The organism is Micromonospora okii, from assembly GCF_020884795.1.
GTDB classification, from domain to species: Bacteria; Actinomycetota; Actinomycetes; order Mycobacteriales; family Micromonosporaceae; genus Micromonospora; species Micromonospora okii.
The window spans coordinates 1-56,645 of sequence record NZ_BBZF01000017.1; the positions used below are offsets into that span (position 1 = coordinate 1).

The following is a 56,645-nucleotide window of genomic DNA, read 5'->3' on the forward strand; positions in this document are numbered from 1 at the left end:
TTACCGGGGTGGCCCTGACGCATATCCGGAGCAGTTTTCCGCGAATCTCCTCCGATGCCCCGGTCGGCTCGGTAGCCTCGGCCCGGGAAACCGCGTACGCGGGGTTCCCCCGTTCGGTGCCGAAAAACCGTACGTGGCGAACGCCTCCAGCACTCTTGGGACGCGCGGGTCGGGGTACCTGCCCACAGTTCGACCGGACCGCCGGCAGGCGGAGGCAGGAGTGGTCATGAAGATCGGAATCATCGGCTCGGGGCACATCGGTGGCACCCTGACCCGGCGGCTCAGCGCCCTGGGCCACGACGTCACGGTGGCGAACTCGCGCGGGCCGGAGTCCCTCGGCGACCTCGCGCAGGAGACGGGAGCGACCGCAGGCACGGTCGAGCAGGCCGTCGACCAGGCCGAGGTGGTCGTGATCGCCGTACCGCTGCTGGCGGTCCCGGCGCTGCCGGCGGCGCTCTTCGACGGCAAGATCGTCGTCGACGCGGACAACTACTACCCCCAGCGGGACGGTGACATCGCCGAGCTGCTGGACCGCAGCCTCAGCTCCAGCCGGTGGACCGCCGAGCACCTTAAGGGCGCCCGCGTGGTGAAGGCGTTCAACAACATCCAGGCCCAGCACCTGATGGAGAACGGACGCCCGGCCGGCTCCGGTGACCGGATCGGCCTCCCGGTGGCCGGCGACGACGACGACGCCAAGCGGATCGTGATGGAGCTGGTGGACTCCCTGGGCTTCGACCCGGTCGACGCGGGCACCCTGGACGGGAGCTGGCGGCAGCAGCCGGACACTCCGGTCTACGGCACGGACCGCGACGCCGAGGGCGTGCGCAGGGGACTGGCCGAGGCGCGGCCCTGAGCGACCCGCTGGCGGCCACTGCCCGCGTACCCCATGAAGATGCCCCGCCGGCGACGACGCCGGCGGGGCATTCGCCCGTCGAGGGTCAGTCGGCGGCGGGGCCGCAGACGTAGCGGGGCTCGGCCAGGTACCGCCAGCTGAACTTCTCCCGCTTGATCACCTTGCCGTCCTTCCGGATGATCCGGAAGGCGTCCTGGGTGAAGCCGTTGATGCCGTTGCTGGGGATGCAGGACGGCCCGGGCTCCAGGTGGATGGTCTTCGGCGTGGTGATGTCGCGGCGGGGGCCGTACTCCGTCTTCACGCTGTCGTAGATCTTCGTGCTCCAGATCGACACCGTCACCGAGCTGGAGGTGTACGACGTGTCGATGAGCACGCCGTACTGCGTGTTGTTGCGGAACTTGAAGTCGAGGTTCGGCCAGAAGATCGTCGACTCGATGACCGGCGGGTACCGGCTGAACCAGTACGAGTGCGGCTTGTGCTCGACGTCCTCCAGGCCGGCGTAGTAGGTCGCGTTGAAGAGGGTGGTGGTGAACTGGGAGGTGCCGCCGCCGACGCCGGGGACGAGCTTGCCGTCGAGGATCACCGGCGCGTCCCGGTACCCCTGGGCGTAACCGCGCTCGCCGGTGTGGCCGTTGAGCGAGAACGTCTCCCCCGGCAGCACGACCGTGCCGTCGACCTCCTTGGCGATCTGGACGATGTTCTGGCTGCGGGGGGAGGAGAGGCCGCCGGTGAAGTGGGTGGTGAAGCGGGAGACGCGCTCGGAGATGCCCAGCCCCGCGATCTTCTCGGTGGTGACCTTCGGCGGGGTCTCCTTGAGCCGCCCGGTGACCGTCCGGTCGTCGGCGCGGGGCAGCACGGCGAGCAGGTCCCGGCTGAGCGTCCCCGTGTCCAGTTGACGGCCCGGGCGGCCCTCGATCGGCTTCGGCTTCCCGCCGGTGATGGTCATGCGGGCGTCGCGGGGCTCCACCTCGATGGCGTCGAGCCGGCCGCCGAGGGCGGCGCGCAGCCGCTTGACGTCGACGCGGGGGGTGAGCTTGCCGGCGTCGTCGGCGGTGAAGCGCAGGCTCCGGGCGATGGCGGTGGGCGGGATGGTGACGGAGCCCTCGTCCGTGCGGAGCTTGACCGGGCCGGCGACGGCGGGGCGGGCCACCTCGGCCAGGAGCCGGTCGACCTCCTCGGCGCTCGTGGCCGGCGCGGTCTCCACCAGCGGGACGGCCACGGGCCGGCCGGAGAGCCAGCCGTCCCGGACGGCCTGGGCCGAGCGCTGCGGGTCGAGCGCGAGGCCGGGCTTCGGGCGGACCGCCTTCGGGGTCGTGCCGGTGAAGATGATCGCCGGTACGGTCCATTCGCGGGTCTGGTCTCCGGCCGCCTTGCGCAGGGCCGCGTCGAGCCGGGCGGGGTCGACGGTCACCACGGGCGGGACCGTCCGGGAGCCGACCAGGCGGCTCACCGGGTGCGCCTGGGCCTTCTCCGCGGCGGCCACGGTCGCCTCGACGTCCACCGCGAGCCCCACGTCGGCGGGCTTCAGCTCGACGTTCTTCTTCCCGACGGTCACCCGCAGCGGGGTCTGCGGGGCACCGCTGCGCTCCAGCTCGGCGCGGAGTTCCTGGACGGCCTCGGTGCGACTGCGCCCGCCCAGCTCGGTGCCGAGCACGGTCGTGCCGCGTGGCACGTCGCCGGCGTAGGCGTAGGTGCCGACCCCGGCCAGGGCTCCCAGGACGACGGTGGCGACGCCGGCGGCGAGCAGGGTCTTCGCCCGTCGGGAGCGTGGCGTGGCGCTGCCGGCGGGGGTGGCGTCGGGTGTCGCGGCTGCCGCTGCGGGTTCCGGCTCGTCGCCCGGCCAGCTCACCGCTGTCACCTTGACGGTCGGCCGGTCGTCGGAGGGCGGTCGTGTTTCGCCGTACAGAGTCACAGCAACCTCGATCGGTACGTACCACGTGGGGACTCTTCCACCCGGAAGACACCTACCGTAGCCAACGGCGCGGCGGCCCGGCAGGCTGCTCCCGGCCGCGTCGGCGTGGCGGTTTCCGGCGACTGTTGAGCGGGGTCCACCGTACGGACGACGGGCAGCTCGTCCTCAGCGGCCTTTCAGGCGGCTGTTACCGAAAAGTTACCGGAGGGTATCCCGGCTACGTCAGGTGAAGCGTTGTGCGTGAGCTGTCGCACTCCGACCGATTTGCCCCACCGATCGACGAACTTCGACCTGACCGATGGTGACGTTTGGCGATCTCGACGCCGCGGTCGGGTTACCCGTCGGTAGCAAGGGGCTTGTGAGCCACGTCGCTTCGCGAGAGCATCCAATCCGCACTGCCCGCCGTCCGCGAGCCGATGGACCGGGGCGGCCACCGCAGCTTCCCCCCACCCCGAGACGCGAGCCGCAGCTCGGTGACCCCCGTTCGAGGAGGACCTCGTGAAGGATTCGGAAGACCGTCTGGCGCAGGGCGGCACCCAGTGGCGGCGCTTCGCCGCGATGATGGTGCCCGCGACCGCCGTCGCCGGTGCCATCGTCTTCGGCATGGCCAACGGCGCGATCGCGGCGTCGTTCGCCGTCTCCGGCCAGACCTTCAAGGTCGGCGCCTCGAAGCTGGAGGGCACCGGCTTCAAGCAGTACGGCGGGTTCGTCAAGGAGAAGGACGGCACCGCCCACCCGGTTGCCGTCTCCGAGATCGCCGACGCCAAGCTCTACGACCTCTGCCAGTCGGTGAAGATCCCGGACATGCCGATCGTGCTCACGATCAACGCCGGTGGCGGCGGCAGGCCGGCCACCGCCACGGGCCTGCTGATCGACATGGACGAGCTGGGCGGCGACGCCGAGTTCAAGGGCATCCAGATCGGCCGGGACGCCACCGAGCTGAGCCCGGAGGCCACGGCGAAGTCGTTCGGGCAGAGCGCGGACTCGGTCGAGATCACCGACCTCCAGCAGGTGGCGCGCTCCACCAGCGCCGCCGTCTTCACCCTCAACGGGCTGAAGCTCAAGATCAACATGGGCGCGAAGGCCAAGGAATGCTTCTGAGCTAGTTCCCGAGGCCCGTGGAGGGCGCCGGCCACGGGCCTCGGCCCTGCCTCGTGAATCGTGAGCACCGCCAGGAGGAGCACGTGACGACCGCCAACTCGCAGCACGCCCTGCCGGGCAGGCTCAGCCAGGCGTGGCGCGGCTTCCGCCACTGGCGGCGGACCCGCCCCTTCTGGGGCGGGCTGTTCACCGCCCTGGCCGGGGTGGAGATCTTCTCCACGACCCAGATGAGCCTCAACGGGCTCACCTTCCAGACGGGGCCGACCGGCTTCCTGTCCTGGCTGATCCCGGCGATCCTGGTGGCCTGCGGCATGCTGCTGTGGTTCTCCCCGCAGCAGCGGATGTTCTACGCGATCGTCGCCGCGGTGACCGCCGTCTTCTCCCTCATCGGGATCAACCTCGGCGGCTTCTTCATCGGCATGCTGCTCGGCATGGTCGGCAGCGCCCTCGGCTTCGCCTGGGTGCCGAAGCGCCCCCCGGCCGCCGCGCCAACCGATGCGACCGCGCCAACCGACGCCGCCGCGTCGGTCGACCAGGCCGGGACAACCGACGAGGCCGGGCCGAGGAACGCCGACGCGTCGGCGGACGACGACAGCACCGAGGTGCTGCCGGCCGTCGGCCCGGACGGCCGCCCGCAGGGCGGCCCGCACCGGGACCCGAAGCTGTTCGCCGTCACCCTGGTGCTGCTCGGCGTCTCGGCCGCCGGGGCGCTCGCCGTGCGCGACGAGAGCCCGGCGCAGGCGGCGCCCGCGAAGCCCTGCCCCACGCCGTCCGCCACCCGCACGCCCACGCCGAGCCCGTCGGCGTCGCGCCCGGCGGACGGAAGCCCCAGCCCCGGTGCCAGCCTGAGCCCCGGTGCCAGCCCGAGCCCGGAGAGGAAGCCCGACGGCAACTTGATCACCGACATCATCGACGGCATCGGCGACATCCTCGCCCCGGGCGACGGCGAGGCCCCGGCGTCCGCCGCACCGACGCCGAGCCCGCAGCCGCAGGAGACCGGACCCACGGCCACCCCGACCGGCAGGCCGACCCCGGGCACGTCGGCGAGCCCCGGCAGGCCCGACCCGGACGACGACGGGTGCGCCGCGCCCGAGCCCACCGAACCGGCCGACGTCGAGCCCGGCAAGCCGCTGCCCAAGGTCGCCGCCGAGCCCGGCCAGCCCCGGGTGGCGGCGGAGCCGTCGAAGCTCACCGGTTCCAAGGTCACCATGACCGGCCTGCGGTTCGCCGGGATCGTCGACCTGCCGACCGACGGAGGGACGCTCAAGACGCTGAAGTTCAGCATGAAGAAGGCGGTCACCGACGACTTCCTGCTCCGGGCGAAGGGCCCGGGCGGAAGGACGACGCGGTACGCCACCGACGAGCTGACCGTCGAGCGCGCCGAGGGCAGCGAGCGGGACGTCGCGTTCTACTGCACCCGCTTCTCCGGAAAGCTGCTCGGCGTCGAGATCACCCTCGAACCGAACCTGCCGTTCCCGGACGGCATCCCGGTCACCTTCCCCGTGCCGGTCACCTTCACCGACCCGGAGATGGAGCTGGCGTTCGTACGCAGCGACATCCTCACCGCCACGCCGTCGCTCGACCTGGACCTGGCCTGACGGGCCGGCACGACCCGACGGCCGGCCCGGAGCGGCGGCCGGGAACCGGGGGCTCGACGCAGCCCAATTCCCGGCCGCCGTCGTCCGCTCAGATCCGGGCCAGCGCCCGACGCAGCGGGTCGAGCCCCAGCGCGCCCAGGTCCAGCGCCTGCCGGTGGAACTCCCTGAGGTCGAAGTCGGCGCCCTTGCGGGCCTTCGCGTCCTCGCGGGCCTGGAGCCAGATCCGCTCGCCCACCTTGTACGAGGGCGCCTGCCCCGGCCAGCCCAGGTAGCGGTTCAGCTCGAAGCGCAGGATCTCGTCCGGCATCCGGCAGTGCCCCCGCAGGAACTCCCAGCCCAGCTCCGGGGTCCACCGCTCGCCCGGGTGGAACCCGAACGGGTTGTCCTTCGGGATCTCCAGCTCCAGGTGCATCCCGATGTCGACGATCACCCGGGCCGCCCGCAGCGCCTGCCCGTCGAGCATCCCGAGCTTGTCGCCCGGGTCCTCCAGGTAGCCCAGGTCGTCCATCAGCCGCTCCGCGTAGAGCGCCCACCCCTCGCCGTGCCCGGAGACGAAGCAGAGCAGCCGCTGCCAGCGGTTGAGCAGCTCGGCCCGGACCGCCGTCTGGGCGATCTGGAGGTGGTGGCCCGGCACGCCCTCGTGGTAGACCGTGGTCACCTCGCGCCAGGTCGAGAAGTTGGTGATGCCCTGCGGGACCGCCCACCACATGCGCCCCGGGCGGGAGAAGTCCTCGCTCGGGCCCGTGTAGTAGATCCCGCCGTCGCTGGTCGGGGCCAGGCAGCACTCGATCCGCCGGACCTGCTCCGGGATGTCGAAGTGGGTGCCGTGCAGCTCGCCGATCGCCTTGTCGGCCAGCGCCTGCATCCAGTCCCGGAACGCCTCCTTGCCCGCGATGGTGCGGGCCGGGTCGGCGTCCAGCGCGGCCACGGCCTCGTCGACCGTCGCGCCCGGCCCGGCGATCCGGCCGGCGACCACGCGCATCTCCGCCTCCAGCCGGGCCAGCTCCGCGAACCCCCAGGCGTACGTCTCGTCGAGGTCCACGCGTGCGCCGAGGAAGTACTGCGACGCCAGCTCGTACCGCTCCCGGCCGGCGGCCTGCTTCTCCCGCCCGCGCGGGGCCAGCTCGTCGCGGAGGAACTGGCCGAACCCGGCGGTGGCCGCGGTGGCCGCCGCCGCGCCCCGGCGCAGCTCCGCACCGAGGGTGCCGTCCGCGCCGAGCCGCTCGACCAGGCCGTGGAAGAAGTTGTCGCCGGCCGGGTCCGTCCAGACGTCGCACTGCTTGGCGACCTCGACGAGCTGCGCCGTCGAGCTGACCCGGCCGGCGTCCGCCGCCTCGCGCAGCGTCGTCTTGTAGCCCTCCAGGGCGCCGGAGAACGCGTTGAGCCGGGCGGCGATGTTCGCCTGCGCGTCCGCGCCCTCGGTCGGCATCAGGTCGAACACCGAGCGCAGGTCGTGCAGCCCGCTGGTGATGACGCTGACCTCGCTGGTGGTCTCGCCCGCCTCGTACCGCGCGACGTCCAGGCCGAGGCGCTCCTGCATGGCCTCCTTGGCGGTCCGCTCGGACTCGGACTCCGGCTCCGTCACGTCGAGGTCGGCCAGCGTGCGGCGGACCAGCTCGGCCCGGGCGTCGTAGCCCTCCGGCGACAGGTCGTCCACCTGGTGGTCGTACCCGGCGATGCCGACGTAGGTGGCGCCCGTCGGGCTCAGCGGCGCCCAGTCGGCGACGTACCGGTTGGCGATGTCATCGATTCGTCCCACGGTTGCGACCCTACGCGACGCCCGCGCCCGGCTGTCGAGCGTGTTTGCCGTGTTCAGGGCAGCAGTTCGGCCGGGTCGAAGTCGATCGGGAACGGCGCGTCGGCGCGCAGCCGCTCCCCACGCTCCGCCCGCGCGACGGTGTCGAAGACGCCGCCCCGGCCGAGGGCGAACAGCTCGGCCTCCGCGCGGCGGAACCGGCGGGAGAGCTGGACCCGCAGGTAGTACCCACGTGGGGCACACGTCGGGCTCAGCCCCGGGCCCACTCCAGCAGGCGCTCCGCCGGCCAGGTGTTGACCACCCGGTCGGCTCCGACGCCGCAGAGCGCCGCCCGCTCGCAGCCGAACCGCTGCCAGTCGAGCTGCCCCGGGGCGTGCGCGTCGGTGTTGACGGCGAACCGGCAGCCGGCCTCCAGCGCGCGCCGGATCAGCCGCTTCGGCGGGTCCTGCCGCTCGGGCCGGGAGTTGATCTCGATGGCGACGTCGTGCTCGGCGCAGGCGGCGAAGACGGCGTCCGCGTCGAAGTCGCTCTCGGCCCGGGTACGGGCCCGGTGCGCCCGGTCGCCCGGCCCCTTCACCCCGGCCGGTCGGGACGCGACCATCCGGCCGGTGCAGTGGCCGAGGATGTCCAGGTGCGGGTTGGCGATGGCGGCCAGCATCCGGCGGGTCATCCTGCCCCGCTCGTCGTTCAGCCCGCTGTGCACCGAGCCGACCACCACGTCGAGGCGGGCCAGCAACTCCTCGTCCTGGTCGAGCGAGCCGTCGGCGAGGATGTCGACCTCGATGCCGGTGAGGATGCGGAACCCGGCGGGCAGCGCCGCGTTGACCGCCGCCACGTGGTCGAGCTGCCGGCGCAGCCGGTCGGCGGTCAGCCCCCGGGCCACCTTCAGCCGGGGCGAGTGGTCGGTCAGCACGACGTACTCGTGGCCCAGCTCGACCGCCGCGAGCGCCATCTCCTCGATGGGCGAGCCGCCGTCGGACCAGTCGGAGTGGGTGTGGCAGTCGCCGCGCAGCGCGGTGCGCAGCGCGACGGCCGCCGCGTCCAGGTCGGTGCCCTCGGTGGCGACCAGCCGGCGCAGGTAGACCGGCTCCTCGCCGGCCAGGGACTCGGCGACGCAGCGGGCGGTGACGTCGCCGACCCCGGCCAGCTCGGTGAGCGTGCCGGCGCGGGCCCGCTCGGCCACCTCCGCCGCCGGGAGCTCGGCCAGGGTCTTCGCCGCCGACCGGAACGCCCGGACCCGGTACGTCGCCTCGTTGGCGCGCTCCAGCAGGAACGCGATGCGGCGCAGGTCGGCGATGGGGTCCCGGGCGCTCATGACCTGCAACCTACGCGCCCGCGCCGCCGGCCGAGGGGCGACCGGCGGCGCGGGGTCGGCAGGTCGGATCAGGTGTACGGCAGCCGCACGACGGACTGGTTGCCCAGGCCGAGGGTGGTCGGGTTCGCGCCGATGGCCGACCAGACCTCCACCTTCACGGTGCCGCCGGTCAGGTTGCCGAGCGCGCCGCTGCTGGAGTGCAGCCCGGCGGCCTGGGTGTAGTGCTCGTACCCGGGGACCGGGTCGGTGGCGAAGTAGCGGTACGTCTCGACCCGCTCCCAGCTCCCGTTGCCGGTGAGGTCGTAGGAGATGCGCACCTGGGTGCCGTTGCCGACGGCGGTGCCGGCGTCGAGGAACAGGTCGAACGCCGTCTGCCCGCCGTTGTAGGCGAAGTTCAGGCCGGTCGCGGTGAACACCTGGGCGTTGGTGGGCGTGCCGTCGTGGTTGCCGTTGGCCGCCGCGACCGTCGTGGTGCCCGCGCTGCCGGCCGCGCCGAGGCCGCCCCCGGCGAGCAGGTACCGCGTCGGCGAGCCGGTCGGCGGCGGTGTGGTCGGCGGCGGTGTGGTCGGCGGCGGGGTGCTCGGGGTGGGCGTCGGGCTCGGGTTCACGCCGCCGCTGGCGTTGCCGCCGCTCCAGGTGTACGCCCCGGTGGTGGCCGTCCTCCCGGCCCCGACGGTGAGCGTGGTGCCGTCGGAGAACCGGACGGCGAGCGGGGCGGCGCTGATGTTCGAGGCCACGTACGTCCTCGCCCCGTTGCGGGTGAAGACCGCGCTCAGCGGGTGGTTGGCGGTGACCGTGGTGTCCACGGTGCCGAGGGCGGCGAGGTTGCGGACCCAGTGGAAGGTGTGCGGCCGGCTCTCCCCCTCCTCGGGCGTGTAGCCGGGGTTGGCCCGCAGGTTGGCCAGCGCGGCGGCGCCGTCGCCGAGCGCCTGGAACTGCCAGAGGATGTCCTGCCACACGGTCGGCTGCCCGCCGTTGTTGCGGACCAGTTCGGCCCAGTTGGTCCGCACGTACGCGGGGTCGTAGCCGAGGTAGAGGTGGCCGCCGGTGACGGGCAGCAGGTTGATGCCCTGGATCATCTCCGGCTCGGCGCTGAACCAGGTCGCGTACGCCCCGCCGTCGCCCCACACCATGCCGACCGTCGAGTGCCCGAAGCCGGCCGGGAAGTTCTGGTCGGAGCTGTCGAACCAGTACTCCTGGATCGCCGCCGCCTGGGTGGTGTAGAGGAAGATGCCGGCGTCGCGGACGGCGGCGTCGCCGGTGGCCTGGCCCCACTGGATGAGGGCGTTGGCGAAGTTCATCCCCTCCGACGAGGACTCCTGGTTGTTGCCCGCGCCGAACGAGCCGTGCCCGGAGGCCCAGTCGTGGCCGGCGTAGATGTCGAAGTCCCGCAGGTAGGGGAAGCGGGTGTCGGTGCGGTCGTAGTTGTCGGCGTCGCGGATGAGCAGGTCGACCATGCCGCCGTACCGCCCCTTCGAGGCCCACTGCGGGTCGAACTTGGCGAGGGTGGCCGCAGCGGCGATGTAGTAGCCGTAGTGGAAGTGGTGGTCGTTGAGCTCCTGGTCCGACCCGTACGAGGCCGGGTAGCCGATGAGGGTGCCCCAGTTCCGGTCGTAGTAGAACAGCCGCTCGGTCTTGCCCGCCGAGGCGGTGAACCAGTCGGTGAGGGTGCTCCGGATGGCGTTGAGCGCGCTGTCGCGGGTGGCGGTGTCGCCGACGAGGTCGGCCACCTCGGCGATCCGGGCCGCCCGGCCGAGGCCCTTGCCGGTCCAGTACGTGTCGGTGCCGCGCTGGTCCGTCGGGTTGCCCCGGACGGCGGCGAGCTGGTCCCGCACGGTGGTCAGGTCGGCGCCGGAGCCGTCGCCGACGGCCGGCAGCTCGGGCAGCACCCCACGGAACGTCATCGCGGTGCGGAACTGGTCGACGCCGGTGAGCACCTTCATCCGGCCGCGTGCCGAGGGGTAGGTCTGGGCGATCGGCGTGGAGCCGGTCAGCGACTTCCACTGGTGCGGGTAGAGGCTCACCACGGTCTGGGTGGCGCTGCCCTCCCGGGCGGCGGTGGTGAACGCGTACGTGGTGGTGACCCGGCTGGTGGCCTGGTCGTAGGTGTAGGAGACGCGGGTGCCGGTGACGTGGGCGTGCGCGTACCGGCCGTAGGTGGCGGCCAGGGCGGCGCGCTCCTGGGCGCTGCTGCCGGAGGTGGTGGGCAGCAGGGCGACGGAGAAGTAGCCCCGGCCGGCGAGGTTCGACGAGATCCGGCTGCCGCTGACCGTCCAGCTCGCGCCGCTCGGGGCGTACGCGACGTAGTCGTGGCCGGCGACGGTGAAGCCGATGGTCGGGCCACTGTTGGACCAGACGGTCGGGTTGCCGTTCGCGCTGACGACGGCGTCGCCACCGCTGGTCTGGAAGTAGGCGAACGGCAGGCCGTGGCCGATGGTGGCCCGCATGGTCCGCGCGCCGTCGCTCCAGTACGGGGTGACGGTCCAGTCGGTCCAGCCGGCGACCCTGACGTTCGGCGAGGCCAGCCCGGCGACGCCGACGCGGATGTCCTGCACGTACGGGTAGTGGAACTCGCCGACCCCGGTGGGGGTGCCGCTGATGGCGGGGGTGGAGTTGGCGGAGAAGCCGAGCCCGTCGCCGAACGTGTCGTAGGAGAGGGGGTGGGCGTGCAGCGGCTCGCTGTAGGCGCAGTCGGTGCGCTTGAACAGCAGCGACGACCACCAGTCGTTGGTGGGCACCGCCCCGGCGGGGGCGTCGGCGGTGACGTACTGCCGTGGGTTGGTGGAGAGCTGGCCGCAGCCGGAGGGGAGCGGGCCGACGGGGGTGGTGGTGTAGCTGCCCGCGCCGACGGTCGCGGCGTGGGCGGGGACGGTGTTGGCCGCGACGGCGAGGCCGCCGGCGGCGAGGGCGAGGACGGTGGTCGAGGCGAGGGCCCAGAGGCGGCGGCGGTGTGGTGCGGGAGGGGTCACGGGTGCCTCCAACGCGGGTACGCCGGACCGGCCGGCGACGGCGCTTGGTCGGATTGGAGAGGTTCGTTACCTGTGAGAGCGCTCTCTGATCCGGGACGGTAGTCGCTTATCTCGACGTGCGTCAATGTGTCCGACCGGTTGAGCCGGGATGTCGCGATTGGACGGGCAGGGCCGCCGCGCGGGTGTCAGCCGCCGCCGGCCGCCCCCGGCTCCTTCGGGCAACCGTGCTCGCGACGCCACGCCCCGACCTCGGCGGCCGGCTCCCGGTTGCCGCCGCGCCGCCACGAGTCGAGGTACCGGGCCGGCGGCACCACCCCGCGCCGGATCCACCAGTCGCCCTGGCCCCGGCACACCGGCGAGATGCCGAAGTGCAGGTGGCAGACGTTGTTCGCGTTGCCCGTCCGGCCCACCCGGCCGAGCTGCCGACCGGCCCGCACCCGCGTGCCCGCGTCGATCCCCGAGGCGATGGCGCTCAGGTGCGAGCCGTAGTAGCGCACCCCGTCGTCGCCCAGCAGCGACACCGACAGCCCGCCGTTGTACGGCCCCCGCGGCCCCCGCCGGTCGAACCGGTCCACCCGGCTCACCTCCAGGATCGTCCCCTCCGTCACCGCCACCACCGGCTCGCCGCAGTCGGCGAAGATGTCCGTCCCCGGGTACCCCGAGTGGGTCGGGTGGTAGTCGACATTGCCGGCGCGTACCGGGAAGACGTGCCGCAGCCCGGCGCGGGTCGGCGCGGCCGACGCCGAGGGCGGGGCGCCCGGCGGCGCGGTGGACGGGAGCGGCGCGGGCGGCTGACCCCCGGTGGCCAGGCCGGTCGGGGACACCCACCCGCCGCTCGGGGCCGCGCCCGGCGGCGGCCCGCCCGCGCAGCCGGCGGCCAGCACCGGCGCGAGCAGCAGCAGGATCGGGTACGCCGCACGGGTGCGGCGCCGACGCGGGGCGCACGAGGACATCCGGTCATCCTGACAGAACCGTTACGGTGGTGGGCGGGTACGCACTCGTTCCCCGTACCCCCAGCGACGGCGCGGCGAAGGAGGGACGGCGATGACCTGGCAGCCTCGGCCACCGACCACTGCGGCCCGGTTCGAGCCGGAGCACCCCGGCGCGCGTACCCCCTCGGGGCTCTTCCCCTCCGGGCCGCCGTCGCGGCCGACCTGGCGGGAGCCGCACCCGGTCACCGGGGCCGGGGTCGCCGCCGGCGGCGCGGCCGCCGCCGCCTGGCTGGTGCTGTTCGGCCTGCTCGGCCGCGACGTCCCCACTTACGCCTGGTGGACGGTCCTGGCCGGCGGCGTCGCGTGGCTGGCCGCCCTGGCGCTGGTCCGGTTCGGCGACCGGGGGGTGGCCACCGGCGTCGCGATCGTCACCGGCGGTGGCTGGAGCATCGCCGCCGCCGTCGTCGCCGTGCGGTGGGCGACCGGGGGCGACTGGCCGCTCTGGTGACCGGGGCGGCCACGAGCGGTGGCGGGCCGGCTGCGCAGCGAATCCCGTCTTGACGTACCCCCGCCGGACGGCGCACGCTCCCGGTATGGCCTGGACCATTCCGCGACTCGACGCAGAGCGGAGCCGCCGCCGCGCCCAGATCCTCGCCGAGCTGGCGGGGGCCCGAGCGGTGCGCCAGCGGGAGCAGCCGCAGCGCGAGCGCACCGAGCGGCTGCGGCAGCTCATCGCCACCCGGCGCCGCGTCGCGGGCTGACGGCCCGGCCCCGCCCATTTCCCGCAGGATTGCCCGGCCCTTCGGGGCGTTGACTCCTCGCCCGCCGATCCGACCGGATAACGTGCACGCGTAACGAGTCGGCGTTGCCGGGCCGAGGCCAATTGGGGGAACCGTGTCGTACTTCGCTGCCGCCGTGGTGCGCGACGAAGGCGGGTGGGCCGCCGCCGAGGTGAACCTGCGCGACGCCACCGACGTCGACGACGTCGCCGACCGGCTGCGCGACGTCGAGCCCGACGCCGACCTGTCGCTGCTCTTCGTCGAGGCCGACGACGCCTACCTGGTCATCCTGCGCCTCGACGAGGGGGAGGACCTGCGGGTCTTCGGCTCCGACTCCGCGTACGCGGAGGAGTCGCGGCTCGGCGCGCTGCTGGTCGGCGACCTCAAGGGGCCGGTCACCGGCTTCGACGACACCGAGGAGCCCCGGGCCGCCACCGGGGGCGACGAGGACAGCGAGCAGCCGGCCGTCGACCCGGAGGCCGACCCGGTCGGCGACGCGGACATCCTGGCCGACCTGGGCATCCCCGCGCAGCGGCTGCTCGGCCTCTGCGCGCACGAAGGAATGCTGCCGGCCGACGTGACCGCCGAGGTGTGCCAGGCGCTGGGCTGCGTCGACGAGGTCGAGGAACTGCGTGGCGTCTGAGCCGTCGTCGCCTTTCGACGGGCCGTCGCCTTCCGGTGGGCCCTCGGCTCCCGGCGCGGCGTCGCCTTCCGGTGGGCCTTCGTCGGCCTCCGGTGGGCCCGGGTTGGCCGGGGGCGGGTCGCCGCTGGCGGGTACCGCCGAGCCGGCCGACGCCACCGACCCCGCGCTGGGGCCGGTGCGGTCCGGGCAGCCGACGCCGGGCGCGGTGGGCCGGGCCGGGCCGGGGGCCCACGAGGGCCTCGCGGAGCCCACCGGCACCGGCCGGCGGCAGCGGCACGAGCTGTGGATGCGCCGCGCCCTCCAGGCCGCCGTCACCGGCCCAGCGGTCACCGGTTCGGGAGTCACCAGCCCGGAGGCCGCCGTCGCCGCCGAGGGGTCGGCGGACGACGTGCCGGTCGGCGCGGTGGTCTACGGCCCGGACGGGACCGAGCTGGCCGTGGGACGCAACGAGCGGGAGCTGACCGGCGACCCGACCGCGCACGCGGAGGTGCTGGCGCTGCGCCGGGCCGCCGAGCGCCTGGGCCGGTGGCGGCTGGACGACTGCACGCTCGTGGTGACGCTGGAGCCCTGCACGATGTGCGCGGGGGCGATCGTGCTGGCCCGGATCTCGACCGTGGTCTTCGGGGCCTGGGAGCCCAAGACCGGGGCGGCGGGGTCGCTGTGGGACGTGCTGCGCGACCGCCGCCTCAACCACCGCCCCGAGGTGTACGGCGGGGTGCTGGCGACGGAGAACTCCGCCGTCCTGCGCGCCTTCTTCCGCTGACGCCCGTGCGCCGGTGTCCCGGCCGGGCCGCCGTTCACGGCCGCCCGCCGGAGGCCCGGTGGGCCCGCCCCGCCGTCAGGCGATGATCGTGTCCAGGCCGATCTCGACCATCTGGGAGAAGGTCTGCTCCCGCTCCTCCGAGGTGGTCTTCTCCCCGGTCTTGATGTGGTCGCTGACCGTGAGGATGGTCAGTGCGCGGGCCTTGAACCGGGCCGCGATCGTGTAGAGGGCGGCGGACTCCATCTCCACCGCCAGCACCCCGTAGTCCGCCAGGGTGTCGTACAGGTCCGGCCGGTCCGTGTAGAAGGCGTCCGCCGCCAGGATCGGGCACACCCGCATGTCGATGCCGCGCCGCTCGGCGACCTCCACCGAGGTGCGCAGGAGACCGAAGTCGGCGACCGGGGCGTAGTCGATCAGCCCGTCGAAGCGCATCCGGTTCATGTTCGAGTCGGTGGACGAGCCGATCGCCGCGACGACGTCCCGCAGTTGGAGCTCCTCCGAGAGCGCCCCGCAGGAGCCGACCCGGACGAGGGACTTCACGCCGTACTCGTTGACCAGCTCGTGGGCGTAGATGGAGGCGGACGGCATGCCCATGCCGGAGCCCTGGACGGAGACTTCCACGCCGTTCCAGCGGCCGGTGAAGCCCAACATGCCCCGGACCGTCGAGTAGCAGCGTGCGCCCTCGAGGTAGGTCTCCGCGATCCACTTGGCCCGCAGCGGGTCACCCGGCAACAGGACCCGCTCGGCGATCTCTCCCGGCTTCGCGCCGATGTGCGTACTCATGGCAAAGATCCTGCCAGGCCGGCCGAGGGGACACCGGTTCGGCGTCCGAGCCCGGTGTCCTGTACCCTCGTCGGCGGTGGCGTGTCCGAGCGGCCTAAGGAGCACGCCTCGAAAGCGTGTGAGGGTTTACGCCCTCCGAGGGTTCAAATCCCTCCGCCACCGCTCGCAACAGCGAGAACGCCCGGCAGGTCCGCGAGGACCGGCCGGGCGTTCCGCTTCCGGTCCCAGTTCTGCCGGCTCCGGCTGTTCGGCCTGCCGCGATGCCCGATCGTCCGGTTATCGCTGTCGATCTCCGCCCCTATCGTGTCGAGGCGTCCACAGCGAGCGAGGAGTGTCATTGCGCCGGAAGACCGCAAGCGTTTCTGTCCTGGCCGTGCTGGCCGGATTGTCGATCGGCGCCCCCGCCGAGGCGGCGGAGGAGGTCGGGACCGTCACCCGGGACGGCGTGATCCTCCAGCATCACCGGGTGGCGAAGGCGGCCAGCCCGGTGCGGGGGACGGGTGCGACCCGTTCCGACTTCGACGGCGACGGCGTCGACGACGTCGCGGCCAGCGGTGACTTCCGCGACCCCGACCTGCCCCACCGCCCGTCGGGGGTGGTCGTCGTGCGGTACTCGTCCGCACCGCAGGTCGACTACCTCCTGGGTGCCATGTCGCCGAGCGAGGGCGGCTGCGTCTGTTTCGGTATGGCCCTCGTGGCGGGGGACTTCAACGGCGACGGGTACGACGATCTCGCCATCGGTGACTCGGACGAGGTGGACCCGCGTAACAAGGCCCACGCCGGCGGGGTTTGGATCATCCCCGGCAGCCCGACGGGCCTCGTGGTGGGTTCGGCGAGCCACTTCAACCAGAGTTCGGAGGGCGTGCAGGGCGAGCCGGAGAGCTACGACCGGTTCGGGGGTGCGCTGGCGGCCGGCGACATCAACGGCGACGGCCGCGACGACCTGGCGATCGGCGCGTACGGGGAGGCGATCGGCGACAAGGCCGACGCCGGCGCGGTCTACGTCCTCTTCGGCGGGTCCGGGGGCCTGACCGCGACCAACTCCCGTTACCTCCAGCAGGACCAGGAGGCGGTGCCCGGCGGGGCCGAGCGCAACGACCAGTTCGGCTTCACGCTCGCCATCGGCAAGGTCAACAACGACCGGTACGCCGACCTGGCCATCGGCGCGCCCTGGGAGAACAGCAGCACGTCCCCGGACGGCAGCGGCATGGTCACCCTCATGTGGGGTTCGGCCGGCGGGGTGTCGTCCACCGGGGCCACGTCGGCCACCGGCGCGGCCGTGAGCGGCTCGACGAGCAACCCCGAGACGACCGCGTGGAACCTGAGTGAGGCCCTGGCGATCGGCGACGTGAACGGCGACGGGCTGGGCGAGGTGCTGGCCGGGGCCCCCAGCGCCCAGACCCCGTACCTGACCGGCGGTCTCGTCGCGGCCTTCACGGGCCGCTCCGCCGGCCTGTCCGGCAGCGCCGTGCGGATCATCACGCAGGGCACGGCCGGCGTGCCGGGGGACCCCGAGGGGTTCGACCGGTTCGGCGCGACGCTCGCCGTCGGCGACGTGACCGGCGACGGCAAGGCCGACGTGCTGGTCGGCGGGCCCGGCGAGGCCATCGGCTCCACGGCCGAGGCCGGGACGGTCATCCTGCTCAAGGGCTCCGCCTCGGGGCTGACCGGGACCGGCGCCCAGGGGTTCGACCAGAACCACGCGGTCGTACCGGACTCGGCCGAGCGCCGCGACCTGTTCGGCGCCTCGGCGGCGCTGCTGAACCTCAACGGCACCGGCGGGCTCGACGCCGTCGTGGCGTCGATCGGGGAGGAGGTGGACGGCGACACGGCCGACCACCCGTCCGGGGCCATCGCCGTCTTCCACGGCTCCTCGGGCGGGCTCGTGCCGCAGGCCACCTCGTGGAGCGGCGCGTCCCTGCGCACCGAGCGGATCTGGCCCCAGCGGTACGGCACCCGGATCGCCGGGCCGCAGAGCGGCGGCATCCTGTACTGAGCGGACGTGCCGGGCCGGGCGGACCTCGTGCCGCCCGCGCCCGGCCGAGCGCGGCGAAGGGCCGGTCCTACGGGGCTGGCCCTTCACCGCGACGGACCGTGCTCCGCAGGCAAGGCCGCGTCGCTGCGAGCGGTGCTGCCGTCGTCGACTGCTCGGGCGGGACGTGCTGCCCGGTCGTCGCCGACAGCACCCGATCACCCGGTTATCGCTGTCGATCCGCGCCCCTATCGTGTCGGGGCGTCCACAGCGAGCGGGGAGTGTCAATTGCGTCGGAGAACTGCGAGCGTGTCTGTCCTGGCCGTGCTGGCCGGGCTGTCGATCGGGGCCCCCGCCCAGGCGGCGGACGACTTCGGGACCATCAGCCGGGACGGCGTCGTCCTTCAGCATCACCGGGTGGCGAAGGCCGTCACCCCGGTACGGGGGACGGGTGCCACCCGTTCCGACTTTGACGGCGACGGCGTCGACGACGTCGCGGCCTCCACCGATTTCCTCGAGTCCAACCTGCCGCACTATCCGACCGGCGTGGTGGTCGTGCGGTACTCGTCCGCGCCGCAGGTCGACTACCTCATGGGGGCGTCGACCGGGGCCGGCAGCCTCGGTGCGGCGATCGTGGCGGGGGACTTCAACGGCGACGGGTACGACGACCTCGCAATCGGTGACGCGGACGAGGTGGACCCGCGTAACAAGGCCCAGGCCGGCGGGGTCTGGATCATTCCGGGCAGCAGCTCGGGTCTGGTGGTCGGCTCTGCGGGCCACTTCAACCAGAGCTCCGACGGGGTCCAGGGCGAGCCGGAGAGCTACGACCGGTTCGGGGGTGCGCTCGCGGCCGGCGACATCAACGGCGACGGCCGCGACGACCTGGCGGTCGGCGCGTACGGGGAGGCGATCGGGGACAAGGCGGACGCCGGCGCGGTCTACGTCCTTCTCGGCGGGGCGGCGGGCCTGACGGCCACCGGCTCGCAGTACCTCCAGCAGGACCAGGAGGCGGTGCCCGGGGGAGCTGAGCGTAACGACCAGTTCGGCCGCACGCTCGCGATCGGCAAGGTCAACAACGACCGGTACGCCGACCTGGCCATCGGTGCGCCGTGGGAGAACGACGGCAGCGGCGCGTACGGCAGCGGGATGGTCACCCTGATGTGGGGCGCGGCCGGTGGCATCTCCTCCACCGGGGCCACCTCGGCCACCGGCGCGGCGGTGCACGCGGCGACGGGTGATCCCTTCATCATCGCCTGGTACCTGGGCCAGTCCCTCGCCATCGGCGACGTGAACGGCGACGGGCTGGGCGAGGTGATCGCCGGGGCGCCCAGCGCCCAGACCCCGCACCTGAACGGCGGTCTCGTCGCGGCCTTCACGGGCCGCTCCGCCGGCCTGTCCGGCAGCGCGGTAAAGATCGCCACGCAGGCGACGGCCGGCGTACCGGGAGACCCCGAGGACGAGGACCGCTTCGGCGCGACGCTCGCCGTCGGCGACGTGACCGGCGACGGCAAGGCGGACGTGCTGGTCGGCGTGCCCGGCGAGGCCATCGGTTCGGCGACTCAGGCCGGGGGAGCGACCCTGCTGAAGGGCTCCGCCTCGGGGCTCACCGGGACCGGTGCCCAGGGGTTCGACCAGAACCACGAGGTGATCCCGGGCTCGGCCGAGCGCGGTGACAAGTTCGGTGCCTCCGTCGCGTTGCTGAACCTCAACGGCACCGGCGGGCTCGACGCCGTGGTGGCGTCGAGCGGGGAGGAGGTGGCCGGCGACCTCGCGGGCTACCCGTCCGGCTCGATCGCCGCGTTCCACGGCTCCTCGGGCGGGCTCGCGCCGCAGGCCACCTCGTGGAGCGGCGCGTCGCTGCGCACCGATCGCCTCTCGCTCCTGTCGTACGGCTTCCGCATCGCCGGGCCGCAGAGCAGCGTCAGCCTGTACTGACCTGCCGGAGGCCCGGCCGGGGCGCCACCACCGCCACGGGCGGTGCGGTGACGCTCGCGCCGGGCCTCCCGCGTCAGGAGCCGCGGAGGCCCGGCCGACCGCAGGCTCAGCAGGGGCCGTGGCCCTCGGCGAAGAGGCGGCGGGCCCAGTCGGCGTACCCGACGATGATCTTGCGGACCGTGCGGCCGTCGTGCAGGAAGAGGTACGCGCGGTCGCCGCGCCGGGCCAGCAGCCCGTCGAAGCGGTGCGTCTGTCGGGGAGCGTCGAGCCGGCTCACCGACCGGTAGCGGCTGGCGATCTCGGCGACGGGGGTGCCGACGGTGACCCCCTCGGGGGTGCGGGCCGGGTCGTCGAGCCAGAGCAGCACCAGCCGATCGTCGACGAAGATCGGGCTGGCCGCGCCGTGGCCCGCGAGAGCCGGGCCGCAGGCGTCCGCGCCGGGGCTGAGCGCCCCGCGCCGGGTCAGCTCCTGCTCGGTGTCGCCAAACTCGACGTCGCGCAGCCCGTCGAGGCCGACGACCTCGTCCACGCCGGCCGGCCGGGTGCCGAGCGGGTCGCGCGGTCGATGGTCGCCGGCCTCGTCGACCGGCCCCTGTGGACGTACGCCGCTGCCCGCGATCGAGGCGGCCGTGAGCAGCGCCGCAATGAAGACGAATTGTCGCAATTTCATGGAATCCCCCAGTCCCCAACGGGACCGGGGCCTCCAGGTTGCTGCCGGGCGGCGGATTCCCTGATTTCCCACTCCTCGGCCAGCTCGTCCCAGTAGTCGGCGGACAGCCCGCGCCGCCCGTGCGCCAACCAGCCGTCGGTGTTCCGCTCCAGATGCAGGCCCAGCTCGGCGAACGGGTCGATCCACGGCCCCGGCTCCGCGCCGATGCGGACCAGCGCCGCGTTCACCGGCCACTGCTCGCGCGGGGCGTCCAGCACGGCGTCGAAGCGCGGCCCCCAGCTCACCGCGCCGGCCAGCCAGACCACCGCCGCCTGGTGCCCGACGCCACCGGAGAACTCCGCCTCCAGGTACGCCACCGGCCCCAACCGGGACCACCCGGCGAACAGCCCGGCCAGGGCCGGCGAGAGCACCAGCTCGAACGGCCGGTCGGGGCCGAGATCCCCGGCGACGAAGTCCGGCAGGGCCCCGGTCAGCTCCTCGACGAGTTGCGGGGTGACCGGCAGCAGCGCGAAGTCCTGGCGCAACGCGGCGAGCACGGCGTGGTCCAGGTCGACGGTCCGCTCGCGGAGCAGCTCGACGTCGGCGACCACCGCACTGAGCTGGTAACCCATCGAACTCCTCCGTGTCCACAGCCTGTGGATGGAACATGTGTACGACCGGGAGTGGTGCGCCGGCGCTGCCCGGACCGTACCGGGGGGAGTGGCGTGCCGGTGCTGCCCGGACCGTACCGGGTGGGCGGGACTGCGTCAGGAACCGTCGACGAGGTGGCGGGGGCGCGCCGGCGGTCAGGGCGATGACCGCCTGGGCGGGGCCCGGTCGACGACGGGCGGGCGGGCGCTGCGTGGGCCTACGGGCGCCCCAGAGCGCTTGTATATTGACCGCGATCGCAGGGCCTTACTGGTTCACACCGAAGGGACACGGGTGAAACGTCGACTTCTGCACGTGCTGACGGCCATGACTGTCGTTCTCGCTGGTACGGGCGTGGTGGCCACGCCCGCCTCGGCCAGCGACGCGTGGGGCATCGTCTGCAACCTCAGGGAGAACACCTGGCTCCGCGCCGCACCGCAGAGCGGCTTCGTGCTGCGCACCCTGACCGCCGGGCGCGGCTTCCGCTGGCACGGTCAGGTCTGGGCCATCGACGACGACTCCTGGATCTACGGCCACGGCGCCGAGGACCCGTCGCTGGACGGCTGGGTTCCGGGGCGCAACACCACCTGCTGACGCCGCCGGGGCGCGGATGGCCGCCATCGTCGGCGGCCATCCGTGACCCCTCGACCGTCGTCGTGGCCTTCGAATGCTCTTCGAGAGATCACCAGCGCGGTCACACCGGCTGAGTCAGCGGGCCGGAGCAGGGCGGGTGAGACGACTCAGGGCCGGTCCCAGTGGGGCCGGCCCTGCTCGTTCGTGCTGCTCAAGCGAGCGGAGGATACGAGATTCGAACTCGTGAGGGTGTAAACCCAACACGCTTTCCAAGCGTGCGCCCTAGGCCTCTAGGCGAATCCTCCGTGGGACAGGATACAGGTCCCGCGCGGCGCGGCCACCCCACCACCCCCATGAAGATCGTACGGGCGTCGGGTAGGCTGGGTGTCACCTCCCGTGCGGCGGTATCTCGTGAACCTCCCCAGGGCCGGAAGGCAGCAAGGATAAGCGAGCTCTGCCGGGTGCACGGGAGGCCTTTTTGTCTCCGGGTGGCGATACCGTACCCGCGGTCAGGGTCACGGGGTGGTGGGTGGTCACGCGTGCCCGACCGGCGCAGAATGGCTCGGTCGAGAGGAGGCGGGACGGGTGGCACTGGCGCTCTACCGCAAGTACCGGCCGCGCACCTTCGCCGAGGTCATCGGGCAGGAGCACGTCACCGAGCCGCTGTCGCAGGCGCTGCGCAGCGGGCGGCTCAACCACGCCTACCTCTTCTCCGGGCCCCGGGGCTGCGGCAAGACCTCCAGCGCCCGCATCCTGGCCCGCTCGCTGAACTGTGAGCAGGGCCCCACCCCGGAGCCGTGCGGCCAGTGCGAGTCCTGCCGCTCGCTGGCCACCGACGGTGGCTCGATCGACGTGCTGGAGATCGACGCGGCCAGCCACGGCGGCGTCGACGACGCCCGCGAGCTGCGCGAGAAGGCGTTCTTCGCCCCGGCCCACAGCCGGTTCAAGATCTACGTCATCGACGAGGCGCACATGGTCTCGTCGGCCGGCTTCAACGCCCTGCTCAAGCTGGTCGAGGAGCCCCCGGAGTTCGTCAAGTTCATCTTCGCCACGACCGAGCCGGAGAAGGTCCTCGGCACGATCAAGTCGCGGACGCACCACTACCCCTTCCGGCTGATCCCGCCGAAGACGCTCCGGCCGTACCTGGAGCAGCTCTGCGAGGCCGAGGGGGTCACGGTCGAGCCAGCGGTCTTTCCCCTCGTCGTGCGGGCCGGCGGCGGCAGCGCCCGGGACAGCCTCTCCGTGCTGGACCAGCTCATCGCGGGCGCCGGCGCGGAGGGCGTCACCTACGCGCGGGCCGCCGCACTGCTCGGCGTCACCGACTCGGCGCTGATCGACGAGATGTGCGACGCGCTCGCCGCCGGGGACGGCGCCGCCGCGTACGCGACCGTCGACCGGGTCGCCGAGGCCGGGCACGACCCCCGCCGGTTCGCCTCGGACCTGCTGGAGCGGCTGCGCGACCTGATCGTCCTCCAGCAGGTGCCCGACGCCGCCGCCAAGGGCCTGATCGACGGGCCGGCCGACCAGATCGAGCGGATGACGGCCCAGGCGCAGCGGCTCGGCCCGGCCACCCTGTCCCGCTGCGCGGACATCGTGCATGACGGCCTGGTGCAGATGCGCGGCACCACCGCGCCCCGGCTGCTGCTGGAGCTGATCTCCGCCCGGATGCTGCTGCCGGGGGTGGACGACTCCACCGGCGGCCTGCTCCAGCGCCTCGAACGGATGGAGCGCCGGCTCACCCTGGCCGGCACGGAGCTGCCGCCGGCCGCCGCCGGGCCCGCGCCGGTCGCCCCGCCCCCGGCGGTACGCCCCGAGCCCACCGCACCGCAGGCGGCTGCCGCGCCGACCGCGCCGGCGGCGGCGTCCGCCGCCCCGGCGAGCGCCCCGGCCACCCCCACCGCCCCCGTTCCGGCGCCGGCCGCCGTGGTCCCGCCCCGGCGGGAGGTCCCGCCGGAGGCGGTCATGCCCGACCCGGGCACCCCCGCCCCGCCCCGCCCGGGGTCGGTGGCCCCCGGGGCGCTGGACGCGGTCGCGGTGCGCCGGGCGTGGCCCGAGGTGGTCGGCAAGGTCAACCGGACCAACAAGCGGATCGCGGCGCTGATGCGCGACGCGGTCGTCCGGGAGCTGGACGGCGACGCGCTGGTGCTGACCGTCAAGTCGACGGTGCTGGCGAAGATGATGTCCGACCACGCGACGGTGCTCACCGACGCGCTCTACGAGGAGCTGGGCGGGCGCTGGCAGATCCGCTGCGAGGTCTCCGGGGCGTCGGGGGGCGGGTCCCGGGCGGCGGCGTCCGCGCCGGCCCGCCCGGCACCGCAGGCGACCGGCCCCGCAGCACCCGCACACCCGGCGCCCGGCGCCCCGGCCGGGCCCCCGCCCGCCGCGCCCGCCGACCGGGGCGGCGCCCCGGCTCGGCCCGCCGCTGGCCCGGGTGGCCGCGACGGCGACGGGCCGGGTGGCCGTGCCGGTGGTGGCGCGGGGGGCGGCATCGGCGGCGGGCCGGGTGGCCGTGCCGGTGGTGGCGCGGGGGGCGGCAACGGCGGCGGGCCGGGTGGGCGTGCCGGCGGTAGGCCGGGCGGCGGCTCAGGGCCGGCGGCCGGCGAGGATTGGCCCGAGCCGGCCCGTCCGGGCGGCTCCGCGCCCGCTTCCGGTGGGGACGAGGACTGGCCGGAGGCGGCCCGGCCCGGCGGCGCGCCGGGCGGCGAGGCGTGGCCGGAGCCGGCCCGTCCGGGCGGCGCGGCCTCGGCACCATCCCCCGCCGGGCCGCCCGCACCGGCAGCCCCGGGGGCGAACGGCTCGACCGGCACCAGCGCGGCCGGCACCGGCAGCACGGTCGGCACGGGCGGCGCAGGGAGGGCGAACGGCGCGGGCAGGGCGAACGGCGCGACCGGCACCGGCGCGGCCAACGCGGGCGGCGGCGGTGGGGCCGGTGGTGGCGCACCGGTCAGCAGTGGGCTCGCGGCGGCGCGGGCGGCGGCGGCCGGCCGGGGCCCGCGTACCCAGGAGGCGCGGAAGACCGCGGACGCCGATTGGGCGGGCGAGCCGCCCTACGACCCGGACTACGACGGGCCCCTGCGCGGCGGTGGAGGCCCGGCTGCCGCGGCGCCGGTTGCCGCGCCGGCCTACGAGGGCTTCGACCCGGGTGACGAGCCGCTCGACGAGGTGATCGACGAGCGGACCGCCCGGCAGTCCAGCGAGGAGCAGGCGGTGCAGCTCCTCCGGGAGGCGCTCGGGGCCGAGAAGATCGACGAGGTGGACGCCCGCTGACGCGGGGTCGCCCGCGCCGGTGAACGGGTCGCGCCCCGGCTAGGCTGGGCGCGGCCGAGCAGACGAGTGCGAGAAGGAGCGATCCGTGCGCCCAGGTGGACAGCCGAACATGCAGCAGATGCTGAAGCAGGCGCAGAAGATGCAGCAGCAGATCGCCAAGGCGCAGGCTGAGCTGGCCGAGGCCGAGGTGACGGGCACCGCCGGGGGCGGCCTGGTCACCGCGACCGTCTCGGGTTCGGGCGACATCAAGGGCATCAAGATCGATCCCAAGGCCGTCGACCCGGAGGACGTGGAGACGCTGGAGGACCTGGTGGTCGCCGCGCTGCACAACGCCGCCGAGGCGGCCCGGGCGCTGACCGAGCAGAAGATGGGCCCGGTCGCGGGCGGCATGGGCGGCCTCGGCCTGCCCGGTTTCTGAGCCGGCCGCCGACGATGTACGAAGGTGCCATCCAGGACCTCATCGACGAGCTGGGGCGGCTGCCGGGCGTCGGCCCGAAGAGCGCCCAGCGGATCGCCTTCCACGTCCTGTCGGCGGACCCGGCCGACGTGAACCGGCTGGCCGGCGCGCTGCGCAAGGTCAAGGACCTGGTCCGGTTCTGCACCACCTGTTACAACGTGGCCGAGTCCGAGCAGTGCCGGATCTGCCGCGACCCGCGCCGCAGCGACGAGGTGCTCTGCGTGGTCGAGGAGCCCAAGGACGTGGTGGCGATCGAGCGGACCGGTGAGTTCCGGGGCCGGTACCACGTGCTCGGCGGCGCGATCAACCCGCTGGAGGGCATCGGGCCGGACAATCTGCGCATCCGCGAGCTGATGGTCCGGCTGGGCGGCGGCGCGGTGCGCGAGCTGATCCTCGCCACCGACCCGAACACCGAGGGCGAGGCGACGGCGACGTACCTCGCGCTGTTGGTCAAGCCGATGGGCATCTCGGTGACCCGGTTGGCCAGCGGCCTGCCGGTCGGCGGCGACCTGGAGTACGCCGACGAGATCACCCTCGGCCGCGCGTTCGAGGGCCGCCGCGCGGTCTGACCCTTCCCCGACCGCCGGGCGGCGCGACAGGCCCGGCGAGGGGCGCGGTCCGTGATCTGACACCTTTCGGCAGTACGGGCGGGGCGACGTAACAGTTTGGCATCGCGCCCTAGAATCGTTCGGCGATCGACCGCTTCCACCTTCGATTCGTCGGCATTGTGGACGCTCGGACACGATCCGATACCAACCCGTGTCCGGGCGGTTTCGGGGTGGTCCGAACGGGGGCTAAGGTCACGCCCATCGGTGACCCCTGTCACCACGTTGTCCGTACCCCCAAGGACGAGGTGAAGCACCCATGCGTGCACCCAGGCCGAAGGTCGCTGTCGCGGCCGTCGCGGTCGCGGCCCTCGCGGTAGCAGGCTGCGCCGAGAGCAACCGCGACGACAGTTCCGGCGGTAGCAAGAAGGACACTCTGGTCTTCGGCGTCGCCGGCGACCCGAAGGTCCTCGACCCCAGCTTCGCCAGCGACGGCGAGTCGCTGCGCGTGGCCCGTCAGGTCTTCGAGACCCTGGTCCGGCCGGAGGAGGGGGGCACCAAGGTCACCCCCGGGCTGGCCGAGACCTGGACCCCGGACGCCGCCGGCACGACGTGGACCTTCAAGCTGCGCACCGGCGTGAAGTTCCACGACGGCGCCGACTTCAACGCCGAGGCCGTCTGCGCCAACTTCGACCGCTGGTACAACTCCAAGGGCCTCATGCAGAGCCCGGACGTGACCCCGTACTGGCAGGACGTCATGGGCGGCTTCGCCAAGAACGAGGACGCGGACCTGCCGCCGAGCCTCTTCAAGTCCTGCACCGCCAAGGACGCCACCACCGTGGACCTGGCGTTCACCCGGGTCTCCAGCAAGATCCCGGCCGCGCTGATGCTGCCCTCGTTCTCCATGCACAGCCCGAAGGCGCTGCAGCAGTACGACGCCAGCAACGTCGGCGGCACCGCCGAGGACATCAAGTACCCGTCGTACGCGATGGAGCACCCCACCGGCACCGGCCCGTTCAAGTTCAAGTCCTGGGACGTGGCCAACAAGACGCTCACCATCGAGCGCAACGACGACTACGCCGGCACCAAGGCCAAGCTGAAGACCATCATCTACAAGACCATCTCGGACGAGAACGCGCGCAAGCAGGCGCTGCGCTCCGGCGACATCCAGGGGTACGACCTGGTCGGCCCGGCCGACGTCGAGCCGCTGAAGGCCGAGGGCTTCAACATGCTCACGCGCCCGGCGTTCAACATCCTCTACCTGGCCATCAACCAGAAGGGGAACCCGAAGCTCGCCGACGTCAAGGTCCGCCAGGCGATCGCGTACGCTCTCAACCGCCAGGCGCTGGTCGACTCGAAGCTGCCCCCGGGCGCCAAGGTCGGCGTGAACTTCATGCCGGACACCGTCGAGGGCTTCAACGCCGACGTGGCCAAGTACGACTACAACCCGGAGAAGGCCAAGGCGCTGCTGGCCGAGGCGGGCGCGACGAACCTGACCCTGCGGTTCCACTACCCGACCGAGGTCACCCGGCCGTACATGCCGAACCCGAAGGACATCTTCGAGCTGCTCTCGGCGGACCTCAAGGCGGTCGGCATCAACGTCCAGGCCATCCCGCTGAAGTGGAGCCCGGACTACCTGAACGCCACCACCTCGGGCAACAAGCACGACATCCACTTCCTCGGCTGGACCGGTGACTACGGCGACGCCTACAACTTCATCGGCACCATGTTCGACCGGCCGAAGGACGAGTGGGGCTTCACCAACAAGGCCCTGTTCGACCAGTTCAAGGACGCGGACACCACCGCCGACCCGGCGGCGCGGGTGGAGAAGTACAAGGCCCTGAACAAGGCGATCATGGACTTCCTGCCGGGCGTGCCGGTCTCGCACTCGCCGCCGGCGATCGTGTTCGGCAAGGACGTGACCGGGATCAAGGCGAGCCCGCTCACCGACGAGCGCTTCGCGACCGCCGAGTTCAAGTCCTGACCTGACGCAAGGAACGCGGGCGGGCGCCAGCACCACGGCGCCCGCCCGTAACCCTCCGCACCCCCTGTCGAGGCCCCCGTGTTCCGGTTCATCGTCAGACGCCTGCTCCAGCTCATACCGACGCTGTTCGGGCTCTCCCTCCTGCTCTTCATCTGGCTGCGCCGGCTGCCGGGCGGCCCCGAGACCGCCATCCTCGGCGAGCGCGGCACGCCGGAGATGCGCGCGGCCATCCGCCGCAACCTCGGCCTGGACGAGCCGATCCTGGTCCAGTACGGCCGGTTCGTCCGACGCCTGCTCAGCCTGGACCTGGGCACGTCGACCTCGACCAAGCGCTCGGTGACCACCGAGTTCTTCGAGCGGTTCCCCGGCACGGTGGAGCTGACCGTGATGGCGATGATCATCGCGATCGGGATCGGCATTCCGCTGGGCTACCTGGCCGCCCGCCGCCGGGGCCGGCTGCTCGACCACCTCTCGGTCGGCGGCTCGCTGATCGGCATCTGCATCCCGGTCTTCTTCCTGGCGTACGTGCTGAAGGCGATCTTCTCGGAGAACCTCGGCTGGTTCCCGTCCAGCGGCCGGCAGGACCCGACCATCGGGGCGACCCGGATCACCAACTTCTTCGTCGTCGACGGGCTGCTGACCCGCGAGTGGGACGCCGCCGCCGACGCGCTCTGGCACCTGGTGCTGCCGGGCCTGGCGCTGGCCAGCATCCCGCTGGCGATCATCGTGCGGATCACCCGGGCCAGCGTGCTGGAGGTGCTCAACGAGGACTTCGTCCGCACCGCCGAGGCCAAGGGCCTGACCGAGCGGACCGTCCGCAGCCGGCACGTGCTGCGCAACGCCATGCTGCCCGTGGTCACCTCCATCGGCCTGCTCACCGGCGGCCTGCTCTCCGGCGCGGTGCTGACCGAGACCGTCTTCGCCTTCAGCGGCATCGGGGCGTTCGTCGCCGAGGCGATCAGCCAGCGCGACTACCCCGTGCTGATGGGCTTCATCCTGATCATCGCGGTGGTGTACGTGCTGGTGAATCTCCTGGTGGACCTCTCCTACAGCGTGATCGACCCGAGGGTGAGGGTGCGATGACGACGATCACGGGCAAGAAGCGCGAGAAGATCGACCGCCTCGCCGAGCTGGCCGCCCGGGACGACGAGCGCGGCGTCAGCCTCTGGCAGGAGGCGTTCCGGCGGCTGCGACGCAATCCGGCCGCCATCGTCGGCGCGGTCATCCTCGGCCTGTTCCTGCTGATCGCGATCGTCGGGCCGTTCCTCGTCCCGCACCCGGCGGACGCCCAGCTCTGGAAGGGCGAGATCCGGGACAACATCGGCTACTTCCCCGGCCCCCGGGCCGAGAACTGGTTCGGCGTCGACCACATCGGCCGCGACGAGTTCAGCCGGATGATCGTGGGCGCCCGGCAGACCCTGCTGGTCGGCGTGGTCTCCACGCTCATCGGCCTGGCCGTCGGGTCGCTGATCGGCGGCGTCGCCGGGGCCTGCGCCGGGCTCGGCGGCAGGTGGGGCCGGGCCGTCGACAACGTCCTCATGCGCTTCGTCGACATGCTGCTGGCCATGCCGAGCCTGCTGCTCGCGATCAGCGTCGCCGCGCTGCTCGGCGCCGGCCTGAGCACCGTGATGATCGCGGTCGGCGTGGTCTCGGTGCCGGTCTTCGCCCGGCTGCTGCGCGGCTCGATGATCTCCCAGGCCAACAGCGACTACGTGCTGGCCGCGACGTCGCTGGGCGTGAAGAAGCCGAAGATCGCCCTGACCCACGTGGTGCCGAACTCGCTGGCCCCCGTGATCGTCCAGGCCACGCTGACCCTGGCCACCGCGATCATCGAGGCCGCCGCGCTGTCGTTCCTCGGCCTGGGCAACAACGACGCGTCGATCCCGGAGTGGGGGGTGATGCTCGCCGACGCGCAGCGCTACCTCGACGCCGCGCCCCGGCTCGCCATCCTGCCCGCCCTCGCGATCATCGTCACGGCGCTCGGCTTCACCCTGCTCGGCGAGGCGATGCGCGAGGCCCTCGACCCGAAGCTGCGGAAGTAGGCGTAATGCGTGAAGCGCGAGGAGTGAGCTTGCGAGCCCCGCAGTCGCGAACGAAAGGTTTGTCGTGTGAAGCGCGAGGAGTGAGCTTGCGAGCCCCGCAGTCGCGATCGGAAGGTTTGTCGTGTGAAGCGCGAGGAGTGAGCTTGCGAGCCCCGCAGTCGCGAACGGAAGGTTGGTAATGGCACTGCTCGAAGTGGACGACCTCTCCGTCACCTTCGCCCGGCGCGGTCAGCGCACCGTGCGCGCGGTCGACGGGGTCTCCTTCTCGGTCGACGCGGGCCAGGTGGTCGGCCTGGTCGGCGAGTCCGGTTGCGGCAAGAGCGTCACCTCGCTGGCGATCATGGGCCTGCTGCCCAAGCAGCCCGGCCTCCGGGTCGGCGGCAAGGCCGTCTTCGACGGCACGGACCTGCTCCAACTCGACGACCGCTCCCGGCGGGACATCCGGGGCCGGGACGTGGCGATGATCTTCCAGGACCCGCTCTCCTCGCTGAACCCGGTCATCCCGATCGGCCTCCAGGTGACCGAGGTGCTGGCGCGGCACCGGGGGATGAAGGGGGAGGCGGCCCAGAAGGAGGCCGCCGAGCTGCTCGACCGGGTCGGCATCCCCGACCCGCGCCGCCGGCTCAAGGAGTACCCGCACCAGCTCTCCGGCGGAATGCGACAGCGCGCCCTCATCGCCATGGCGGTGGCCTGCCGACCCCGGCTGCTGATCGCCGACGAGCCGACCACCGCGCTGGACGTGACCATCCAGGCGCAGATCCTGGAGCTGCTCAAGGAGCTGGTCCGGGACTCCGGCACCGCGCTCGTGATGATCACCCACGACCTGGGCGTGGTCGCCGGCATGTGCGACACGATCAACGTCCTGTACGCCGGACGGGTGGTCGAGAAGGCCCGTCGCCGCCCGCTGTTCCGCGAGCCGCGCCACCCGTACACGGTGGGTCTGCTCGGGTCGGTGCCCCGCCTGGACGCCGGGCGCGGTGAGCGGCTCGTCCCGATCCCCGGCTCCGTCCGCGACGTGCTGGCCTGGCCGGACGGCTGCGCCTTCGCCCCGCGCTGCGCCCGGCGGATCGACGAGTGCGTGGGGGAGCCGCCGGAGCTGTCGCTCACCCACGACGGCCGTGGCTACCGGTGCGTCAACCCGGCCCCGGTCCCCGGCACCGTCCCCCCGGCCGGCACCGCCGCCCCGGGTGCGACGGCCGCCACCGTCGCCCCGGCCGAGGCTGCGGAGCCGGGTGCGACCCCGGCCCCGGCCGGGATCGCCGAGCCGGGCGCGACCGCCGCCCCGGCGGCCGGCGGTGTCGCCGGTCCGGTGCCCGCCCCGCGCGAGGAGGAGAAGCCGTGACCGATAGCGAGATCCTCGTCGAGGTCCGCGACCTGAAGGTGCACTTCCCGATCAAGCGGGGGGTGTTTCTGGACCGGGTGGTGGGCCACGTCAAGGCGGTCGACGGCGTCGACCTGCGCATCCCGCGCGGCAGGACGTACGGGCTGGTCGGCGAGTCCGGCTGCGGCAAGTCCACGCTCGGCCGGGCGCTGCTCCAGCTCACCCCGCCCACCGGCGGCGAGGTCCGGTTCGACGGCGTCGAGCTGACCCGGCTGCCGGCCGGGAAGCTGCGCACCATGCGCCGCCGGATGCAGATGATCTTCCAGGACCCGATGTCGAGCCTGGACCCCCGGCAGAACGTCGAGTCGATCCTCACCGAGGGGTTGCAGACCCACGGCATCGGCGCCGACCGGGACGACCGGCGTCGGATCATCGGCGAAACCCTCGACGCGGTGGGGCTGCCCCGCTGGGCGCTGTCCCGCTACCCGCACGAGTTCTCCGGCGGCCAGCGCCAGCGCATCGGCATCGCCCGCGCCCTGGTGCTCGGCCCCGAACTGATCGTCGCCGACGAGCCGGTCTCCGCCCTGGACGTCTCCATCCAGGCCCAGGTGGTGAACCTGCTCGACAAGCTCCAGGACGACCTCGGACTCACCTACCTGGTGATCGCCCACGACCTCGCCGTGGTGAAGCACATCTCCGACGTGGTCGGCGTGATGTACCTGGGCGCGCTCGTCGAGGAGGCGTCCAGCGACCGGCTGTACAGCGAGCCGCTGCACCCGTACACGCGGGCGCTGATGTCGGCCGTGCCGGTGCCGGACCCGGACGTGGAGGACCGGCGCGAGCGCATCCTGCTCGCCGGCGACCTGCCCTCGCCGGCCAACCCGCCGTCGGGCTGCCGGTTCCACACCCGCTGCCCGTGGGCACAGCCCAGCCGGTGCAAGGACGAACGGCCGGCGCTGCGGGAGATCGGCGGCAGCCGGGTCGCCTGCCACTACGCGGAGCGGATCGCCAGCGGCGAGCTGCGCCCGCACGGGGTGAGCGCGCAGGTCGTCCGGCCGGCGGGCGAGGGCGAGGCCCCCACCGCCGTCTCGGCCCCCACGGAGCCCGGCTCCTACGTGTAAGGAAGGGCCCCCTGTCAACGCTTTCCGCATAGCAGGGGGCTCCTGTCAACAGGCGTGGGGCGGGTCAGCCCTCCGGCCGGTCGAGCAGGCCCACGGCGATCGCGTGCACCGCGTCCAGCCCGGCCGGGTCGGCCAGCGGGGCGCTTCCGCCCGTCACGACGTACCACTCGTCGGCCTCCCGGTACTGCACGCGCAGGGTGACCCGGCCGTCGGCGTACTCGGTGCGCAGCGTCAGCTCGCCGGTGACCACGCCGACCTCGTCGGTCATCACGCCGCCCGGCCCGGGCACGATGTCGGCGGTGCGGCTCCGCGCCTCACCGCCGGCCGGCGCGGCCGGGGCCGGCTCACCTGCGGGCGGGGCGGGCTCACCCGCGGGCGGAGCGGCCGAGGTGCCGCCCGCGTCGGCGGACGTCCCCGCGTCGCGGGACGTCCCGGTCCCCGCGTCGGCGGACATCCCTGCCCCGGAGACGTCTGCCGGGGCGGCTGGCGCGCCGTCCGCGGTCATCCCCGCCGTGGTGGCCCCGCCGGAGATCGGCGCCCCCTCGGGCAGCGGGGTCGCCCCCACCCCCGTCACGGCTTGCTCGCCCATGTGCAGCCCTCCAACATCTCCTTGAGAGCGACCTTCTCGGCACTGGTCACCGTCAGCCGCCAGTGGTGCTTGACCGTCACCCAGCTCTCGGCGTACTGGCACCAGTACGACCGGTTCGCCGGTTTCCACTGGGCCGGATCCTGGTCACCCTTTGCCCGGTTGGAGCTGGCGGAAACGGCGATGAGCTGCGGTCGCGTGAGATCGTTGGCGAAGTCGCCCCGCTTCCCGTCGTCCCACTCGTCGGCACCCGAGCGCCACGCGTTGGCCAGCGGGACCATGTGGTCGATGTCCACGTCCGAGGGGTCGGTGAAGACCCGGCCGTCGTACACGCTCTCCCAGCGCCCCGCGACCACGTTGCAACCGGAGAACTTGATGTCCTCGCCGTCCCGCTTGAGGACGCTGTCCCGTACGTCGCAGTTCTTGCCGGTGTCCCGCCAGTGCGGGAAGCGGTTCCGGCTGTAGCCCTTCATCGAGCCGGCGCTCGCGACCGTCAGCTCGCCCAGCTTCTCGCTGGCGTTGCCGCCGCCGCTCGGCGGGACCTGCGGCTCGTCGACCGCCGAGCAGCCGGCCGTCGCGACGGCGAGCGCCGCAGCGAGCGCGGCCACGACCGCACGACGTCCTGATCTGGTACGCACAGACGACACCTCTCCAGCTTGCGGGCTTCCGGCGATTGCGCACAGTACCCCGGCACCGTTTCCCTGATTCGTGGCGTGCGCGAATCGGCGGAGGAAGAGTGGTACCCGTGACCGCACCCGCGCCCGCGCTCCGGCTGGGCACCCCGGCCGCCCGGGGCACCCTGCTCGCCGCCGTCCTCGCCTCCGGCATGGTGTTCCTCGACACCACGGTGGTCAACGTCGCGCTGCCCCGGCTCGGCGAGGACCTCCGTGCCACGGTCGCCGGTCTCCAGTGGACCGTCAACGGGTACCTGCTCATGCTGGCCGCGTTCGTGCTGCTCGGCGGGGCGCTCGGCGACCGGTTCGGCCGGCGGCGGGTCTTCCTGACCGGGGTGGTGTGGTTCGCCGTCGCGTCCGCGCTGTGCGGCCTGGCCCAGGGCACGGGCTGGCTGGTCGCGGCCCGCTTCCTCCAGGGGGCCGGCGGGGCGCTGCTCACCCCGGGCTCCCTGTCGGTGATCCAGTCGAGCTTCCACCCGGACGACCGGGGGCGGGCGATCGGCACCTGGTCCGGGCTGGCCGGGGTCTCCACCGCGCTCGGCCCGTTCGTCGGCGGCTGGCTGATCGACGCGCTCTCCTGGCGGTGGATCTTCTTCGTCAACCTGCCGCTGGCCGTGGCGGTGGTGCTGGCCGCGCTGCGCTGGGTGCCGGAGAGCCGCGACGCCGACGCCTCGCGTACCGGATCGGGACGGCGGTTCGACGTGGCCGGCGCCCTGCTCGGCGCGCTCGGCCTGGGCGGCGTGACGTACGCCCTCATCGACGCCCCGGCGCGCGGCGCGGCACCGCCGGTGCTGGCGTCGGCGCTGGTCGGGGCCCTCGCCGCCGTCGCCTTCGTGCTGCTGGAGCGCCGCCGGGGCGACGCGGCCATGCTGCCCACCGGGCTGTTCACCAGCCGGCTCTTCTCGGTGCTGAACCTCTTCACCGTGGTGGTGTACGCGGCGCTGGGCGGGTTCACCTTCTTCCTCGCCGTGTACCTGCAGAACGTGGTCGGCTGGTCGGCGCTGCTCACCGGGCTGGCCACGCTGCCGATGACGGTGCTGCTGCTGGTCGGCTCGTCGCGCGCCGGGGCGCTGTCGGCCCGGATCGGCCCCCGGCTGCCGCTGACCGTCGGGCCCGTCATCGCGGCGCTCGGCCTGCTCCTGCTGCGCGGGGTCGCCCCGGGAGCGTCGTACTGGACGGACGTGCTGCCCGGGGTGACCCTCTTCGGCCTCGGCCTGACCCTCGTGGTGGCCCCGCTGACCGCCTCGGTGCTGGCCGCCGTGGCGGACCGGTTCTCGGGCGTCGCCAGCGGGTTCAACAACGCGGCGTCCCGGGCCGGCGGCCTGCTGGCGGTGGCCGCGTTGCCGCTGCTGGTCGGGCTCAGCGGCACGGGGTACGAGCAGCGGGCGGCGCTGACCGGCGCGTACCGGGGCGCGTTGCTGTGGTGCGCGGGCGCGCTGCTGGCCGGGGCCGCCCTGGCCGGCCTGCTGATCCACGGCCCGCCCCGCACCCCGCCGGTTGCGGGGTAAGGAAGGGCCCCTCGTTAACGCTTTCGGTAGAGCAGGGGCCCCCTGTTAACACCGGCCGAGCGCGTCGCCGTGTTCCACCGCCGTGCCGGTTGTCGAGGAGGCGCTCCCGGGGAAGCGCTGTTAGGAGGGGCCCCCTGCTATGCAAAAAGCGTTAACAAGGGGCCCTTCCTTGCACCTCAGGAGCGGGAGCGGTTGATGGCGCTGGTGACCGCCTTGACCGAGGCGGTGACGATGTTCGCGTCCACGCCGGCGCCCCACACGGTGCGGCCGTCGACCTCGCACTCGACGTACGCGGCGGCCTGCGCGTCCCCGCCGGAGGAGAGCGCGTGCTCGTGGTAGTCGAGCACCCGTACCGCCACGCCCACCGACTCCAGCGCGGTGACGTACGCGTCGATGGGGCCGTTGCCGATCGCGGTCAGCGACCGGGTCTGGCCGCCGACGCCCACCCGGGCCTCGATCTCAACCTTGCCGTCGGCGGTGCCGATCGTGTACTCGGCCAGGGTGACGGCCGGGTCGGGCTGGTGGTCGAGCAGGTAGTGGCCGGCGAAGATCTCCCACATGGTGCCCGGGTCGACCTCGCCGCCGGCGTGGTCGGTGACCTGCTGGACCACCCCGGAGAACTCGATCTGGAGCCGGCGCGGCAGGTCGAGCTGGTGCTCGCTCTTCATGATGTACGCCACGCCGCCCTTGCCGGACTGCGAGTTGACCCGAATGACCGCCTCGTAGGTGCGGCCCAGGTCCTTCGGGTCGACGGGCAGGTACGGCACTGCCCAGGTGAACTCGTCGACCGGCACACCGGCCGCCGCCGCGTCGGCGTGCAGGGCGTCGAAGCCCTTCTTGATGGCGTCCTGGTGGGAGCCGGAGAAGGCGGTGTAGACGAGATCGCCCGCGTACGGGTGGCGCTCGTGCACCGGGAGCTGGTTGCAGTACTCGACGGCCCGCTTCACCTCGTCGATGTTGGAGAAGTCGATCATCGGGTCGATGCCCTGGGAGAACAGGTTGAGCCCCAGCGTCACCAGGTCGACGTTGCCGGTGCGCTCGCCGTTGCCGAACAGGCAGCCCTCGATCCGGTCCGCGCCGGCCAGCAGGCCCAGCTCGGCGGCGGCCACGCCGGTGCCCCGGTCGTTGTGCGGGTGCAGGCTCAGCACCAGGCTGTCCCGCCGGGGCAGCCGCCGGTGCATCCACTCGATCGAGTCGGCGTACACGTTCGGCGTGGCCATCTCGACGGTGGCCGGCAGGTTGATGATCAGCTTCCGGTCGGGCGTCGGGTCGATCGCCTCGATCACCGCCGCGCAGACCTCCAGCGCGTACTCCAGCTCGGTGCCCGTGTACGACTCGGGGGAGTACTCGTAGTAGATGTCCGTGTCCGGGGTGTGGATCTCGGCGTACTTGCGGCAGAGCCGCGCGCCGGTGGTGGCGATGTCGGTGATGCCGTCGCGGTCCAGCCCGAAGACCACCCGGCGCTGGAGGGTGGAGGTCGAGTTGTAGAAGTGCACGATGGCCCGCTTCGCGCCGCGCAGCGACTCGAAGGTGCGGTCGATCAGGTGCTCCCGGCACTGGGTCAGCACCTGGATGGTCACGTCGTCGGGGATCAGGTCCTGCTCGATGAGCTGCCGCACGAAGTCGTAGTCGGTCTGGCTGGCCGACGGGAAGCCGACCTCGATCTCCTTGTAGCCCATCTGCACCAGGAGCTGGAACATCCGGCGCTTGCGCTCCGGGGACATCGGGTCGATCAGGGCCTGGTTGCCGTCGCGCAGGTCGACGGCGCACCAGCGGGGCGCGGCCTCGACGTGCCGGCTGGGCCAGGTGCGGTCCGGCAGGTCGATCCGGAACTGCTGCTGGAAAGGCTGGTAGCGCTGGTACGGCATCCGGCTGGGGCGCTGCCGGGCGATCGGGTCGGTGTCGGCGTCGGTGGTGCCGCTGGATCGGGCCATGACGGAGTGCTCCCTGTACATGTGGCGTCAGCAATCGGAAGGTCGGCGACGGTGCCGAGGTCGGCGCGGAGGACGAAGCCCGTTCGCCGACGAGAGTTCGGATGTGCTGGACGGCGCGGTTCGACCCCGCGACGAGGTGCCGGCCGGTCAGGCCTCGTCGCGGCGATTAAGGAGGAGGTACGCCCGCCACATGACAGAGTGACCCTACGTGATGAGGTGGGGGGCGCAAAGGCCGGTCCGTAGTTTGAGATCGGGAGCACCCCCGGTCGGCCCCGCCGCCGCATCGGCCCAGCTCACCGCAGCAGTAGCTCCGTTACAGGGCGGCGGCGACGCAGTCCCGTCTCCCGGTGGCGCAGCTCCTCGGGCAGGCTGAACGGGTCACCGAGCCGGCCCACCGCCACCACCACCAGGGGCCGTATCCCGGCAGGTAGTTCCAGGTCGGCGGCGAGCCCGGCGCGGTCGAAGCTGGCGAGCTGGCGCACGTAGAGGCCGAGCGCGGTCGCCTGCACAGTGAGATGGGCCACGGCCTGCCCGAGGTCGTACGCCTCCCGCCCGGCGTGCTCCGGCCGCCGGTCTCCCGCAGCGGCGTGCGCGGGCCGCGCGCCGGCCCCCTCCCCGGTCAGGTGGGCCCCGAGCAGGAGGGCGGCGGCGTGCCGCGCCCACCGCCGCTCGTCCGCCGGCAGGTTGACCAGGACCCGCTTGTGCGTCTCGTCGTCCCGGTGCCCCAGGGCGAACCGCCACGGCTGGCTGTTGCCGGCCGAAGGCGCCCAGCGGGCCGCCTCCAGCAGGGAGGCCGCCTCGGCGGCGGTCAGCGTCGCGGTCGGGTGGAAGGCCCGGGGGCTCCAGCGGAAGGCGAGCAGCGGGGTCAGGTCGGCCATGCGCCCAACCCTCCCGTATCGGGCATTACGCCCCGATTCTCGGGGTGGATGAATGTGGTCAGAGCCACCGTAACCGGGCGAAGGTCAGGGCGTTCCCGTGCCCGTGGGGGTCGGCCCGCCCGGGGCCGGGTCGGCCGACTGCGGGCCCGAGCCCGGCGCCGGGGCCGCGACGCCCAGCGGCTCGCCCTCGGTGACCGGCCCCGCGAGCTGCACCGTCGCGGGCGCCGGACCGGCCGACCCGGCCAGGGTGAGGGTGCCGGACCCGGTCCGCACTGCCGTCGGCGTGCCGTCCGGGGCGTAGCAGTAGATGCCCACGTCGAGCGGGGCGTTCAGCGAGGCCGACGTCGAGTCGATCGAGTAGCAGGCCCCCGTCGCCCCCTCGGGCGGCCGGGCCGGGGAGACCGCGAGCGGGGCCCGCCGGTCGGTGAGCACCTCCAGCCAGTCGGTGAACGGGTGCTGGACCCGGGGGTCCAGGTGGTGCGGGACGACATCGTCCCGGTCGCCGAGGCGCACGCAGCTCGCCGGCTCCGGCCGGCCGGCGGACGGCAGGCCGCACTGGAAGAGGCCGTCGGCGGTGGCGGCGAGCGAGACGTCCGCCGTGCCGCCCAGCGCCCCGCCGGGCACGTCGACCCGCCAGGTGCCATCCTCCGCGCTGGTCACCACGATCGCGCGGTCCGGGCCGGCGCCGTCGGAGAGGGCGTACCGGGCGGTGTAGGCCCGGTCCTGGGCCGCCGCCGCCAGGGCGGCCACCTCGTCGCGGGCGGGGTCGATGACGACGGGGGTGGGGTCGCCCGTGGGCGGGGCCGGCGTGGCGGGCGGGTCGCCCGCGCAGGCGGCGAGCAGGGCCGGCAGGGCGAGCGCGAGGGCGCCGGTCAGGCACCGGGCCACGCGGAGGTGGGCATGCACGGGGTCATTCTGCGGTGCGGCGCATCCCGCCGGGGACCCGCGCGGCGGGCGGTGCGCGCGGCGTGTCGCGTACCCGACGGGGCGGCGGCCGGGCCGGGCGCCGGGCCGGATGGTGGGATCACCCGACGCGGCCGTTCGGGGCGGCGGATACCCTGATGTCGTCTGACAGGCGCCGCCGGCCGGTACCGGCGGCGGTGCGACGCTCAGGGACGCTGGGAGGGAGTGCACCGTCGTGGCACTCGTGGTGCAGAAGTACGGCGGATCCTCCGTCGCCAACGCCGAGCGCATCAAGCGGGTGGCCGAGCGCATCGTCGCCGCCCGCAAGGCCGGCGACGACGTGGTCGTGGTGGTCTCCGCGATGGGTGACACCACGGACGAGCTGCTCGACCTGGCCAACCAGGTCAGCCCGCTGCCGCCGGGCCGGGAGCTGGACATGCTGCTCACCGCCGGGGAGCGGATCTCCATGGCGCTGCTCGCCATGGCCATCCACAACCTGGGGTACGAGGCCCGCTCGTTCACCGGTTCGCAGGCCGGCGTGCTCACCACGTCGGTGCACGGCCGGGCGCGGATCATCGACGTCACCCCGGGGCGGCTCAAGGGCGCGCTCGACGAGGGCGCGGTGGTCATCGTGGCCGGCTTCCAGGGTGTCTCGCAGGACACCAAGGACGTCACCACGCTTGGCCGGGGCGGCTCGGACACCACGGCCGTGGCGCTCGCCGCCGCGCTGCACGCCGACGTCTGCGAGATCTACACCGACGTCGACGGCGTGTTCACGGCCGACCCCCGGATCGTGCCCAACGCCCGGCACATCCGCGACATCACGTACGAGGAGATGCTGGAGCTGGCGGCCTGCGGCGCGAAGGTGCTGCACCTGCGCAGCGTCGAGTACGCCCGGCGCGCGGGGTTGCCGATCCACGTCCGTTCGTCATACTCGACCAACACCGGCACGATGGTCACCGGATCGATGGAGGACCTTCCTGTGGAACAGGCACTGATCACCGGGGTCGCCCACGACCGCAGCGAGGCGAAGATCACGATCGTCGGCGTGCCGGACGAGCCGGGCGCCGCCGCGCGGATCTTCGACACCGTGGCCGGCGCGGAGATCAACATCGACATGATCGTGCAGAACGTCTCCACCGAGGGCACGGGCCGCACGGACATCTCGTTCACCCTGCCCAAGGCCGACGGGCCGACCGCCATGGCGGCGCTCAGCAAGATCCAGGAGTCGGTCAAGTTCAAGGGCCTGCTCTACGACGACCACGTGGGCAAGGTCTCCCTGATCGGCGCCGGGATGCGGTCGCACCCGGGGGTCGCGGCCGGCTTCTTCGCCGCCCTCGGCTCCGCCGGCGTCAACATCGAGATGATCTCCACCTCGGAGATCCGGGTCTCCGTGGTCTGCCGGGACACCGACCTCGACAAGGCCGTCCGGGCCATCCACGACGCCTTCGACCTGGGCGGCGACTCCGAGGCCGTCGTGTACGCGGGGACCGGGCGGTAGCCGCCGTGTCGTCGCTGCCCACCCTCGCCGTGGTCGGGGCGACCGGTGCGGTCGGCACCGTGATGTGCGAGCTGCTGTCGGCGCGGCGCAACGTCTGGGGCGAGATCCGGTTGCTCGCCTCCGAGCGGTCGGTGGGGCGGCGGGTGCGCTGCCGGGGCGAGGAGCTGACCGTCGGGGCGCTCACCCCGGAGGCGTTCGACGGCGTCGACGTGGCGATGTTCGACGTGCCCGACGACGTCTCCGCGCGGTGGGCGCCGATCGCCGCCGCCCGGGGCGCGGTGGCCGTGGACAACTCCGGGGCGTTCCGGATGGACCGCGACGTCCCGCTGGTCGTCCCCGAGATCAACCCCGACCAGGTACGCAACCGGCCCAAGGGCATCATCGCCAACGCGAACTGCACCACCCTCGCCATGATCGTGGCGATCGCCCCGCTGCACCGCGAGTACGGGCTGCGCGAGCTGGTGCTCGCGTCCTACCAGGCGGTCTCCGGGGCGGGGCGGGGCGGCGTGGACGCGCTGCACCTCCAGCTCGGCAAGATCGCCGGGGACCGGGGCCTCGGCTCCCGGCCGGGCGACGTGCGGCAGGCCGTGGGCGACGAGCTGGGGCCGTTCCCCGCCCCGCTGGCGCTCAACGTGGTGCCCTGGGCCGGCTCGCTCGCCGACGGCGGCTGGTCGTCGGAGGAGATGAAGCTGCGCAACGAGTCGCGCAAGATCCTCGGGCTGCCCGACCTGAAGGTCTCCGCGACCTGCGTCCGGGTGCCGGTGGTGACCGGGCACTCGGTGGCCGTGCACGCGGTCTTCGGCACGGAGGTGGACGCCGAGGGGGCCCGCGAGGCGCTGCGCAACGCCCCGGGCGTGATTCTCGTCGACGACCCGGCCACCGGGGAGTTCCCGATGCCGATCGACGCCGTCGGCACCGACCCGTCCTGGGTCGGCCGCATCCGGCGCGCGGTGGACGACCCGCGCGCCCTGGACCTCTTCGTCACGGGCGACAACCTCCGCAAGGGCGCGGCCCTGAACACGGCCCAGATCGCCGAACTCCTGGCCAAGGAGCTCACCTCCCGCTGACCCCCACCCCCGCCCAGGGCGGGGTCAGGCGGCGGCCAGGTGGACGCCGTCGCGGCCCCGCCGCTTGACCGCGTAGAGGGCCTGGTCGGCGCGGCGGAGGGTCTGGTCCGGGGGCTCGTTGGGCGCGGGCAGGGCGACGCCGACGCTGATCGTCCGGCCGGTGTTCCGGGCCGCCTCGGCGAGCCGCTCGGCGATCCGGACCGCCTCGTCGGGGCGGCTCACCTCGATCACCGCGACGAACTCGTCCCCGCCCACCCGGTACAGCTCGTCGCCCTGGCGCAGCGCCGCCTCCAGCGCCCGGGCCAGCTCGACCAGCAGCCGGTCCCCGGCCTGGTGGCCGTACGTGTCGTTGACGGTCTTGAAGCCGTCCACGTCGATGGCCAGCAGCGCGGTGCGCCCCGGCGTGGCCCGCGCGATCCGCTGCCCGAACGGCCCGGTGTGCCGCAGCCCGGTGAGCGGGTCGGAGTCGGCCTGCTCGCGCAGCCGGGCCAGGGTGCGCAGCCGGTCCAGGCAGGTCCACGCCTGACCGGCGAGCAGCTCCATCAGGTTGACGGTGGCCGGGTCGGGCCGCAGCAGCCGCTCGTCGGCGACCAGCAGCGCCCCGCCGCCGTCCGGCGGGCCGACCGGCACCGCGACCAGGGTGCGCACCCCGGCGTCGGCGAGCGGTCGGTACTCCTTGGCGGGCGGGTGCCCCGCCTCGCCGAGGGTGTAGCCGGAGCCGTGCCGGTGGGCGCGGGCGATCATGCGGTGCAGCGCCGGGGCGCCGGCCTCGGTCAGCTCGGCCCGGATGCGGGACTCCAGCTCGCCCGGCTCGTCGGTCGGCGTCCCGAGCCGGGGGACCGGGTCGCCGGTCGACGCCTCCGGGCCGGGGCCCGGCCCACCGGCCAGCAGCAGCACCGCCGCGGAGAGGGTGGAGACCTCCCGGGCCGCGCGGATCGCGGCGGTCATCAGGTCCCACTCGGTGGGGGCGGCGGTCAGCGCGGCGGCGTGCCGCAGCAGCTTCTCGCTGCGGCTCTCGGCGGGCGGGCCGCCCAGGGCGGTGATCCGGGCCCCGAGGCGGCCGGCGACGCGCTCGGCGGTCTCCCGCCACGGCCCCAGCTCGACGGGGCCGGACCACTGGAGGTCGAGCACTCCGATCGGGCGGCCCGCCGGGTCCAGCACGGGCACGCAGACCTCGGCGGTCACGTCGGGGCGCACGGGGAGATAGTCCGGGTCGGTGGTGACGTCGGGGACGACGGCGCTCTCGGCGGAGGCGTACACCCGGCCGACGATGCCGGTCTTCGGCGGGACGGCCGAGAAGACCTGCCAGGAGCCGGTGGCCGCGACGCAGTGGAGCCGGTCCCGCGCCTGGAGCAGGACGGAGATGGTGGCCGGCGCGTACCGGGCGAGGGCCGTGACCGTCCACCGGCATGCCTCGACGGCGGTCGACGCCATCGGCAGGCGGACCGTCACGTCCCGGACGACGCGGTGGTGGTCTACGCGCACAGGAATCCAGACAGGGGAGGGGCGGCTGTCTGATCAAGAGTACTCACCGCAGCTCAGGGCGCTGCTTACAAGATCATCTTCGTCGTACACATGTGCTATCCACAGGCTGTGGACGCCGCCTGTGGGTTCGGCCGCCCGGCGATAGCCTGAGGGCACGGCCGACCTGGAGGACGCGATGCTCATCGCCCAGCTCAGCGACACCCACCTGACCACCGGCACGCTGGCCGCCGAGCCGGCCACGGCGCTGCACCAGGCGCTCGGCCGGGTGCTGGGCCTGAGCCCACGGCCCGACCACGTCGTGATCACCGGCGACCTGGTCGAGCACGGCAGCACCGAGGAGTACGTCGCGCTGCGCGACATCGTCGGCCGGTTCCCCGTGCCGGTGCACCTGGCCGCCGGCAACCACGACGACCGGGAGTCGCTGCTCGACGTCTTCGGCGGCACCGCGCACCTCGGCGGCGGCTACTCGACGCACTACCTGGTGGAGCAGCCCGACGCGACCCTCCTGGTGCTGGACTCCCTGGCCCCCGGCGAGGGGGGCGCCGGCCGGCTCGGCCCCGAGCAGCTCGCCTGGCTCGACGAGGCGCTGGCCCGCCGGCCGACGCTGCCGGCCGTGCTCTGCCTGCACCACCCGCCCGCCCCGGTGGGCCTGCCCTTCCTCGACGACATGCGGCTGCTCGACAGCGACGACCTGGCCACGGTGGTGGCCGCCCACCCGCACGTCGTCCGGGTCCTCGCCGGCCACGTGCACCGGCCGGTGACGGTCGGCTTCGCCGGCACGGTGCTGACCACCGCGCCGAGCACCTGGCGGCAGGCGTCGCTCACCCTGGCGGCGGGCGAGACGCAGGGGTGGGCCCTCGAACCCACCGCCTTCCTGCTGCACCTGGTCACCGGCGGCGGCTGCGCCACCCACACCGTGCAGGTCAGCCACGCGGCACCGCTGACCGCCTGGTACTGACCGACCGCCGTTTCCGCCCGTCCGCAGCGCCGGGGCGGCGGGCGCGGGCGCCGTTCGCGCCACGGCGGATCATCGTTCGGTCGCGATCCGTGGGCCTCACGGTCGGTAGTTGCCGGGGCGGGCATCCGTCCGTCCACAGTGGTTGCCGGGTACCGCTAACCTCGGCTCACGTTCCACGCCGGCACCCCCGTGGGGGCCGGCCTTCAGCAGGTGAGGGATTGTGTTGAACAAGAGGCTGACCGGCATCGCCCTGGCCATCGCCGCCGTGGCCGGCTCGCTCGCCGTGCCGGGCCCCGCGTGGGCCGCGACCCCGGCTGTGGAGATCACGAAGGTGTACTACGACTCGCCGGGCACCGACAACCGGTCGAACAGCAGCCTGAACGCCGAGTACGTGAAGCTGACCAACCGCCGCTCCTCGGCCGTCAACCTCAAGTCGTGGACGGTGCGTGACAAGGCGAGTCACGTCTACAAGTTCACCGACTTCCGGCTCGCCGCCGGGGCCAGTGTTTACCTGCACACCGGAAAGGGCACCAACAAGTCCACCGACCGCTACTGGGGGTCGGGCGCGTACATCTGGAACAACACCGGCGACACCGCGTACCTGCGCGACTCCGCGGGCAAGCAGATCGACTCCTGCTCGTGGGGGAAGGGCGGCGGCTACACCAACTGCTGACGCAGGCGGAGGTTTCCGGGTGCGGCGGGGCGGTCGACTGTCTGAGGGGGGAGTCGACCGCCCGACGCCGGCCCGGGTGCGGTCGTACCCCGAGGGTGTGGGTGGCCTCGCCGCGTCTGCCATCCTGGTCGCGATGACCACGACCTGGCACCACCTGCCCGCGCCGGCCCGCGAGATCGCCCGGTCGGCCACCGACGCCGTGGCCGCCGCCCGGGCGCGCGACCCGCAGGCGTACGACGAGGCGGTCCTGCGGCTCGCCGGCGCGGACCGCTCCGGCCTGGTCCTCGGCGTGGTGGTCCGCCTGCTGCTGGAGGAAACCCACCCGGACGGGCTGGACGGCGACGACGTCCGGCAGGTGCTCGAAGCGTGCGTGCGGGGCGCGGCGACCTGGCGCGCGGACGTCGACCCGCACGTCGTCCTGGTGCTGCTGGCCGGCGCGCTCGGCGTGTACGACCCGGACGAGGACGCCACCCCGCCCGACCCGGCGGCGCTGGCCCGGCACGCGCCGCTGCTCCTCGCCGACCTGCTGGCCGGCACCGACCGGCCGCTCGACGGCTGGCTGACCGCCGCGTTCGCCGAGATCCGGCGCACCGAGCTGCACGACTGACCGGGCGACGCGGCCGACCTGTCACACCGGGGGCCCGTCGATCGTCATCACTGGTGGATCGCCCGTGAGCCAGGACCGGACGGGCCGGGCCGTCGACCCGGCCGCCCCCGGCGGGGACGCCGCACCGGGCCGGGACCGTCCCGGCCCGGGGGTGGCCGCGCCCGCTCGCCGTCCGACGCCTTCGCCACGGCACCGACCGCCCAGCAGCGAGCGGAGGAGAGACCGTGCAGCACTCGTCCGGGGAGAACCCGTCCGGCAGCTCGTCGAGGCGCCGATGACCGGCGACGCGGGCCTCGCGATCGGCTACGAACTCCAGGGCGCCGGCCTGACCGGGCCGCCGGGCGTCCTGGTGGCCACCGCCCGGGCCGCCGAGGCCGCCGGCGTGGACTATCTCGTGTTCCCCGACCGGCCGGCGACGGCCACCGACTCCGCCGGCCCGCCCGCCGCAGCGGTCGTCGCACCCTGGATCGCGGCGCAGACGAGCCGGATCGGGCTGGTGACGACCGGCTCGACGGCCTATCACGAGCCGTACCACCTGGCCCGCATGGTCGCCTCGCTGGACCACGTCAGCGCCGGCCGGGCCGGCTGGCAGGTCGTCACCGGCCCGGACGACCTCGCCGACGCCAACCACCGGCGCGAGGGCGTCGACCCGGCAGCGCACCGCGAGGCCCGGGCCGCCGAGTTCGTGGGAGTCGTCCGTGACCTCTGGGACAGCTGGGAGGACGGCGCCTTCGTGCCCGACAAGGCGAGCGGCCGGTTCATCGACGGCAGCCGCATCCACGCCATCGACCACGCCGGCCCGGCGCTGCGCGTGCGGGGGCCGCTGAACGTGGCCCGCCCGCCACAGGGGCATCCGGTGGTCTTCGCCTCGGCGGCCGACGCGCCGGTCGCGTCCACCGCCGACGTGCTGACCGTCGGTGACCCGGAGTCCGGGGACGCTGGCCGGCCCCGGGTCCTCGCCGTCGTGCCGTTCGTGGGCCGCACCGGCGCGCACGCCGCCGAGCTGCACGCCCGTGCCGGTGCCCCACGCAGCGACCACGAGCGGGCGGTGGTCGTGGGCGACCCGGACGAGGTCGTCGGGCAGTTGTCGAGCTGGGCCGGCTCGGTCACCGGCCTCACCCTGCGGTTCCGGGACCCGTCGCAGGTCGCCGTGTTCACCGACGAGGTCCTGCCCCGACTGCGCCGGGTCCGTCCCGACGGGGCGGGCACCCTGCGCGACCGGTTGGGCCTGCCCCGGGCGGCGAACCGGCTGGCCGTCCAGACGGCCACCGCCGTGGAGAGGAGCTAGGCAGCCATGTCCGTCCAGCGCACGCTGCACCTCGGACTGATGTTCTGGGCCACCGGGACGCACGCCGCCGGGTGGCGCCACCCCGACGCGCGGGCCGACGCGGCCTACGACATCAGGCTGATCCAGGAGGTCAGCCAGGCCGCCGAGCGGGCGAAGCTCGACTTCGTCTTCCTCGGCGACCGGCTGGCCACCGACCCGGCCCTGCAACACAGCAACCCGGCGCAGATCTCGCGCCTGGAACCGTTCACCACCGCCGCCGCGATCGCCGCCGCCACCTCGCACGTCGGGATCGTGGTGACCGCGAACCCGACCTATTCGGACCCGTACAGCATCGCGCGTCTGCTGGCCTCGCTGGATCACCTCGACGGCGGCCGTACCGCCTGGAACCTGGTGACCGGCGCCGACGCGGCGGCGGCGCTGAACTTCGGCCGGGACGCGCACTGGGACACCGGGAAGCGGTACGACTGGGCCGAGGAGACCCTGCGGGTCGTCCGCGCGCTCTGGGACAACGCGCCGGGACCCGACGGCCGCGGAGGGCGGCCGATCCACCACCGGGGGACGTACTTCTCGGTCGACGGCCCGCTCGACGTGGGCGCCCCGCCGCAGGGCCAGGTGGTGCTGCTCAGCGCCGGCACCTCCGACCGGTCCCGCGACCTCGGCGCCCGTGAGGCGGACATGGTGTTCGCCGGCCCGCAGCCCACGCTGGCGGCGCGCCGGGAGTTCTACGCCGACATCAAGGCGCGGGCGGCCCGCTACGGACGGGCCGACCAGGTCACCGTCCTGCCCGGGCTCACGCCCGTCGTCGCGCCCACCACCGAGGAGGCCGTGGCGCGCTACGACGAGCTGAACTCGCTGCTGGTGCTCGCCCCCGAGGAGGAGGTCGGCGAGCTGGTGCGGGCCGGCGGCATCGGGGAGGGCTACCGGCTCAGCCGCACCTCCGCGTCCCGGCTGTTCGGGGTGGACCTGCGCGGCTGCGACCTGACCGCCCAGGTGCCGGCCGAGACGCTGGCGGCGGTGTCCGAGGAGGGGCGACGGCGGCTCGCCGAGATCACCCGGCTCACCCGGCGCACCGCGACCGGACCGCACCGGATCACCTACGGCGATCTGGTGTACGCCACCCCGACCCAGCTCTCGCACACCGTCGTCGGGGACCCGTACGAGGTCGCCGACATGATCCAGGAGTGGTTCGAGGAGCGGCTCGCCGACGGCTTCAACATCTATCCCAGCTCCGTGCCCGGCTCGGTCACCGACTTCGTCGACCTGGTGGTGCCCGAGCTGCAACGGCGCGGGCTGTTCCGCAAGGACTACCAGGGCACGACCCTGCGCGAGCATCTCGGCCTGGCGGTGCCGCCCCGCCGGTCGGCCTAGCCTCGGACCGCACCGACCCCAAGGATGGACGCCCCATGCCCGAACAGGCTCATCCCGCAGTCTCCGTCCGAGCGGTCGACGACGCCTCCGTCCGAGCGATCGACGACGCCGGCTTCCGTGCGGCGATGTCCACGCTGGTGGCGCCGGTGACGGTCGTCACCGCCCGGGACGCCCTCGGCGCGCCGTTCGGCTTCACCGCCAGCGCCGTGGTCTCCCTCTCCCTCGACCCGCCGCTCCTGCTCGTCTGCGCCGACCGCAAGGCGGGGTCGCACGACCTCCTCGTCGCGGCCACGCACTTCTGCGTCAACGTGATGGGCGCGGACGGCACGGACCTCGCCCTGCGGTTCGGGTCGCACCGGGCCGACAAGTTCCGCGACGTGGAGATCGAGGACTCGGAGACCGGGACGCCGTCCCTTCCGGTCGCGCTGTCCCGGATCTTCTGCGCCGTCGACGGTCTCCGGGACGGCGGCGACCACACCATCGTGCTGGGCCGGGTGCTCTCGTCCCGGCAGGCGACGGGGGAGCCGCTGGCCTGGTGGAACCGGGGATTCCAGCGGCTGGTGCGCCTCACCTGAGCCGGGCCCCCGGTGTGGCCGGCGCGTCGACGGGGGCGGGCCCCAGGGTCTCCACCCGGGCCGCGACCGGCCCCAGGAAGCGGGACGTCAGCCGCTCGAACGGGGCCGGGTCGCCGGTGGCGATGAACCGGTGCCGCGTCGGCCGGCCCCCGTCGTCCGCGCGGCGCGCCACCACACCCTCGCTCAGCAGCCGGTAGACCTTCTTGGCCGCCTCGTCGGCGCTCGACACCAGCGTGACGCCGTCACCCATCACCAGGCTCAGCAGGCCCGCCAGCAGCGGGTAGTGCGTGCAGCCGAGGACCAGCGTGTCGATGCCGATGGCGCGCAACGGCGCCAGGTAGCCCTGGGCGATGCTGTGCAGCGCCGGGCCGGAGGTGATGCCCCGCTCGACGAACTCGACGAACTGGGCACAGGCGACCCCGGTGACGGTGATGTGCGGGGCGGCGGCGAAGGCGTCCTCGTACGCCCCGCTGCTGATGGTGGCGTGGGTGCCGATGACGCCGACCCGCCCGTTGCGGGTGGCCGCGACGGCGCGCTGCACCGCCGGCCGGATCACCTCCACGACCGGTACGGGATACCGCTCCCGGGCGTCGTGCAGGCACGCTGCGGCGGCGCTGTTGCACGCGATCACGAGCAGCTTCACGCCCGCGTCCATGAGCTGGTCCAGGCAGGCGAGGGCGTGCCGGCGCACCTCGGCTATCGGCTTGGGGCCGTACGGGACGTTGGCCGTGTCACCGAGGTAGACGATGTTCTCGCCGGGTAGCTGGTCGGCGAGTGCCCGGGCGACGGTGAGACCGCCGACACCCGAATCGAAGATGCCAATCGGCGCGTCGGTCACGCCATTCTCCCGGTGGCCGGTGGCGGGTCAGAAATGCTGGAGCAGGTCGGGGAAGCGGGCGAGGGAGAGCACCTTCCCGTCCGTCGGGTCGAGGACCTCGTGCTCCAGCACCCAGGTGTTGTCGTTGGGGATGAAGACGGCGTTCATCCCGGCCTGCCGGGCGGGGACGATGTCGGACTTCGGGGAATTGCCGATCATCCAGGTGTTGCCGGGATCGAGATCGTTCTCGGCGATGAGCCGCAGGTAGTCGGCGGTCCGCTTCTCCTCGACGATGTGCACGGCGGCGAAGAACCGTTGCAGGCCGGACGCCTCGTACTTGTGCCGTTGTTCCTCCGCGTGCCCCTTGGTGAAGAGCAGCAGGTGGTGCCGGGTCTGCAACTCGGCGAGCGTCTCGGCGACGCCGGGGATCAGCTCCACCTCGCGGTCGAGGAGCGCCCGCGCCAGCCCCTCGATCTCCCGCTGCTCCTGCGGCGTGCCCGGCCGCTCGCGGAGTCGCTCGAAACAATCGTGGAGGCTGCGCAGGAACATGGCGCTGCCGTACCCGTGGGTGACCGCGTTGGCGGCCTCGATCTCGTCCAGGATCGCCCGCACCTGGGCCCGGTCCAGGGTCGGATGGGCGAGCCATTCGATGAACGACTCGATGACGTTCTCGAAGAGGACGTTGTTCTCCCACAGGGTGTCGTCGGCATCGAAGATCAGCGTTTGGCCGTCGCGCTTTCGCACGCATTCTCCCCTTCTCTCCGGTGCAGGGCGGGGGGACTCTATCATCCGACGACGCCGACGGCGCCCCGCGCGGAAAGCGCCTTTTCCAGGCGCTCGGCGAGCTGCCGGAGCGCCGGCGAACCGGCCGCCGTCGGCACCGCGACCAGCACCGCCTCGGAGACCACCAGCGGCGCGCCGATGGCCTGGAGGCCGTGCGCCGCCAGCGTGCGCCCGGACTGGACGATGTCCACGACGGCATCCGCCACACCGAGGTGCACGGCGGCCTCCACCGCGCCGCTCATCGTCACCACCGTCGCCCGTACGCCCAGCTCGGCGAGGTGCCGCGCGGTCAGCGACGGCAACGCGGTGGCGACCCGCTTGCCGTGCAGGGCCCGCACGCTGTCACCGGCGTCGTAGGGCACGGCGACGCGCACGGTCGAGCGGCCGAAGCCGAGCCCCAGCAGCTCGCTCAGCTCGTGGCCGGAGTCCGCCACCAGGTCGCGCCCGGTGATGCCGGCGTCGACGTAGCCCTGCGCGATCATCGTGGGGATGTCCCGGGCCCGCAGGGACAGGAAGTCGACGTCGTTGTCGTGGTCGGTGCAGAAGAGCCGGTCGCGGACTCCGCTCAGGTCGAATCCCGCCGCTGTGAACAGTTGCCGGCTGCCCGGCGCGAGGCTGCCCTTGTTCGGCACCGCGATGCGCAACGTCCTGGTCATCTCATCAACTCCCTCGTCGTGCCGCCGGCACCCGGCACGGTCGGCGTCTCCGGTGGCCGGCGCGGTCACCCCGGGGCGACCCCCCGGCCGGCGGCGGAGAGCCGCAACGCCGTGGCGTACAGGTCGAGCTCGGCGTCCAGGCACCTGGCCAGGGTCTCGGCGTGCCGGAACCCGTGCCCCTCCTCCCGGAAGCGCAGGTAGCGCACCGGCACGGAGGCGTCGGCCAGGCGCTCGGCGAGCAGGTCCGCCTGGTCCGGCACGCAGATGGCGTCCCGGGCGCCCTGCAACAGCAGCAGCGGCGTGCGGATCCGGCTCGCGGCGGCGGCGGGGGAGCGGGCCTCGTACCGGTCGCGCTCGCGCGGCCACGGGCCGATCAGCCAGTCCGCGTACCGGGACTCGAAGTCGTGCGTCGACGTCGCCCAGGACCGCGCGTCCAGCACGGGGTAGTAGGCCACGGCCGCGCGGTAGAGGTCCGGTTCGTCGATCAGCGACCGCAGCGCGGTCCATCCACCGGCGCTGGCGCCCCGGAATGCGATCCGGCCCGGGTCGGCCCGGCCCTCTGCGATCAGGCCACGGGCGACGGTCGCGCAGTCCCGGGCGTCGACCTCGCCCCAGCGGTGCCGGAGCCGGTCCCGGTAGGCGCGCCCGTAACCGGTGGAGCCGCCGTACTGCACGTCGACCACGCCGATCCCCCGGCTGGTGAAGTACGTGGTCACCGCGTCGGCCACCGGCAGGCCCCGGCTGGTCGGGCCGCCGTGCGCCTGGACGATGTACGGCGGCAGCTCGCCCGGCAGGCCGGCGTACCCCGGGTGGTACGGCTCGTACACGTGCGCGGGGACGCCCCGGTAGGTGCGCAGCAGCGGCACGGAGGCGTAGGCCGCCAGGTCCCCCGGGCTGGACCAGAGCACCCGGGCCCGCCCGTGCTCGACGAGCACGACCGAGCGCGACCGCCGTGGCCCGGCGGCCACGGCCGCCACCCGTCGGCCGTCGCCGACCACCGACCGCCAGTCCGTGAAGTCGGCGTCCACGTCGACCAGGTCGCCGCCGGCGTCGAGCAGGCCCAGCCGACGGAGGCCGGTGCCGTGCGCCACCGCGACGCCGCCCCCGGCGAGAGCGGCGCAGGTGCTCGCGCCGACCCGCCACAGGGCCTCGCCGAACTCCTCGGCGCGCGGGCACCGGGCCCGCCACCGCCCGTCCGGGCCGACCTCGTGGACGTTCCACCAGCCGCTCCGGTCGCTCACCACCAGCAGCGCCGACCCGTCGGCCGTCCACTCGACCTGGGTCACTGACTCGTCGGCCCCGGTCGCCAGCCGGCGCGTGCCGACCAACGCGCCGTGCGCGTCGATGTCGGCGACCATGACGGCGGTCCGGGTCCACGGCAGGTGCGGGTGGTCCCAGCCCAGCCAGGCGACGCGGGTGGCGTCCGGGGCGATGCGCGGGCCGGAGAGGAAGTCGTGGGTGGCGGCGAGCACCCGCGCCGGCGCCGACCCGTCCGACCTCAGCGCGACCAGTTCACGCCGGACGCCGCCGTCGATCGTCTCCCGCACGCACCACACCTCGTCGCCCCGGACGGCGAAGTCGCAGTACCGGTGCCGGTCCGAGGGCGGGCTCACCGCGCGCACGGCTCCGCCCGGGGTCCAGCGGTAGACCCGCTGGTCCGACCAGTTGACGAAGACCGCGCCGCCGCTGCCGAGGGCCGCCCAGGGCCGCCCGCCGTACTCCATGAACGCGGTACGCACGTCCCAGCCGCCCGGCAGCACGTCCTCCGGCCGACCGTCCGCGCCCCGGCGTACGAGGTGGTTGCGGCCGTCGCCCGGATCGGCGGCGACCCACCACACCTCGTGGCCGGCGAAACCCACCCAGTCCACGACCGCCTGCCCGCCGGACGCGTCGGCCGCCCGCCAGCCTGACGGCCAGCTACCGTACGGGGCGCGGATCGGCATGTGTCGGCTCCCTTCAGTCGGTCGGCGCGGCCCGGGTCCCGTCCTCGGCCAGCAGCAGGTCGACGAGGACGGCGACGGCGTCCTCGTCGTTGCCCGGCAGCAGGTGGTCGACGGCGGCGCGCACGGTCTCGGCCGCGTTCGCCGGTGCCGCGGACCGCCCCGCGGCGGCCAGCATGGGCAGGTCGTTCAGGCCGTCGCCCGCCGCCGTGACCAGGTGCATCGCCACCCCGGCCGCGGCGGCGACCCAGCGCAGGGCGGGGGCCTTGCCGGCGCCGGGCGGATTGACCTCGACGTACCAGCCGCCGGAGGCGGTGGCGTCGCCCTGGTCCCGGATCGCCTCCTGGACCCGGGCCACCTCGGCGGGGCCGACGGCGCCCCCGGTGCGTACCAGGATCTTGGAGGCCGGTTCGGTCAGCGTCAGCTCCGCCACGTGCCGCACGTTGTTCCAGGGCCGGGTCTCCCGGACCGGGAACGGCACCCGGGCCACGGTGGCGTCGGCCAGGTCGGCCGCGAAGGTCCAGTCCGGGTCGATCGCGGTCAGCTCGCGCAGCAACCGTTGCACGGTGTGCGGCGCGAGGCCGGCCAGCCGGTGCGGTCGCGCGTCGCCCGGCGCCTGCACGAGCGCCCCGTTGCTGTACGCCCAGTAGGCGGCGCCCGGAATCAGGTCGCGCACCTCGGCGGGAACGTCCCGGGCGGGGCGCGCGGTGAGGACCGCGACGGTGATCCCCGCCCCGACCGCCCGCCGGAGCGCTTCCGCCACCCGGGGCGTCACCGCGCCCTCGGGATCGAGCAGCGTCCCGTCGAGATCCAGCCCGAGCAGCCGCCGTGGCATCAGCCCACCGGAACCCGGTCGCGCGCCGCGTGGACGCGGCGGAACAGCACGAGCAGCGCCGTGCCGACGAACGCCAGGCCGGCGGTGAGCGCGGCGGCCTCCCGCGTGCCGGAGACGTCCTGCACCGCGCCGGCGATGGCCGAGCCGGAGCTGGACCCGACCGCGAACATGGTGACCAGCCAGGCGAACGCCTCCACGATCGTCCCGGGCGGGGCCAGCTCGTCGATCAGCGAGAACGCGATCACCAGCAGCGGCGGCAGGAAGAACCCCGCGACGAACACGATCACCGCCATGACCCACACCGGCGCCAGCGTGGCGGTCAGCAGGTAGGCCCCGCCGAGGCAGGCGCTGAACACGATGACCCGGGTGGTGGCCGGGGTCTTCCACTCGACGCTGCCCATGGTCAGCGCGCCGGTCAGCGCGCCGAGGGCGGAGACGGCCAGCAGCACGCTGGCGCCGCCCCAGACGGTGTGCTGCTCGGCGTAGGACACCATGACGATGCTGAGCGCGCCGATCGGCACCACCGTGCCGGCCACGCCCAGCAGCAGCAGCACGAGCAGCGGGCTGCGCAGCGGGCCGAGCAGCCCGGCGTTGGCCGGCACCCCGCGCCACCGCCGCGACGGCGCGGAGGACGCGAAGACCGCGGTGCCCAGCAGGCAGAGCACGGCCGTCAGCACCAGCGCCGCCGCGGGCGACCACACCGCCACCGTCACGGCGACCAGCATCGGGCCGGTCACGAAGATGACCTCCTGCCCCACCGAGTCCAGCGAGTAGGCGCGTTGCAGGTTCTCCTGCCCGACCAGGCCGGGCCAGAGCGCCCGCAGGCACGGCTCCAGCGGTGGCGTGGCGAACCCGGCGACCGCCATGCCGGCCAGCACGACGGCGCGGTTGCCGGGCTGCAACGCGGCGGTGACCACGCCGGCCGAGGAGACCAGCGCGGCACCGGCCAGCACGGCGGTCTGGCCGCTGCGGTCGACGAGCCGGCTCAGGGCCGGGCCGCCGACCGCCTGGGACACGGTGAGCACCGCGAGGGCCACACCGATGAACCGGAACTCGACCCCGTGCTCGCGCAGCGTCAGGGTCAGGGCCAGCGCGACCATCGAGGTGGGTAGGCGTCCGACGACCGCCGCCAGCAGCAGCCGGGCGACGGAGGACTGGCGTAACAGGTCGAGATAGTTCAATTACGTTTCCGTTCGGAAGTGCACCGTCAGCGCGGTGAGGCCCTCCTCGTCGAGGGCCATGTCGATGTCGGCGACACCGGTGTGCCGCCGATGGGTGGAGTTGCCGGAGAGCGGGATCCACAGCCAGCCGTCGTTGAGCAACGTGCGGCCGACGATGTCGGTCCCGGTGTAGTTGGAGATGACGTCGGTCAGCTCCGGCGGGAGGTCGTGGACGTCCACGGCGCACACGTCGCCGGCGCTGTCGAAGTTCACCCAGCACAGCAGCGACAGCGTCACCGTCCGCGTCGTCCGCCGGTCGGCGTCGCCGGACAGGACGACCCGCAGTTGCCGGGTCTCCTCCTGCCAGACCGCGGTGGGGGCGGGCAGCGTCATGAGGCCGCGTCCTCGTGGCTCATACGTACTGCAACCGGTCCAGGCCGGTCACCGGCGGAGGGTCCAGCAGGGCGGGGCGCAGCTCGACCTCGCCGAGCACCACGTCCGGCGGGGTGGCGACGGCCCACGAGACCACCGAGGCGACCGACTCGACGCTCATCTTCGTCTCGGCCAGGTCGTCGTCGAAGTTGCGGATCGCCCCCGGGTTCAGCAGCGTCGTCCGTACGCCGTGCTGCCGCTCCTCCATCAGCAGGATCTCGGCGACCATCCGCAGCGCCGCCTTGGTGGCGCTGTACGCCACGCCCTCCTCGAACGGCCGCACGCCGGCGTGCGAGCCCATGATGACGATGTGGCCGCCGGCGGCGCGCAGCTTCGGCAGCGCCGCCTGGGTCGTCCGGAAGACCGAGGTCAGGTTGACGGCGACCGCCTCGTCCCAGTCCGTGGGGGACAACTCGGCCAGCCGGCCGAAGCCACGGGCGACGGCGTTCAGCACGAGCAGGTCCAGCCGGTCGACGTCGTCGAGCGCGGCCAGGGTGGCCCGCTGCACGGCGTCGCCGTCCCGGAAGTCGACCAGCAGCGGGTCGGTGTGGTCCGCGCAGGAGGTGCGGTTGAGGCAGCGTACGGTGAATCCGTCGGCGATCAGCCGGGAGCGGATGGCCCGTCCGGTGCCCCGGTTCGTGCCCGTCACCAGGGCGAGCCGGTCAGCCACGACGCACCAGCCGCATCAGCTCGGTCCAGCGCTCGATGATCTGCTCCCGCGACGCCCCCCGGCGGAAGAGGTCCTTGTCGTACGGCTCGCCGTCGGCGCGCCGCAGCCGCATGCAGTCCGGCGAGATCTCGGAGTTGATCACCAACCCGTGCCGCTCGTCGGGCGCGACGACCAGGCAGAAGTCCCACAGGTCCAGCGGGGCCAGCAGGCCGCGCAGCACGGCGTTGCACTCCAGGGCCAGCCGCCGGTACGCCTCGACGTCCACCCCCGTGACACGCAGGTAGTCCTCCCCGATCGGCTGGTCCTCCGGGTCGGTGCGGTAGTCGAACTTCACGACCGGCGGCTCGAAGGCGTGCCCCTCCTCGAACAGGCCCGGATACTTGCGCATCGTCGACCCGGTCGCCCGGTTCTTCACGATCACCTCGAACGGCACCGCCGGGCGGTAGTCGGCCAGGTAGGTGATCGGCCCGAGCCGCTCCCGGAACACCGTGTGCACGCCGGCCTCGGCGAGCACGCCGGAGACGTACTCGAAGAAGTCCAGCCGGAGCTCGGCCGTGCCGTCCATCAACTCGTCGCGGTCGTGGGTGAAGCTCCGCAGCGAGGGGATCATCTCGACGACGCAGCGGTCCGGCTCCACGAGCCAGACCTTCTTGCTTCTTCCGGTGATGTCGGGTCGGCCGGTCGGCAGGGTCGGAGTGGACACGGCGTTGTCTCCTTCGAGGGTCGGCCTTACTGGTCGAGCAGCTCCTCCACGCGCACGAGGAACTCGCGCAGGTTCGGTTCGGTGGTGAGGGCGTGCGCCTCGGGCAGGCTCAGCCAGCGCAGCTCGGCGGCCGGCTTCTCGGGCCGGGCCCGCTCCGGCGTCCCGGTGGCCAGCACGAAACGCAGGTCGGCGTGTTCGTGGGCGGGCTCGTGCGGGCCGGCCGGCACGGGCAGGACCACGACCTGCCGCACCGTGGCGTCCGGCCAGCACACCAGGTCGTCGAGGTGGGTCTCCTCCCGTCCCTCGCGCAGGACGACCTCGACCGGGTCCTGCTCGCCGGGGTCGCCGTGCCCGCCGATCTGGAGCCACGCCCCCATGCGCACGTGCCAGCGCAGCAGCACCCGGCGCGTCGGCGGGTGGACCACCAGCGCCGAGGCGGTGACGTGCAGCGGCAGCTCCCGGGACCACGGGTCGCCGGCCGCGACGAGGCGCGAGATCCGTTCCACGTCCGAGATCTCCACGGGGGTCCTCGGCCGGTACCCGGCGAGGAGCGCCGCGATCGGCGCCGGAGCGGTGTGGTGCATGTGTCACTCCTCAAGGGACAAAGGTGTCGGAGCACATGACCGTATCGACTCGGCGGAGATTCCGGCGCTCCAACGCACCCGTTCGCTCACAGCAACGGACCCGGCCGGTAACGGGCCGCGTCCGGGTGGGCCTCGACCTCCG

General features: G+C 73.6%; 52 protein-coding genes, 2 tRNA genes, 1 other RNA gene and 1 pseudogene (1 of these 56 running past the window's edge). 29 read left to right on the forward strand and 27 right to left on the reverse strand.

Translation table 11 applies throughout. The annotated features are described in order from the left end of the window. The first annotated feature begins 226 nt into the window (after positions 1-226). On the forward strand, positions 227-853 hold the full coding sequence (locus tag LPU43_RS13665) for an NADPH-dependent F420 reductase (protein WP_229400772.1): 627 nt from the start codon (positions 227-229) through the stop codon (positions 851-853). A gap of 85 nt (positions 854-938) precedes the next feature. Here the strand turns inward: LPU43_RS13665 and LPU43_RS13670 are convergent, their stop codons facing one another. Then, positions 939-2,765 carry a VanW family protein gene (locus LPU43_RS13670; RefSeq protein ID WP_229400773.1) on the reverse strand — a complete coding sequence of 609 codons (1,827 nt, stop codon included), beginning with the start codon at positions 2,763-2,765 and terminating at the stop codon, positions 939-941. A gap of 558 nt (positions 2,766-3,323) precedes the next feature. Between LPU43_RS13670 and LPU43_RS13675 the strand changes: the two genes are divergently transcribed. Beyond that, a complete protein-coding gene (locus LPU43_RS13675; RefSeq protein WP_229401100.1) occupies positions 3,324-3,866 on the forward strand; it encodes a DUF6230 family protein in 543 nt (180 codons plus the stop codon). A gap of 83 nt (positions 3,867-3,949) precedes the next feature. Further along, complete coding sequence (locus LPU43_RS13680) at positions 3,950-5,464, forward strand: DUF6114 domain-containing protein (RefSeq protein WP_229400774.1); 1,515 nt, start codon at positions 3,950-3,952, stop codon at positions 5,462-5,464. 88 nt (positions 5,465-5,552) lie between these two features. On the opposite strand, the gene LPU43_RS13685 is transcribed toward LPU43_RS13680, so the two are convergent. The 5 genes from LPU43_RS13685 to LPU43_RS13705 all read right to left on the reverse strand — a co-directional run bounded on the left by LPU43_RS13685 (position 5,553) and on the right by LPU43_RS13705 (position 12,457). Next, a complete protein-coding gene (locus LPU43_RS13685; protein WP_229400775.1) occupies positions 5,553-7,223 on the reverse strand; it encodes a DUF885 domain-containing protein in 1,671 nt (556 codons plus the stop codon). A gap of 53 nt (positions 7,224-7,276) precedes the next feature. After that, positions 7,277-7,486, reverse strand: coding sequence for a hypothetical protein (locus LPU43_RS13690; RefSeq protein ID WP_229400776.1), 210 nt, complete (start codon positions 7,484-7,486; stop codon positions 7,277-7,279). Then, entirely contained in the window at positions 7,471-8,535 is a 1,065-nt protein-coding gene (locus tag LPU43_RS13695; RefSeq protein ID WP_229400777.1) for a PHP domain-containing protein, read from the reverse strand. Before LPU43_RS13695 ends, LPU43_RS13690 begins: the two co-directional genes overlap by 16 nt. 68 nt (positions 8,536-8,603) lie before the next feature. Continuing rightward, positions 8,604-11,504: a glycosyl hydrolase gene (locus LPU43_RS13700; protein WP_229400778.1), complete on the reverse strand. Its 2,901-nt coding sequence runs from the start codon at positions 11,502-11,504 to the stop codon at positions 8,604-8,606. Positions 11,505-11,689: 185 nt separating this feature from the next. Beyond that, entirely contained in the window at positions 11,690-12,457 is a 768-nt protein-coding gene (locus LPU43_RS13705; RefSeq protein ID WP_229400779.1) for a M23 family metallopeptidase, read from the reverse strand. Between the two features lie 91 nt (positions 12,458-12,548). Here LPU43_RS13705 and LPU43_RS13710 point away from each other — a divergent pair, with 91 nt between their 5' ends. The 4 genes from LPU43_RS13710 to LPU43_RS13725 all read left to right on the forward strand — a co-directional run bounded on the left by LPU43_RS13710 (position 12,549) and on the right by LPU43_RS13725 (position 14,621). Then, positions 12,549-12,944 carry a hypothetical protein gene (locus tag LPU43_RS13710; RefSeq protein WP_229400780.1) on the forward strand — a complete coding sequence of 132 codons (396 nt, stop codon included), beginning with the start codon at positions 12,549-12,551 and terminating at the stop codon, positions 12,942-12,944. Between the two features lie 85 nt (positions 12,945-13,029). After that, on the forward strand, positions 13,030-13,197 hold the full coding sequence (locus tag LPU43_RS13715) for a hypothetical protein (RefSeq protein ID WP_229400781.1): 168 nt from the start codon (positions 13,030-13,032) through the stop codon (positions 13,195-13,197). A gap of 133 nt (positions 13,198-13,330) precedes the next feature. Beyond that, positions 13,331-13,858 (forward strand): tRNA adenosine deaminase-associated protein, encoded by a 528-nt coding sequence (locus LPU43_RS13720; protein ID WP_229400782.1) that lies wholly within the window; start codon positions 13,331-13,333, stop codon positions 13,856-13,858. 286 nt (positions 13,859-14,144) lie between these two features. Beyond that, the gene (locus LPU43_RS13725) at positions 14,145-14,621 is read left to right on the forward strand and encodes a nucleoside deaminase (RefSeq protein WP_229401101.1); all 477 of its coding nucleotides are present in this window, start codon (positions 14,145-14,147) and stop codon (positions 14,619-14,621) included. 75 nt (positions 14,622-14,696) lie between these two features. Here LPU43_RS13725 and deoD read toward each other — a convergent pair whose 3' ends face one another. Next, complete coding sequence (gene deoD / locus LPU43_RS13730; RefSeq protein WP_229400783.1) at positions 14,697-15,404, reverse strand: purine-nucleoside phosphorylase; 708 nt, start codon at positions 15,402-15,404, stop codon at positions 14,697-14,699. 75 nt (positions 15,405-15,479) lie between these two features. Between deoD and LPU43_RS13735 the strand changes: the two genes are divergently transcribed. The 3 genes from LPU43_RS13735 to LPU43_RS13745 all read left to right on the forward strand — a co-directional run bounded on the left by LPU43_RS13735 (position 15,480) and on the right by LPU43_RS13745 (position 19,311). Beyond that, positions 15,480-15,566 (forward strand) — tRNA-Ser (locus tag LPU43_RS13735). Positions 15,567-15,777: 211 nt separating this feature from the next. Beyond that, on the forward strand, positions 15,778-17,400 hold the full coding sequence (locus LPU43_RS13740; protein ID WP_229400784.1) for an FG-GAP repeat protein: 1,623 nt from the start codon (positions 15,778-15,780) through the stop codon (positions 17,398-17,400). A gap of 285 nt (positions 17,401-17,685) precedes the next feature. After that, positions 17,686-19,311 carry an FG-GAP-like repeat-containing protein gene (locus tag LPU43_RS13745; protein WP_229400785.1) on the forward strand — a complete coding sequence of 542 codons (1,626 nt, stop codon included), beginning with the start codon at positions 17,686-17,688 and terminating at the stop codon, positions 19,309-19,311. Positions 19,312-19,417: 106 nt separating this feature from the next. Here LPU43_RS13745 and LPU43_RS13750 read toward each other — a convergent pair whose 3' ends face one another. Together LPU43_RS13750 and LPU43_RS13755 are read right to left on the reverse strand one after the other, a co-directional pair. Beyond that, positions 19,418-19,981: a hypothetical protein gene (locus LPU43_RS13750; protein ID WP_229400786.1), complete on the reverse strand. Its 564-nt coding sequence runs from the start codon at positions 19,979-19,981 to the stop codon at positions 19,418-19,420. Continuing rightward, positions 19,978-20,592: a hypothetical protein gene (locus LPU43_RS13755; RefSeq protein WP_229400787.1), complete on the reverse strand. Its 615-nt coding sequence runs from the start codon at positions 20,590-20,592 to the stop codon at positions 19,978-19,980. Before LPU43_RS13755 ends, LPU43_RS13750 begins: the two co-directional genes overlap by 4 nt. A 343-nt stretch (positions 20,593-20,935) precedes the next feature. Here LPU43_RS13755 and LPU43_RS13760 point away from each other — a divergent pair, with 343 nt between their 5' ends. Further along, positions 20,936-21,202 carry a hypothetical protein gene (locus LPU43_RS13760; RefSeq protein WP_229400788.1) on the forward strand — a complete coding sequence of 89 codons (267 nt, stop codon included), beginning with the start codon at positions 20,936-20,938 and terminating at the stop codon, positions 21,200-21,202. A gap of 199 nt (positions 21,203-21,401) precedes the next feature. Here the strand turns inward: LPU43_RS13760 and LPU43_RS13765 are convergent. Then, positions 21,402-21,486: transfer RNA gene (locus LPU43_RS13765), tRNA-Ser, on the reverse strand. Positions 21,487-21,569: 83 nt separating this feature from the next. Between LPU43_RS13765 and ffs the strand changes: the two genes are divergently transcribed. The 9 genes from ffs (at position 21,570) to LPU43_RS13810 (ending at position 31,918) form a co-directional block, all read left to right on the forward strand. Next, positions 21,570-21,659: signal recognition particle sRNA small type (gene ffs, locus LPU43_RS13770), an RNA gene on the forward strand. A gap of 107 nt (positions 21,660-21,766) precedes the next feature. Then, on the forward strand, positions 21,767-24,448 hold the full coding sequence (locus LPU43_RS13775; RefSeq protein ID WP_229400789.1) for a DNA polymerase III subunit gamma and tau: 2,682 nt from the start codon (positions 21,767-21,769) through the stop codon (positions 24,446-24,448). Positions 24,449-24,557: 109 nt separating this feature from the next. Then, positions 24,558-24,866, forward strand: coding sequence for a YbaB/EbfC family nucleoid-associated protein (locus LPU43_RS13780; protein WP_229401102.1), 309 nt, complete (start codon positions 24,558-24,560; stop codon positions 24,864-24,866). Positions 24,867-24,880: 14 nt separating this feature from the next. Beyond that, complete coding sequence (gene recR / locus LPU43_RS13785) at positions 24,881-25,474, forward strand: recombination mediator RecR (protein ID WP_229400790.1); 594 nt, start codon at positions 24,881-24,883, stop codon at positions 25,472-25,474. 295 nt (positions 25,475-25,769) lie between these two features. After that, positions 25,770-27,434, forward strand: a complete 1,665-nt coding sequence (locus LPU43_RS13790) for an ABC transporter substrate-binding protein (protein WP_229400791.1) — start codon at positions 25,770-25,772, stop codon at positions 27,432-27,434. A gap of 78 nt (positions 27,435-27,512) precedes the next feature. Then, positions 27,513-28,517: an ABC transporter permease gene (locus tag LPU43_RS13795; protein ID WP_229400792.1), complete on the forward strand. Its 1,005-nt coding sequence runs from the start codon at positions 27,513-27,515 to the stop codon at positions 28,515-28,517. Further along, complete coding sequence (locus LPU43_RS13800; protein ID WP_229400793.1) at positions 28,514-29,476, forward strand: ABC transporter permease; 963 nt, start codon at positions 28,514-28,516, stop codon at positions 29,474-29,476. The genes LPU43_RS13795 and LPU43_RS13800 overlap by 4 nt, the downstream gene beginning before the upstream one ends. A gap of 178 nt (positions 29,477-29,654) precedes the next feature. Next, a complete protein-coding gene (locus LPU43_RS13805) occupies positions 29,655-30,818 on the forward strand; it encodes an ABC transporter ATP-binding protein (RefSeq protein ID WP_229400794.1) in 1,164 nt (387 codons plus the stop codon). Next, positions 30,815-31,918 (forward strand): ABC transporter ATP-binding protein, encoded by a 1,104-nt coding sequence (locus tag LPU43_RS13810; protein ID WP_229400795.1) that lies wholly within the window; start codon positions 30,815-30,817, stop codon positions 31,916-31,918. Before LPU43_RS13805 ends, LPU43_RS13810 begins: the two co-directional genes overlap by 4 nt. 64 nt (positions 31,919-31,982) lie before the next feature. Here the strand turns inward: LPU43_RS13810 and LPU43_RS13815 are convergent, their stop codons facing one another. Together LPU43_RS13815 and LPU43_RS13820 are read right to left on the reverse strand one after the other, a co-directional pair. Next, a complete protein-coding gene (locus LPU43_RS13815) occupies positions 31,983-32,507 on the reverse strand; it encodes a hypothetical protein (protein ID WP_229400796.1) in 525 nt (174 codons plus the stop codon). Further along, the gene (locus LPU43_RS13820) at positions 32,489-33,142 is read right to left on the reverse strand and encodes an HNH endonuclease family protein (RefSeq protein ID WP_229400797.1); all 654 of its coding nucleotides are present in this window, start codon (positions 33,140-33,142) and stop codon (positions 32,489-32,491) included. Before LPU43_RS13820 ends, LPU43_RS13815 begins: the two co-directional genes overlap by 19 nt. A 107-nt stretch (positions 33,143-33,249) precedes the next feature. Between LPU43_RS13820 and LPU43_RS13825 the strand changes: the two genes are divergently transcribed. Further along, positions 33,250-34,686 carry an MFS transporter gene (locus LPU43_RS13825; protein ID WP_229400798.1) on the forward strand — a complete coding sequence of 479 codons (1,437 nt, stop codon included), beginning with the start codon at positions 33,250-33,252 and terminating at the stop codon, positions 34,684-34,686. Positions 34,687-34,862: 176 nt separating this feature from the next. Here the strand turns inward: LPU43_RS13825 and leuA are convergent, their stop codons facing one another. From leuA to LPU43_RS13840, 3 genes are all read right to left on the reverse strand, one after another. Next, positions 34,863-36,620 carry a 2-isopropylmalate synthase gene (leuA, locus tag LPU43_RS13830; protein WP_229400799.1) on the reverse strand — a complete coding sequence of 586 codons (1,758 nt, stop codon included), beginning with the start codon at positions 36,618-36,620 and terminating at the stop codon, positions 34,863-34,865. A 293-nt stretch (positions 36,621-36,913) separates the two neighbouring features. Continuing rightward, positions 36,914-37,498: a nitroreductase family protein gene (locus LPU43_RS13835; RefSeq protein ID WP_229400800.1), complete on the reverse strand. Its 585-nt coding sequence runs from the start codon at positions 37,496-37,498 to the stop codon at positions 36,914-36,916. Between the two features lie 84 nt (positions 37,499-37,582). Continuing rightward, on the reverse strand, positions 37,583-38,404 hold the full coding sequence (locus tag LPU43_RS13840) for a hypothetical protein (protein ID WP_229400801.1): 822 nt from the start codon (positions 38,402-38,404) through the stop codon (positions 37,583-37,585). Positions 38,405-38,636: 232 nt separating this feature from the next. Here LPU43_RS13840 and LPU43_RS13845 point away from each other — a divergent pair, with 232 nt between their 5' ends. Further along, positions 38,637-39,902, forward strand: coding sequence for an aspartate kinase (locus LPU43_RS13845; RefSeq protein ID WP_229400802.1), 1,266 nt, complete (start codon positions 38,637-38,639; stop codon positions 39,900-39,902). A gap of 5 nt (positions 39,903-39,907) precedes the next feature. Next, positions 39,908-40,969 carry an aspartate-semialdehyde dehydrogenase gene (locus tag LPU43_RS13850; protein ID WP_229400803.1) on the forward strand — a complete coding sequence of 354 codons (1,062 nt, stop codon included), beginning with the start codon at positions 39,908-39,910 and terminating at the stop codon, positions 40,967-40,969. Positions 40,970-40,993: 24 nt separating this feature from the next. Here LPU43_RS13850 and LPU43_RS13855 read toward each other — a convergent pair whose 3' ends face one another. Beyond that, positions 40,994-42,403: a diguanylate cyclase gene (locus LPU43_RS13855; RefSeq protein ID WP_229401103.1), complete on the reverse strand. Its 1,410-nt coding sequence runs from the start codon at positions 42,401-42,403 to the stop codon at positions 40,994-40,996. A gap of 226 nt (positions 42,404-42,629) precedes the next feature. Here LPU43_RS13855 and LPU43_RS13860 point away from each other — a divergent pair, with 226 nt between their 5' ends. From LPU43_RS13860 to LPU43_RS13885, 6 genes are all read left to right on the forward strand, one after another. Then, positions 42,630-43,412 carry a phosphodiesterase gene (locus LPU43_RS13860; RefSeq protein ID WP_229400804.1) on the forward strand — a complete coding sequence of 261 codons (783 nt, stop codon included), beginning with the start codon at positions 42,630-42,632 and terminating at the stop codon, positions 43,410-43,412. A 220-nt stretch (positions 43,413-43,632) separates the two neighbouring features. Beyond that, positions 43,633-44,085, forward strand: coding sequence for a lamin tail domain-containing protein (locus LPU43_RS13865; RefSeq protein ID WP_229400805.1), 453 nt, complete (start codon positions 43,633-43,635; stop codon positions 44,083-44,085). Positions 44,086-44,218: 133 nt separating this feature from the next. Beyond that, positions 44,219-44,692, forward strand: a complete 474-nt coding sequence (locus LPU43_RS13870) for a hypothetical protein (RefSeq protein WP_229400806.1) — start codon at positions 44,219-44,221, stop codon at positions 44,690-44,692. A gap of 274 nt (positions 44,693-44,966) precedes the next feature. Then, positions 44,967-45,980 (forward strand): LLM class flavin-dependent oxidoreductase, encoded by a 1,014-nt coding sequence (locus LPU43_RS13875; protein WP_229400807.1) that lies wholly within the window; start codon positions 44,967-44,969, stop codon positions 45,978-45,980. Between the two features lie 6 nt (positions 45,981-45,986). Next, a complete protein-coding gene (locus LPU43_RS13880; protein WP_229400808.1) occupies positions 45,987-47,348 on the forward strand; it encodes an NtaA/DmoA family FMN-dependent monooxygenase in 1,362 nt (453 codons plus the stop codon). 35 nt (positions 47,349-47,383) lie between these two features. Then, positions 47,384-47,923, forward strand: coding sequence for a flavin reductase family protein (locus LPU43_RS13885; protein WP_229400809.1), 540 nt, complete (start codon positions 47,384-47,386; stop codon positions 47,921-47,923). On the opposite strand, the pseudogene murI reads toward LPU43_RS13885, so the two are convergent. The 11 genes and pseudogenes from murI to purB form a co-directional block, all read right to left on the reverse strand. After that, positions 47,867-48,761 (reverse strand): annotated as a pseudogene (murI, locus tag LPU43_RS13890) (glutamate racemase); the annotation flags it as partial. The gene LPU43_RS13885 and the pseudogene murI overlap by 57 nt on opposite strands. 27 nt (positions 48,762-48,788) lie before the next feature. Continuing rightward, positions 48,789-49,484, reverse strand: a complete 696-nt coding sequence (locus LPU43_RS13895; protein WP_229400811.1) for an HAD family hydrolase — start codon at positions 49,482-49,484, stop codon at positions 48,789-48,791. 41 nt (positions 49,485-49,525) lie between these two features. Beyond that, positions 49,526-50,179 (reverse strand): ATP phosphoribosyltransferase, encoded by a 654-nt coding sequence (gene hisG / locus LPU43_RS13900; protein WP_229400812.1) that lies wholly within the window; start codon positions 50,177-50,179, stop codon positions 49,526-49,528. A 65-nt stretch (positions 50,180-50,244) separates the two neighbouring features. Continuing rightward, entirely contained in the window at positions 50,245-52,122 is a 1,878-nt protein-coding gene (locus tag LPU43_RS13905; RefSeq protein ID WP_229400813.1) for a prolyl oligopeptidase family serine peptidase, read from the reverse strand. Positions 52,123-52,135: 13 nt separating this feature from the next. After that, positions 52,136-52,954, reverse strand: a complete 819-nt coding sequence (locus tag LPU43_RS13910; RefSeq protein ID WP_229400814.1) for an HAD-IIB family hydrolase — start codon at positions 52,952-52,954, stop codon at positions 52,136-52,138. Next, positions 52,954-54,135 (reverse strand): MFS transporter, encoded by a 1,182-nt coding sequence (locus LPU43_RS13915; protein ID WP_229400815.1) that lies wholly within the window; start codon positions 54,133-54,135, stop codon positions 52,954-52,956. The genes LPU43_RS13910 and LPU43_RS13915 overlap by 1 nt, the downstream gene beginning before the upstream one ends. Beyond that, the gene (locus tag LPU43_RS13920) at positions 54,136-54,507 is read right to left on the reverse strand and encodes a hypothetical protein (RefSeq protein WP_229400816.1); all 372 of its coding nucleotides are present in this window, start codon (positions 54,505-54,507) and stop codon (positions 54,136-54,138) included. 19 nt (positions 54,508-54,526) lie between these two features. Continuing rightward, entirely contained in the window at positions 54,527-55,216 is a 690-nt protein-coding gene (locus LPU43_RS13925) for an SDR family oxidoreductase (protein ID WP_229400817.1), read from the reverse strand. Further along, positions 55,209-55,919 carry a phosphoribosylaminoimidazolesuccinocarboxamide synthase gene (locus LPU43_RS13930; protein ID WP_229400818.1) on the reverse strand — a complete coding sequence of 237 codons (711 nt, stop codon included), beginning with the start codon at positions 55,917-55,919 and terminating at the stop codon, positions 55,209-55,211. Before LPU43_RS13930 ends, LPU43_RS13925 begins: the two co-directional genes overlap by 8 nt. Positions 55,920-55,945: 26 nt before the next feature. Next, entirely contained in the window at positions 55,946-56,503 is a 558-nt protein-coding gene (locus tag LPU43_RS13935) for an NUDIX hydrolase (RefSeq protein WP_229400819.1), read from the reverse strand. 86 nt (positions 56,504-56,589) lie between these two features. Beyond that, positions 56,590-56,645, reverse strand: partial view of an adenylosuccinate lyase gene (gene purB, locus LPU43_RS13940; protein WP_229400820.1) — the 3' portion only. It continues 1,375 nt past the right edge of the window; 56 of the gene's 1,431 nt are visible here — the last part of the coding sequence; the start codon falls outside the window, past its right edge — the gene reads right to left on this strand; its stop codon occupies positions 56,590-56,592.

What these genes read in the sequence shown, in the direction of transcription:
- LPU43_RS13665 (WP_229400772.1), top strand. Translation starts at nt 227, where the DNA reads ATGAAGATCGGAATCATCGGCTCGGGGCACATCGGTGGCACCCTGACC.
- LPU43_RS13675 (WP_229401100.1), top strand. Translation starts at nt 3,324, where the DNA reads ATGATGGTGCCCGCGACCGCCGTCGCCGGTGCCATCGTCTTCGGCATG.
- LPU43_RS13695 (WP_229400777.1), bottom strand. Translation starts at nt 8,535, where the DNA reads ATGAGCGCCCGGGACCCCATCGCCGACCTGCGCCGCATCGCGTTCCTG.
- LPU43_RS13705 (WP_229400779.1), bottom strand. Translation starts at nt 12,457, where the DNA reads ATGTCCTCGTGCGCCCCGCGTCGGCGCCGCACCCGTGCGGCGTACCCG.
- LPU43_RS13710 (WP_229400780.1), top strand. Translation starts at nt 12,549, where the DNA reads ATGACCTGGCAGCCTCGGCCACCGACCACTGCGGCCCGGTTCGAGCCG.
- LPU43_RS13715 (WP_229400781.1), top strand. Translation starts at nt 13,030, where the DNA reads ATGGCCTGGACCATTCCGCGACTCGACGCAGAGCGGAGCCGCCGCCGC.
- LPU43_RS13725 (WP_229401101.1), top strand. Translation starts at nt 14,145, where the DNA reads ATGCGCCGCGCCCTCCAGGCCGCCGTCACCGGCCCAGCGGTCACCGGT.
- deoD (WP_229400783.1), bottom strand. Translation starts at nt 15,404, where the DNA reads ATGAGTACGCACATCGGCGCGAAGCCGGGAGAGATCGCCGAGCGGGTC.
- LPU43_RS13750 (WP_229400786.1), bottom strand. Translation starts at nt 19,981, where the DNA reads ATGAAATTGCGACAATTCGTCTTCATTGCGGCGCTGCTCACGGCCGCC.
- LPU43_RS13755 (WP_229400787.1), bottom strand. Translation starts at nt 20,592, where the DNA reads ATGGGTTACCAGCTCAGTGCGGTGGTCGCCGACGTCGAGCTGCTCCGC.
- LPU43_RS13760 (WP_229400788.1), top strand. Translation starts at nt 20,936, where the DNA reads ATGACTGTCGTTCTCGCTGGTACGGGCGTGGTGGCCACGCCCGCCTCG.
- LPU43_RS13780 (WP_229401102.1), top strand. Translation starts at nt 24,558, where the DNA reads ATGCAGCAGATGCTGAAGCAGGCGCAGAAGATGCAGCAGCAGATCGCC.
- recR (WP_229400790.1), top strand. Translation starts at nt 24,881, where the DNA reads ATGTACGAAGGTGCCATCCAGGACCTCATCGACGAGCTGGGGCGGCTG.
- LPU43_RS13790 (WP_229400791.1), top strand. Translation starts at nt 25,770, where the DNA reads ATGCGTGCACCCAGGCCGAAGGTCGCTGTCGCGGCCGTCGCGGTCGCG.
- LPU43_RS13800 (WP_229400793.1), top strand. Translation starts at nt 28,514, where the DNA reads ATGACGACGATCACGGGCAAGAAGCGCGAGAAGATCGACCGCCTCGCC.
- LPU43_RS13805 (WP_229400794.1), top strand. Translation starts at nt 29,655, where the DNA reads ATGGCACTGCTCGAAGTGGACGACCTCTCCGTCACCTTCGCCCGGCGC.
- LPU43_RS13815 (WP_229400796.1), bottom strand. Translation starts at nt 32,507, where the DNA reads ATGGGCGAGCAAGCCGTGACGGGGGTGGGGGCGACCCCGCTGCCCGAG.
- leuA (WP_229400799.1), bottom strand. Translation starts at nt 36,620, where the DNA reads ATGGCCCGATCCAGCGGCACCACCGACGCCGACACCGACCCGATCGCC.
- LPU43_RS13835 (WP_229400800.1), bottom strand. Translation starts at nt 37,498, where the DNA reads ATGGCCGACCTGACCCCGCTGCTCGCCTTCCGCTGGAGCCCCCGGGCC.
- LPU43_RS13855 (WP_229401103.1), bottom strand. Translation starts at nt 42,403, where the DNA reads ATGGCGTCGACCGCCGTCGAGGCATGCCGGTGGACGGTCACGGCCCTC.
- LPU43_RS13860 (WP_229400804.1), top strand. Translation starts at nt 42,630, where the DNA reads ATGCTCATCGCCCAGCTCAGCGACACCCACCTGACCACCGGCACGCTG.
- LPU43_RS13870 (WP_229400806.1), top strand. Translation starts at nt 44,219, where the DNA reads ATGACCACGACCTGGCACCACCTGCCCGCGCCGGCCCGCGAGATCGCC.
- LPU43_RS13875 (WP_229400807.1), top strand. Translation starts at nt 44,967, where the DNA reads ATGACCGGCGACGCGGGCCTCGCGATCGGCTACGAACTCCAGGGCGCC.
- LPU43_RS13880 (WP_229400808.1), top strand. Translation starts at nt 45,987, where the DNA reads ATGTCCGTCCAGCGCACGCTGCACCTCGGACTGATGTTCTGGGCCACC.
- LPU43_RS13885 (WP_229400809.1), top strand. Translation starts at nt 47,384, where the DNA reads ATGCCCGAACAGGCTCATCCCGCAGTCTCCGTCCGAGCGGTCGACGAC.
- hisG (WP_229400812.1), bottom strand. Translation starts at nt 50,179, where the DNA reads ATGACCAGGACGTTGCGCATCGCGGTGCCGAACAAGGGCAGCCTCGCG.
- LPU43_RS13905 (WP_229400813.1), bottom strand. Translation starts at nt 52,122, where the DNA reads ATGCCGATCCGCGCCCCGTACGGTAGCTGGCCGTCAGGCTGGCGGGCG.
- LPU43_RS13910 (WP_229400814.1), bottom strand. Translation starts at nt 52,954, where the DNA reads ATGCCACGGCGGCTGCTCGGGCTGGATCTCGACGGGACGCTGCTCGAT.
- LPU43_RS13920 (WP_229400816.1), bottom strand. Translation starts at nt 54,507, where the DNA reads ATGACGCTGCCCGCCCCCACCGCGGTCTGGCAGGAGGAGACCCGGCAA.
- LPU43_RS13935 (WP_229400819.1), bottom strand. Translation starts at nt 56,503, where the DNA reads ATGCACCACACCGCTCCGGCGCCGATCGCGGCGCTCCTCGCCGGGTAC.